The organism is Paenibacillus glucanolyticus NBRC 15330 (assembly GCF_004000885.1).
GTDB classification, from domain to species: Bacteria; Bacillota; Bacilli; order Paenibacillales; family Paenibacillaceae; genus Paenibacillus_AQ; species Paenibacillus_AQ glucanolyticus.
On sequence record NZ_BIMC01000018.1, the window covers coordinates 1 to 57,671 of the forward strand.

Here is a 57,671-nt window from a genome sequence, read left to right on the forward strand (position 1 = left end):
CTTCTTCGTTGTCGGTGTATATCATTCGCACCAGCAACTCTTATAATATATCACGTTTGTTCCGGTAATGCAAGAGGTTTTTTTAGAGAGTTTTTTAAGTTCTTATAACTTCCTCTCAACCTCAGCGTCCCATCGCATTCTTTCATTTCGCGACTGGATTTATAATGTATCACATTATTCAATGTGATAGCAATACATAATTTCTTCCAAATTCTATTTGCCTTAGATTCTGCATTGAGGCTAGCATAACTAAACATTCGGAAGATTCATAGACATCCGAAACAAGCAAAACAAAGATGAATGAAAAGATACAGAAACATGGTCACAGCAAATAAGGAGGACCACCCATTGATCCCCCTTACTTCATTAACAACTTGAATTCTTACCCTTTGATCCAAGGATTTTGGCGCTTGCTTCTTGATGCAGGAGATTGTTTGCGCGATTTTTTTGCTGCTGTTCTTGTTTTATTAGCCTGTTGACGGTTTACTTTCGCTCTGGATTTTGCAGCCTCTTCGACACCCGTATCTCTTATCGGCAAATCATCATCAGCATTCTCAAGCTCATTACTGCCAGAAATGTTGCTCTGCTGTGTCTCAAAAGGGCTAGGAGCAAACTGCTGCTCGTTTTGTCGTTCATTCCAGTTCTGCTCATATGGATTTGCAAATGAAGGATATGTGCCATGAGCTGCCGGGGAACCATATGCTCCTGCATTAAAATCCATTCCACCCTGCCATGGTTGATAAGGAACTCCAACGCCAGGTACGTGGTGACCGTGATGTTCATGTTGCGGGTACCCGTGATGAGGCATATTGTAGTACGGACTTATTTCTCCTCCATGGCACCCGCAAGGTGATGGAACATATCCGTAAGTCATTGCTGTATGATGATGCTCGGGATATGGCTGGTAGTTGGAACCCATACCGCCCGTATATGATTCTGTAATCGAGAATTGTGAATATTCCAAACTCATCGGTTGTTCAGATACTCCCGGGTATCCAGCCGTCGCATTCCCCCAGCCCTCATTATAAGAGACTGGCATCACTTCCTGTGAAATCTGGTGAAACGGATGTACCGCTTTGCCAAAATCCGCGCCTTGCCATTTTACAGGCTCATGATATCCCCATGGCCCTTCAGGAGAGACATATTGTGGCATCGTAAATGCTGGCGCATTTTTATGAGGGAATTCTGGACATGGATGTGGCATCATGTGAACTGGCATCTCCATAAATGGCGGGCACGGTTCCGCGATCGGATGAATCGGATGCGGCAGCGGCATGGTTTTGACAGGGAACGTATACTCAGGTTCAATGGGTTTATATGGCGGTATAAATTCTGGTTTGAATTCTGGTTTGAACTCAGGCATAACGACAGGCTTCTTAAATTCCGGCATCACTTCTGATTTCTTAATCTCCGGCATGATTTCCGGCTTTTTAATTTCAGGCATGATTTCTGGTTTTTTGATCTCCGGCATAATGATCGGCTTTTTGACTTCCGGCATCATTTCGGGTTTCTTAATTTCCGGTTCGATTTTCTTAGGTTCCTCTGGAAAAGGTGAAATCTCCGGCAGTTTTGGCAGAACCGGCGGTTCCGGTTCCTTCACTTCAGGTACCGGCGGCTGCTCGATCGGCGCCGTTATTTCTTCCTTCACGCCCGTGTATTCCTTGCTGCCTGGTTTCTTCTTGCCAGGGGTCGATCCAGAGCTCATCGAAGTCCCCTCTTCTGCTCCTGTCTCCGTGTATACCCCTGATGACGGGATATTGACGACTTCTCCCACCAAAAGGGCATTCGGATTTTTAAGCTGCGGATTGGCATCAATGATTTCCTTCAAGGTAACTCCCCATGCCTTGGACAGCTTCCAGAGAGAATCTCCTTGCTTTACCGTATGCTTATGGATGATTGGCTGGCTGCCGCCAGGTACCGGAACAGGCTCTGTTGGTACTTTGATCTTGGTACCGACCTCGAGCTTATTCGGATCCACGAGCTGTGGATTGGCATCGATGATTTTCGCTAATGGGACGTCATATTTTTTGGACAGCTCATATAGGGTGTCGCCTTCCTTGACGATGTGTATCTTCACGCCGCTAAAACCTCCTACACTCTTCTAGGCGTCATGTAATTCGCCCGCTTTCGTTACTACATCCTATGCACGGAATAGGCGATTGACATCCCTCAAGACAAAAAAAATCCTTCCATCGACATGAAAGGATTGTTGAAGACACATAACGAGCTGTCCTATAAAATTAAGATTCCCATACTTTATAACCGTCTTGATCTACAATTTTGCGGAATTCTTCGAGCAGCTTCAGAGTAACCGGGCCAGCCTGCCCTTTACCGATAATCCGACCGTCAATTTCGCGAGCGGCAATAACCTCGGCAGCGGTTCCTGTAAAGAATACCTCGTCTGCAATGTATACGTCGTGCATGCTAAAAGGCTCTTCCTTCAATTTAATGCCCAGTTGATCGCATAAATCGATAATTGCCTGACGCGTAATGCCTTCAAGTGCTCCCAGATAGCAGGGCGGTGTTGTGACCACTCCATTTTTGACGATGAAAATATTATCCCCGGAACCTTCGGTCACATATCCTTGCGCATTCATCATGATCGCTTCATCCGCACCCGCAAAGTTCGATTGAATCTTCACAAGAATGTTGTTTAGATAGTTCAAGGACTTGATCTTGGGATTAAGCGCATCTGGAATGTTGCGGCGCTGAGCCACAGAAACGGCCTTCAAGCCGTTCAGATAAGCTTCCTCCGAGTAAATGGCGAGCTGCTCTACAATGATTAACACGGTTGGTTTAGGACAGCGCCGCGGATCCAGGCCCAGATTGCCAGCACCACGAGATACCACGAGACGAATATAGCCATTACGCATATCATTGCGTCGAATGGTTTCTGCCATAGCCTCCAGCAGTTCATCAAATGCCAGTGGAATAACTAAATCGATGGACTTGGCGGAATCGTACAGCCGGTCCAAGTGTTCCTTGCACTTAAAGATGTTGCCGTTATATATCCGAATACCTTCGAATATACCGTCTCCGTACAGGAATCCATGATCAAAAACGGATACTTTAGCGTTCTCTTTGGTAACCAATTCTCCATCTAAATAGATCCATTGCTCTGACATTTACTTAACCTCCATCTTCTCACGCTCGTACGCATAGCCCGGATAAGACCCCAGCACGCGAACCAAACATCCAAGCGCTTCAATCTCTCCCATTGCTGCGACCAACAGAACGGAATCGGTAGAAGCCATGACATCAATATAAAAATAGTAATTACCAAGCTTTTTCTTCGTAGGGCGGGACTCGATGCGGGACAAGTTCAAACGCCGCCATGCAAAAGCAGAAAGTACCTGATGCAGCGCACCCGGAACGTCTTCCGGCAGCGTAACCAGGATACTGGTTTTGATATGCTCCGGCGAACGGTTAATTGAAATCGGATCACGACCGATCAATACGAATCGGGTGTAATTGTTATCATGATCGGTAATACGCTCGGCAAGCACGTTTAATCCGTGTGTTGCCGCACCCAGTGATGTTCCGATCGCGGCCCACCCCTGGCCTGGATTATCCTTTACGATTTTAACACCCTCCGAGGTGCTGCCTACTTGCTCCAGCTCCGCTTGAGGTGCAGCTTTTGCAAGAAACTGACGGCACTGCGCAGTCGCAACTTGATGGGACCAGATCTTTTTGATTTGACTGTAATCCATCGTTCCGTCACTCGTAAGGAATTCCGAAGCATTTCCGATTAAATTTTGGATGGAAGGATATACCCACTCCACCTGCATCGGCAGGTCCACCTCATTCACCAGCCAATCCATGTGAAGGCTTACCGATCCTTCAATGGTGTTCTCAATCGGGATAACGCTATAATCGCTCTTGCCTTCTACTGTAGACATAAATACATCAGAGATCAGTTTATAGTGCACAAACTCCACCGGCTCACCATTAAGGAGATAGCGTATCGCTTCATGAGATACCGATCCTGAGGGCAACAAGGCTATTTTTTTCATGAAGTAACTTCCCCTCTAATCATATCCAAAAAGGATTTGTTGTTTATATCATCCATCAGCAGAACACCTTCGGCAACTGGATTCAGCTGGTAACAAGCAGCCGAAATCCCTTCCGACTTCATCGTCTCCATCAGATACGTGCTCAGTTGTCCTTCTACTCGCGGATCTTTGCGGTCCACGAAAGCAATCATAGTCGGACCCGCCCCGCTAAGCGCGATACCGAGTGCTCCCTGGTCAGGTGCTTCCGTCAAAATCCTGGACATCCCCGGTACGAGCGGTGCCCGGTAGGGCTGGTGGATACGGTCTTGCATTGCAGCACGAATCAAATCCAGTCTGCCTGCGCAAAGAGCTGCTGTCATTAAGGAGGACCGACTAATATTATATACAGCGTCGGCTAAACTGACCTGGGCAGGCAATGCTTCCCTTGCCTTGGATGTCGCCAACTCAAAATCGGGAATGACTACGAGCGTTCCGAGGTCCGCCGGAGGTTCAATGCGCATATAATCCGCATGAGCTCCATCCCATACCGCCGTAATAATTCCTCCAAATAAAGAAGCCCCCACATTATCTGGATGCTTCTCAAGATTCGTCGCCATATCAAAAAGCTTGGAATCCGGCAATGGTGAGCCGATCAGAGCGTTGGCAGCTGCTAATGCACCTACAATGGCTGAAGCGCTGCTGCCAAGACCCCGGGTGAGCGGTATTTCAGAGTACATGGAAATTTCGAGTTCCGGGACAGATTGTCCCGCTTCCTCAAAAACCATCTGAGCCACCTTATAAATCAGGTTGCTCTTATCTGTCGGCAGACCGCCCATCTGATCACCATGAAGATGGAATCCGGTCTGCTCCGACGCTTTGATCTCGATCCATGAATAAAGAGACAATGCCATGCCGAGTGTATCGAATCCGGGTCCCAAATTCGCCGTACTGGCCGGAACCTTCACCCGGACTCCTTGGGACAAACTCATACCTGCGCAGCTCCTTCAAGCTGAGCAATAGCATCCATTACGGCAGATTCTGTATCCGACACAACGAGCGGTTCGGATTTCACTGTGGAGATCGCGATGTTGGGATCCTTCAGACCATGTCCTGTCAGAACACAGACAACGGACTCCCCGCCTTTAAAATATCCTTCACGCTTCATTTTATAGACACCTGCAATGGAAGCAGCAGATCCAGGCTCGGCAAAAATCCCTTCCCGCGATGCGATTTTACGATAAGCTTCCAAAATCTCCTCGTCCGTAACATAGTTAATCTGTCCGCCGGACTCCTCTGCAGCAGCAACCGCCGTTTTCCAGCTGGCTGGATTCCCGATGCGGATGGCAGTGGCCACTGTCTCCGGATTCGCGATAGGCTCCCCTTTGACGATAGCCATCGCGCCTTCCGCTTCAAACCCAAGCATTTTTGGAAGTGAGGACGATTTGCCTGCGGTGTGATACTCTTTAAATCCTTTCCAGTATGCGGAGATGTTCCCCGCATTGCCGACTGGAATCGCCAGTACATCCGGCGCTTTGCCCAGTTGGTCTACGACCTCGAATGCCGCAGTCTTCTGGCCTTCGATACGATACGGATTCACCGAGTTCACAAGCGTGATCGGATGCTTCGCAGTAATCTCGCGAACGATTTCCAGCGCACGGTCAAAGTTGCCATCAATGGCAATGACCTTCGCTCCGTAAATCATCGCCTGAGCAAGCTTACCCAAAGCAATATTATTGTTAGGAATAATGACGATGCAATTCAACCCTCCGCGGGCAGCATAAGCAGCCGCTGCTGCGGAAGTATTACCGGTAGAAGCGCACATAATTGTACGGCTTCCCTCTTCCATCGCTTTTGCTACGGCCATCACCATTCCACGGTCTTTAAAAGATCCCGTAGGATTAAGTCCTTCAAATTTGAAATGCAAATCAATCCCGAGCTCTTCCGATAAGTTAACGGCTTTGATCAGTGGCGTATTCCCTTCCTTGAGTGTAAGAAGCGGAGTACGCTCATTCACCGGCAAATATTCTCTGTAGGTTTGAAGCAATCCTTCATACGGCATCTCTCTTGTTCTCCTTTTCTTGTGAAAAAATTATATAGGGTTCATGCTTTGAATCGCTTATCCTTCAACACGATAAACACTTTTAATTCGGCGGATGACATCCAAGCCTTCGAAATGATTCAGTACCTTATCCATGTTGGCTTTGCTTGCGTTATGGGTGACGATGATAATCTCAGCATCCGGGTTATGCTCATTCGGCTGCTGGACAACGGACTCCAAGCTGACATCATGCTGGGCAAACACCTGCGTAATTTGGGCAAGCACGCCCGCTTTATCATCCACATGAAGCAGAATGAAATTTTTGTACACGATCTGCTCATCGGTTTTGAGTTTCTTCAGTTTATAAGGGACGATGGCTTTCAAACCGTTAACGCCCAGCTTCAGATTCTTAATGATGGCTACCAGGTCTGCCACTACGGATGTTGCCGTTGGCATCTCGCCGGCACCGGCTCCATAAAACATCGTTTCGCCAACTGCTTCTCCGTACACGTAAACGGCGTTAAATACGCCGTTCACTGCTGCGATGGGATGTCCTTTGCGAACCATCGTCGGCTGAACGCTGATGCTGAACTCATCGTCCTGCCGCTCTGCAATTCCCAGAAGTTTCATCTCGTAACCCAAGCGCTTGGCATACGCAATATCGTCCTTTGTCACTTGCGAGATTCCCTTGACAGATACATCCTGCAGCTCCACATTCGTACGGAAGCCGAGGGTACCGAGTATCGCCATCTTGCGTGCCGCGTCCAAGCCTTCCACATCGGAAGTCGGATCAGCCTCTGCATATCCAAGCTGCTGGGCCTCCGCCAAAACATCCTCGTAAGAGGCGCCCTCCTGGCTCATTTTGGTCAGAATAAAGTTGGTTGTGCCGTTCACAATCCCCATAATTTTCATGATACGGTCGGATGAGAATCCTTCAATCAGCGTCCGGATAATCGGAATGCCGCCAGCTACACTGGCTTCGTAGAACACATCACACTGCTTCTCTTGAGCTTTTGCCAAAATTTCGGCACCGTGCAAGGCCATCAGATCCTTGTTAGCTGTTACGATATGTTTACCCCGATCAAGCGCTTCGAGGATATAAGACTTCGTCTGCTCGATTCCGCCCATCACTTCCACAATGACATCGATCTCGGGATCGCGGATGACTTCCCATGGATCTTCGGTTAGCTTAGTCTGATCCACGCTGACGCTGCGGTATTTCTCCAGATGTTTTACTGCAATACGCTCTATCGTAATCGGCGAACCGACCTGACTGCTCAAATCCTCCTGATGCCCCTCTACGATGCGGACTACCCCTGTCCCTACGGTTCCTAATCCCAAAAGCCCTACTCTGACCGGTTTCATTAATACACTACCTCCTGTATCCCATCACATAGATATCTATTTATTTGTCATATCTTACCCTTGCCCAATCATCTGGACCCTTCTTACCCCGGCTATTCGCCTCAAACCGTCGAGCAGATCATCCAGCTCCTCATTAAGCCGGGAAACCTCAACGGAAATCACAACATTTGCGATCCCTTGCAGCGGAATGCTCTGATGAATGGTAAGCACATTCCCGCCTTCACCCGCAACCAGCCCAAGCACCTCGGACAGCATCCCGGAGCGATGTTCCATATCGATAGAAATCGTTACGATTTCATCACGTTCCAGTTGATTGATTGGATGAATGCCATCTTTGTACTTATAAAAAGCACTCCGGCTAAGCCCAACCTGCTCAACGGCTTCATGAACCGTCCTAACGTCTCCCGACGCCAGCAATTTTTTCACTTGCATTGTTTTAACTACAGCTTCGGGAAGGATGTCTTCCCGGACCAGATAGTAGCGTTCCTTCACAAACGTCCTCTCCTCAAAGACTACTGTATTCGTATAGTGGACATTATACTGGATATACCAAGTAAGGGCAATACATAAGTGTCCATTTTTTAGAGATTACGATATTATTATGTCAACTCTATAGCCTATACTATATCGCAATTCCTATTGGAACTCATCGTAATTAACGTCAAAATTGTAAATGTAGCGTAAGAAAAAGCAGCCTCCGATACTCGAAGACTGCCGATTTCTCTACCAGCTATGTATAGGTCAGGGGCAAACCACAATATTCACATGGAAGAGATTCCAGTGGATTTAACATAACTTTATTTCCGCAGCCGATGCACTCATGACTTTTTGGACCCGGTGGGACCGTTGTTTCAAGTGGTGTTTCATCTGTATTATGGACCAGATTATGAGTACTTTCCATGCCGGGTTTATCCGAATGCTGGTTATAGGCGTTCAACCGCACCCTCCCCTCTTTTATAATGCCGTTAGGAAAGAGTTTGTGATTGAGTAAATACTGCAAATCTTTCAGTACTGCGGATAGAGGTTGATGAACATGCAATGCAATGTCTTCAATACTGTGGAGGCCGTTTGATACCAAAGATTCATACTCTTTCGCGAGTGTATAAAATCTCTTGTTTGCTCTTAATCTTAGTCCATATAGGACAGCAACGATTAATATACCAATAATACCTACCGCTAAAGCCAATCCCATAGCTTTATTAGCCCGTTGTGAAGGCTCGAACTCACTGTATGGAACAAAAAAGTAATACATTACAATAAAGATGTAACCACCGATAAGACAATTGGTTAATTGATAGTAGCTATAACCCTTCCTATAGTTAAGATGAGTTGAGCTGATAAATTTCCATAGTACCGGCAATAAAATGACCGGAAACAATATAAAACTCCCTAATAAGATTAAAGCATCCCAACCGGTTGGTTGGGGTTCGTACTGTTGAGTTTCACTCACTTTCAATCCTCACTCCTCCAAAGTGTTTGAGGTAGCATCCTTAATGAAGTACGATTCCGCAGTAATCGCATTCCTTGGTATCCATCTTGTTAAGTATGACTTTGGATCCACAGCCAGAACATTCCACGGTTTTAGGCTGCGGAGGATTTGCTTGCATGTCAACAAGTGTGTTTGTGGTGCGAATACTTCGTTGGGGACTCACTGAATCCATAATCGAAGTGAACTGGCCCTGTTTATCCAAGAAATTCTCAACCTCATCATTCCGTTTAAAAATCAACTCTCCATCCACAATAGCACCTCGTGGAAAATGGCCTTTATCCATTAAATATTCTAAATCCTTCTCTACACTGATTGGCTTCTGCCTCATCTGTTCTGCAATCTCTTCTATATGATTAATTTTATGAATAAATATAACCTGTTTGTATTGCTCAACCATATTAGAGTACCGCTCATTTCGGTTTAGCTGAAACCCGGCAACTACAACCAGCAAAACAAAATTAATCAAAAATACTCCTACAATATAAGCAAAAATAGAGTTAAAGAAAAAACCATAAATAAGATACGAAACAAAACTGAACAGTAATTGAAATGAAATTAATTTATAGGTGAATCCTTTTCGATAATTGAGATGTTGATTAGAGACAGCCCTCCAGATGGTTAGCGGAATCAATATATAAGGCAAAAGCAAACTGCCAGTTATCAAAACATGATCCAATGCCTCTGGTCGTGGCTCATACTTGTCATGTTTTTGATCCTTTGTTTGTATAGCCAATACTAAACCTCCTTCCGTGGATTACATGTAATTCAACCAACTGCCACAATACTCACACTCTTTAGACTCCTCTGATTGCAAAATCACTTTTGAACCACACCCCACACATTGTGTTGACTTAGGCAGTTTGCTAGGAATGCTTCGAATTAATGAACTTTCTGCAGCAGCCTCTTGCTCTGCCTTTTGAGAGGAATCTGTCTCAACTTCTAACTTATCTTCATCATTGTTACTTTCATCATCTTCTTGTTCTTGTTCTTCCTCTTCCTCTTCCTCTTCCTCGTCGTTTTCTCCATCCCAGTAGATAATCCCATCCTCAATAGTCCCCGAAGGAAGTGTGTTCTCTTGCATTAAAAACATGATGTCCTCAGTCGCTTGCTCAGGTTTACGATTAACCTGCCTCGCAATCTCCGCAATTTCATCGTGATCCTGATTTAGGAGCAATTCTTTGTAGCTTGTTTCAAGTCCCTTAAAATACGTGTTAGCTCGCATACTCATCACTTGAAAAGTAACAATAAGAGGCAGACAAAACATGGCGACTATTAGCATAAGGGATTGGGTTTCCTTTGTCCTTATGGATGATTCCAATCCAGCGAACGACACAAAATAAGCGTAGATGAATATCCATAAAAAAGTCATGACTAATAGAGTGGATAAAAGACTGTAATTAGAACCCTTCCGATATGAAAATCGATGAGAAGCAACCACTTGAAGTAAACCCACAGCTAAAAACACTGGTGGAAACACAGCGGTCCCAAATATTATAAAAAAATCAACTTTAGTGAATGTAGGTCGGTAAACACTTGTTTGATTATTCATTCCTTGTTCTCCTTGACTATCATGTGGCTATTATTCTTATTAGATTAACTCCTTAAGCAACAATCATCGTACCGCAATACTCGCATTCTTTTTTCTCAAGCTGCGTCACGACCGTCCTTGCCCCGCAGCCAGGACATTCCACCGACTTTGGTACGCTACCCACCTGAGTTACGGTTCGTTCGGAATTTACAGATTCCGCTGCATCATTGCCCAGTGTATACTGCACTCTCTGCCCGCTGCGTGAAACAAACTCCCCCTGGGTAGGGGATTCGGACTTGTTGAGCAATGAAGGAATGCTCACCATCCCATTATCAATCTTCCCATAGGGAAGCATACGCTCTTCAAACATAAACGTTATATCCCGGGCAGCATGTGCTGGCGTCACCTTGGCGTCCTGAGCGATCTGCCCAATATGAACCAGCCTTTTCCGTATGATGGCATTCGAATAAACTTGCAGGAGGCTGCTGAATTTCTTATCTTCTCGGTTAGCGATCACAAACATGATAATGGCTGGAATTAGTATGACAATGCCAAGCACGATCGTGGAAGAGATGAGGCCATCAACATCGTTATCATCCATCGTGCCTATCATTATAAGGAATTCCATGACTCCAAATGTGAGAACCAGCACCCACCCAAAGAGTCTGTTGTTCCTTCCTTTACAGCTGTTATGACGCTGGGTGACGAGCACCCGAATGGCCGCGAGCACAATAGCTAACGGAAAAAATATAGCCGCCAGCACGATAATGAAATAATCTATTTTCGTGAGTCTGGATTTAAAAAGCTTCTGCTTCAATGAACCCCCCATACGCTCTCCCCTCAGTCATCTGCTTTATGTTGATCCCGCTTTTGCTTTCAGAAGTGCCGTGTTCCGGTCCTGTACTGTTCTGAGAATATCCCGGATGATATGAACGGCCTGCTCTGTCAGTTCATGATGTTGTTCCTTCTGGGATCCACCGATCAGCGCAACTTGATCCTCCAGCATCGCAATTTTCTGCTGGATTAGATGCTCCACTTCAACTAAAGAGGAGTGTGTGATGGGATCGCTGTAGCGAAGCGTTTCCTCGAGCTCGGCTACCTGGCGGTCTAATGCTTGAATATTCTCAACTGGCATCTGGCTAAGCTTCCTGCGAATAGAGCCAATCCAATCCACAATCTCTCGCTTCCCCGTGAGATGATCGGTTTCCCTCTGTTCATGAGTACCTGCATATTTCCCAACCAGGGCTACCAGCCCCAGAACAACAAAGAACACCAATAAAGTGATGAGATGAATCATCATGTACGAAGATACAGGCAGCTTAAATAAATATCCCAGCAAAATAACCTCCAACAAAACGGAGACGGCATAAATGCCAATAATAGCTCCTGAAGCAATAAAAAACGGAACTGCTGCGGAAGCCGCCTTACGTCGATGGATAAGGAATCCAATAAATATGAAAATGGCCGCTTCGGCGCATCCAAGGGCTATACCCGATATCCAGGAATTCAACTGAACCATCCCACCGGTAAATCCGAACAGGAGGATGGTTACAATCGGAAGCACAACGGCAGCCAGCCATAACTGGTTTCGACTCGTGGTTCTTGTACTCACTCTCTTCCCTCGCTTTCATTCCACGTCAATTTATGGCCGCACTCCATGCAGAACTTTTGTCCCGGTTTAATCTCATGATTACAGCTTGGGCATGCAAGCACTTGGCTTGACCCACAGCTAGGACAAAATTTTGCTTCCGCATCCACTAATTCACCGCATTCTCTGCAAGGCATAGGGAGGAGTGCACCGCAATCCGGACATTTTACAGCACCTGCCGGGTGGTCATGACCGCACTTAGGGCAAGCATGATACGGATCTCCACAGTGAAGACAGAACTTGGCATTGGGAGGCAGAGGCTGACCGCAGTCACTGCACGGGATGGTTTTTACCGTTTGTTCCTCCGGCTTCGTGAGAATGGAGTGACCGCATCCCGAACAGAATCGAGATTCTTCCCCATTCAATGTTCCACACTTGGCACATGCCTTCTGTATCACTTGTATATCTTTTTTCTCCCGAACTCTTGAACTTTCAAACATTTGGCCCACGGTCTCATACATCGGGCCAACCATGCCAAGCCCCATACCCAGTCCAGTCCCCATAACAGCTGCCGGGCTGCCGGGATTCTTTGCCGCACCCTCCAGCGTATTAAAAGTCCTTTCCTGATGGTAGGTATATCCGATGATGTCCATTTCCGCTTTTTTTGCCAACGCTTCCTTGATTCGAATCGCAGCGGGGTCATTCTCGGGGATATTGATGGAATCCACATAGAAATTAAGCAGGGTGATTCCCATTTCTTCAAATGAAACAGCAATTGCTTCCATGATGTGCTTCGATATTTCCGCTATGTAAGCATTGATTTCTACGACGCTAATTTTTTTATGAACAATATATGAGGATATGATCTCTGTAATATTGGACATCAGTACGCCACGATAGTATTTGACAAGTGTGCTCTGATCAAAGGTTGGAAGGGTGCCGACCATCGTTGCCAGAAACTTTCGCGGATCGCTGATCTGAACACCGAATTGGCCAAAAGCTCGAAGCGATACAATAATGTTATACTTCGGATCCTGCAGCTGGATTGGCGAACTGGTCCCCCATTTCACATCCAGTGAGCGAAGTTTATTAACAAACCAGACTTCCGCCGTAAACGGAGACTTTCCGCCGAATGGAAGGTTGATAATATTAGATAGTATCGGTATATTCGCTGTGCTCAGCGTATGTCGTCCAGCAGAAAAGGAGTCCAATGCCTGACCGCCCTTATACAGAATAGCCTCCTGCGTCTCATGAACGATAAGCTGGGTCCACGTGCCTAACTCCTGGTTCGGATAACGCCAAGCAAACACATCGGGGGGTCCTTCGTATTTTACAACTTCAATGATTGCCATAGTTCTACTCTCCTTTTTGCACGGTTCGTTCCATCTGATGATCTATGGAAATAGGTACTAATGTACTACTATTGTATACGATTTATCCGATAAATGGATGCAAAATTTGGAAAGTCGAAAAAAAGACAGGCTATGAGCCTAACAATACGATGAACAGCGTTTGGCATACTTTGGAGATAACGATGTAGACGGATGTGATTCCATTCATGAAAAAACGGCCAAGTCTGCTGTTAAACAGACTTGGCCGCTTCCTTGAATATATGTTTATGTGGTGCTGATCAATAGTAGCTGCTTCCTTCAACAAATTCGAATTCGAAATCGCCGATTCTTACAATTGTCCCTTCAGTCGCGCCACGCTTACGAAGCTCTTCATCGATACCCATATGACGCATCGTTCTGGCGAGTTTCAGGATCGCATCATGCGAATTCATCTGCATCCGCTTCAGCATCCGTTCAATTCGCTCACTATGGACCACATACATTTCATTATCCCTGGTAACCGTAAAGGAATTGTCGTTTTGCGCTTTGAATTTATAAACCTTACGTTCGGAAACCTCGGTTACCTCTTCGACCGTCGGCTCATCCGGAATGCTCTCAAGCACATCGATCGTGCGATACAGAAGTTCCTGGATGCCCTGACGCGTTAGGGAGGAGATCGGCATAATCTCGATGTCAGGACGGATTTCCTTAATCTTCTCCTTAAAGGCAGCTAGATACTCCTCTGCCTCAGGCATGTCCATTTTATTGGCAGCCACGATTTGCGGGCGCTCAATCAGGAGCGGATTGTACAGTCTGATCTCATCATTGATTTTTTCCCAATCTTCAAACGGATCTCTACCCTCTGTGCCTGCCATATCCACAACATGGATAATGATACGAGTTCTCTCCACATGACGGAGGAATTCATGCCCCAATCCTACGCCTTCATGTGCACCCTCAATCAGACCAGGCAGATCAGCCATGACAAAATTGCGCCCGTCTCCAACGTCAACCATACCCAAATTCGGAGTTATCGTCGTAAAATGGTAAGCGCCAATCTTCGGCTGTGCCGCAGACACAACGGATAACAAGGTTGATTTGCCTACGCTTGGAAATCCAACGAGACCTACATCTGCCATAACCTTAAGTTCCATGGTTACAAAGCGTTCTTCGCCTTCCTCACCGTTCTCTGCAAGTTCAGGGGCCGGATTGTTCGGTGTGGCAAAACGAATGTTCCCGCGGCCACCACGGCCTCCTCTGGCAACAACCACCTGCTGACCATGCCTGGTCAGATCGCCAATCACTTCGCCGGTATCGTCATCTGTCAAGATGGTACCTGGCGGAATACGAACAATCGTGCTGTCCGCGTTGGCACCATGCTGACTTTTATTCCGACCCTTTTCTCCGCGCTTGGCCTTGAAATGCTTCTGGTAACGGAAATCCATCAGCGTGCGAAGTCCTTCATCCACCCGGAAAATCACGTCGCCGCCCTTGCCGCCGTCGCCGCCGGCAGGTCCGCCTTCAGGAACGTATTTCTCACGACGGAATGCGATGAGCCCATCGCCGCCGTCTCCACCTTTTACATATACTTTTGCCTTATCTACAAACATGAAATCACCTTCCTCAAGTCACAAACGGCAGATACAAGCGATACGAGGTTTCCCCCGGCTCCATCTGTTCCACCCGAATGCCTTCTCCTTTTACGGATTGTTCAATCTGAAGCTTCAAGCTGTCCGGTTCTCCGAAGAATCCCTCTCCCTGAGCCCACACAATCAGCTCTTGCTCCTGCTGCATAAATGTTAATGTTAACTGCCGAGATTCTCCCCATGACGCTTTGCCGCTCAATTGGAAGGCTCTCACCGTTTGAATGATCGCGTGGGTAAAAGACTCTGCCGTTTGTGGCGATACTTTGTCTTCCAGTTGCACCTGGTCCACAACTTCAACGTCCAATTGCAGATTGTTGCTGTACGTACGGTATGAATGTAAGTAAAAAACCAGTGAAGGAATGCCCAGCTTAGAGATTCGACTCTCTGTAGCCATCCGTTCCTTTATTCTTTCCACAGAACGCACTGATTTATCATGCTTCCCCAGTTGAATGTAGCCGTACAAAATTTGAAGCTCATTCATCCAATCATGACGATGGTGATTCAGCATCTGAATCGCCGTTTGCTCTACATTCTGAATGATGGCCTGCTGTCTGCGTTCCTCTGATTTACGAACAAGCCATGCCCCGCAGACTGCAGCAGCCACAGCCCAAGCCGTCAATACTGCTCCTGCCGCCCATGTGGGTTTCCATACCATCCATGCTACCGGTATTACTGAGGTTAACCCCGCCCCAGCCGCTATCCATTTCCAGGATTTCATCGCTTCTCCTCGTCTTTCAACAGCAATTGGTTACATTCACCAAATCCCAGTATATCATAGTCTTTCAGGGCGGTTCATCCCCGGATTATCATTCTTATACAATTTACAAAAAAAGAAGCCCCGGCAACGATGCCGAAAGGCTTCTTCTGTATGCATAAGAAACAATTAAGCTTCTACTGCAGCCGCTACTGGAGCGACATCAACCGGGTAGACGCTCACTTTCTTGCGATCACGACCCCAACGTTCAAATTTCACAACGCCATCGACTTTCGCAAACAAAGTGTCATCTTTACCGATACCCACATTCGTGCCTGGATGAATTTTGGTTCCGCGTTGGCGAACCAAGATGCTTCCGCCAGATACTGCCTGACCGTCTGCACGTTTCACGCCAAGACGTTTCGATTGGCTATCACGACCGTTCTTTGTGGAACCTACACCTTTTTTCGATGCGAATAACTGAAGATCCAATTTCAACATGTTGTCTACCTCCTTCTTCAAGTAGTCAGTTCTTGTATTCTTATATATTTGCCGTATGAATCGGCAATTCCCTGTAACATAACAACCATGGATTCGAGAAGCAATTGAACTTGACCAGAGACAGCATCGTCTTCCGCTGACGGAAGATTTGCGCTAAGAAAGCCGCCCTTCATCTTGGTCTCCATAACCGTTCCGGTTAACGCTTCAATCGAATTGACCGTTCCCACTGTAATGCTGGAAACTCCAGCACATACAATATCTTCTCCAGGATCGGAATATCCGGCATGCCCCGTTACCTTGAAGCTATGGATGCGTTCATCTTCCCCGCGTATTACTTGTACAGTAATCAATTACCGCACCTTCTTACGCCTGGATTTTCTCGATGGTTACTTTAGTGTAAGGTTGACGATGACCTTGCTTCTTGTGGTAGTTTTTCTTCGGCTTGTATTTGTATACAACGACCTTGCGGCCTTTACCGTGCTTCTCCACTTTCGCAGTTACAGTCGCACCGGAAACAACCGGCGTACCTGCTACCAAACCGTCCTCTTTGGAAACGGCCAGTACACGGTCGAAAGTCACGCTCTCTCCGTCACCTGCAGTCAGCTTCTCAATGAACAATACGTCGCCCTCTTGAACTTTGTATTGTTTTCCACCTGTTTCGATAATAGCGTACATTTGCTTGCACCTCCCTATATCTCAGACTCGCCTAGTAAAGGTGTCCGTTCCACAATGAAACGTCCTTGCTAACCCAACCGGAGCGGTTACAGCATGTGCAGCAATTCATCACTAAACACATACCTAATGATAATATCATATTCCCCATTCACCGTCAACATCATTACTCGATAACAATGCCTTTGCCTCCGCAATTAACGCAAGGCTTGGCAAATGGGAGCGAAGAGTTTTCCCTGGCTTTTTTACGGGTCATTTCCAGCAGCCCCAGCTTGGTCCACCCTACCACAAAACTCTTCGTGCGGTCTTTGCGCATTACGGCCTCCATGACGGATACCACCTGCTGCCGATGCTCTTCGCGATCCATATCAATGAAATCAACGATAATGATGCCCCCGATATCCCACAAACGCAAAGTTCTTGCAATTTGCTGTGCGGCCATAAGATTTGTCTTAAGCACCGTTTCCTCGAAATTATCGCCACCGATATATTTGGCTGTATTTACATCCATTATGGTCATGGCTTCCGTCTGGTCTACAACGATGGTCACACCTTCCGGAAGCGTGATTTTTCTTGCGAAGCCGGCTTTCATCTGCTCGTCCAACCCATAAGCCTGAAAAATCGGCCCCCCTCCCGTGTGGTATGTAACCTTAGGCTCCATACCGGGAACCGTCTCTTTCAGATAGCTTTTGGTTTCCTCGCCTTTCAGCAAACTATCGATCACAAGTTCGTCATGAAGCGGATCGAAGGAATCCCGAATAAAGCGCTGCAGCAAACCCAAATCCCGATGCAGCAGTGCCGGAGCTGACGATGATTCTGCCTTCTCCAGAATCCGAGTCCATTCTTTTCTCAGGTATTCCAGATCGCCGCTAAGAAATTCCAAGGGCTCGTCCTCGGATACAGTTCGGATAATAATTCCCTCTTCATCTGTGCGAAGCTGCTCACCAATGCTCTTCAGACGGGCACGCTCGGCTTCACGCCCAATTTTTTTGGAGACGGCCACATAATCCGCTGTAGGCATATACACCATACACCTGCCGGGAAGCGAGAAATGGGTCGTTACTCTTGCTCCCTTGCCCCCTCTTGGTTCCTTCATAACCTGTACCGTCAGTTCTTGTCCGACCGTCAGCAGCTGCGAGATCGATGGCTTCTGCTTCGGCTGCTTCTCTAAATGAGGATGGAGCACATCATCAATATATAAAAATGCATTCTTTTTCAGCCCGATATCTACAAAAGCCGCCTGCATCCCCGGCAATACGTTAACAACCCTGCCCTTGTAAAAACTTCCGACTACACTCTCCTCACGACTTCGCTCAACTGCGAACTCGGCTAACCTCCCATCTTCGATGAGGGCCATCTGTATGGTCTCATGTTCACAATGAACTATCATTTGCCTCATGGCATCACCCCTCAAAAAATGGAAGACAATATTCTATTTTTATCCTAACACAATCTCTCGTGATATAAATGGATAAAGAATGATAGTCCACCCTGCGTCTTCCTCATGATGTTTACGATTTACGCATACCAGGGCGGACCATTTGATGCAAAATAGGAAGAAATCACATGCTGTTCCGGCACGACGGCAAGCAAGCTGCCCGGTCCGCTCATGACATAGATCAAATGATACTTCTCTCGTTTAAATAGACGCATAATATCGTCCAAAGGTTTCGAAGAATCTGCAACGATTGGCTGGGCAGGACCAAGTCCCTCCAGATTTCGTTCGTAAATCTCGCTCCGATTCACGAGAAATCTCAAGAAACGGTAATGCACGTTCCGGTAGTCTTCAAAATTGGAATATGCCAGAAACAAGCCGATCATCAGAACGTTTAAACGGATGCCGCCACCCGAGAATAAAGGCTGCAGACCATATCCGATCATCATCAGACTGCACAATATACCGGCTCGGGAAGCCCATAACAAGGTTGCATGATAGGGTGCGAGCAGACTGATGACGGCCTGCAGCACTTTACCACCGTCCAGCGGGAGAATCGGAAGGAGGTTAAACAGGGCGATGACCAGATTCCCCTGAATAATATACGACAACAACTGCTCGTCTCCCCACCCGGCCCATCTGCAGGTCAGGGTAATCCCGATCATGATCACATTTTGCAGCGGTCCAGCCAGAGCGATCACGATTTCCTTCATAGCCGTCATCCTGCCGTCATCTTCAATGACAGCAACGCCGCCGAACGGCAGCATTTGAATGGCTCGTACCTTGAACCCCATCGCTGCCGCTGCGGCGGCATGTCCTAATTCATGAATAAATACAATAATAAAAAGGGTCAGCAATTCCAGAAAACGACCGGTGAACACTGACGCCAGCATGACAATAACAAAGAGAGGATGCAGCGACAATACAGTTCCCTTAAACTTAATCAAACGGAATCACTTCCGCCGGATCGACATCACGATCCCCCTCTTTGAGTTCGAAATAAAGGGAGGGCGCGCTCCCTGTGCCCGAAGTTCCCAGCGTACCGATAATATCTCCGCCCTGAACCCAATCATTCACCTTGAGCCCCGTTTCTGCCAGCCTGCTGTACAGTGCCGTTCTCTCACCCGTATGCTGTATGAGAACGGTAATCCCGTTCTGCGGGTGTTCATTTACCTCAAGCACACGTCCGGTCTCTATACTCTTAACCGCTCGGTCCGCTAAAGAACCCCCTTCAGCTTCCAAAACGATACCTTTCAGATCGACAGCGAAGGATTGGACCAGGCGTCCCGCAAGAGGAGGAACCAAGGAAGTTCGGGCATTAACCTTCGTAGAGTTTTCATCGGTTTGTCCAAAAATAGGGATGAAGGAGGGCGCGCTGCCAAAGTGCTCCTCATACCATACCTGGGCTGCCTGAAAATCCATTTCATGGCTCAAGCCTTCGATAATAACAGCCTGGGTTCGAAGCGCCCATGGCTGCTGAAACGAAAACACACCCCAGACTAACCCAAACACTAATACACTTACGGTAATACGGCGAACCAGTCCGGGGACAAACGAAGCCTTTCTCGGTGGCTCTCCAGGATCTCCAGGGTTCGGGGTATCATACCAGCCCCGATGCCCTTGCTTCCAAAGCCGCTCAGGGTCCGGTTCATTCTCCACATAACGATCGGAAGGTTTCGCAGGATCGTCCTGTACGAAGCCAGTCTTTTTAACATTGGAATTTACAGATGTTCTCTCAGGAATGGCAGGCCACGGCTTATCGGCAAGCATAGGTGACTGCTGACTTTCCAACAGCTCGCGAATGCGGGCTTCCCGTCGGTTCTTGACTGAAGTTTTAATGTCCATAGTTCTTTCCCCCTTGGGGCTTGTTTTTTACTCTATCCTATGAGGATATGAAAGATATTTAGAACAAGCCCCGTTGAAGAGGTGGACAGAACATCTGAACCTTAACAAGGGTCCTTGCGAAAGAAACCAAAAAACCGATGCCCTGCGGCACCGGTCCCTTCTAAACGCTTTAACCCATTCCAAAAAACTTTTTGAATTTTGTGAACATCCCTTTTTTCTGATGAATTTGCATCAGGGGAACCGTATCGCCAAGGATACGCCGGGCGATGTTTCTATAGGCAATGGCAGCTTGGGAATCCGGGTTCATAACGGTCGGCTCCCCCATGTTTGCCGCTTTAATGACCATCTCATCGTCAGGCACAATACCGATCAGATCAATATTCAATACCTGAAGCACATCTTCTATCTCCAGCATATCGCCCGATTTCACCATGTTCGGACGAATCCGGTTGACTACAAGTTTTGGTGACTCGACGTGAGAGCTCTCAAGCAGTCCGATAATCCGATCCGCATCCCGGACTGCCGCGTTCTCAGGCGTTGTCACTACAATCGCTTTATCTGCACCGGCAATGGCATTCTTGAAACCCTGCTCGATTCCAGCCGGACAATCAATAATGACGTATTCGAATTCCTTTTTCAATTCAAGCACAATATCTTTCACTTGATCCGGAGAAACGGCATTCTTGTCTTTCGTCTGGGCTGCAGGAAGCATATACAACTCATCGAAGCGCTTGTCCTTGATCAACGCTTGATTAAGCCGGCATCGCCCTTCTGCAACGTCGCACAAATCGTATATAATCCGGTTTTCCAGGCCCATCACGACATCCAAATTACGAAGACCGATATCTGTATCAACCAGGCACACTTTTTTTCCCAATAGTGCCAAAGCCGTGCCGATGTTCGCTGATGTCGTCGTTTTACCGACTCCGCCTTTACCTGAAGTTACGACGATTGCCTCTCCCATATTCTACACCCCTTTAAACACATTAAAATCCCGACCCAAACGTGAGATGTTGCTGATCTTGTCGATCTCCATGCTTCCATCCTTCAAATACGCAAACTCCATGACCGTCTCCCGCGTCTCCCATTCATCCGGCGGTCTGCTGATCATCTGGGAAATACGGAGCTGGGTAGGGGCAAAATACGATGCTGCTATAATGGCTTCTTCGTTGCCGTCAACACCGGCGTGCGCAGTGCCGCGCAGGGCGCCCAATATGTAAATATCACCGGTACACGAAATCGTTCCGCCGGGATTTACATCACCAAGGAACAAGAGATCGCCTTCATGATGCAATACCTGCCCGGAGCGAACCATCCCCGTCTTAAGCGTAAGCTTCTCCACTAGCGACAGCTCAGACTCAAGCGGCGGCGACTCTACATTACGTATCAGCAGGTTGCCCTTTTGCTTCAATATGTCAAGAATCGTCTGTTTCTCTTCTTCGGAAATTTGCCTGGAACCGAGTTTCACATCCACATGAATAATCGGTCCGGTCAAAATATTCTGATGACTGTGCTCCAGCTTGTAGCGCAGCTCACCAAGCAATTCTTCCAGCTCGCACTGGTCGTCAAGCAGGAATACCAGGCCATCTTTGATGCCCTTAATCGTTACATGATTGGATTTTACAGCCATAAGCCTGTCCCTCCCATCCCTATACATTTCGCGCTCAAACCTTCAAGTTCCTGCTAGTCTAGTAAAATGTCATAATGGAGGGTTCAGGATGCCTTCCTTCTCTGATTCTTTGTAATCAGCTCAATCTGCTTGCGAAGGGGAACGTAAATTGCCAGAGCAAAGGCAAAGTGAACAAGGAGATTGGGAAGCATATGATGGAGCAGCGACCAATTATAAGAGGTCGGATTGAGTCGAAATATCTTATATATGCCAAAGAGCGTGCTGTCAAACAGCAAACTTCCCAGAATGACCACCGTCATCATCATAGGCAAAGGCGCCCGGGGGGATTTAAACACCAGTCCCACCAGATACGCGGATATGCCCATTGCAAACGAATACGTGCCAATCATCTCACCGTAATACACGATATCGTGTAGAATACCAAACACCAGGCCGAGCACGAGCCCGGTATGGCGATGGTAATAGATTGATACAAAAAATAAACAAACCAATACGAAATTCGGATAAATCTGAAGCTGCAGCGAGCTTGGCGTTAACCAGAAAACCACCGTTCCCTGCAGAATGAACAACACGAACAGCAACAGGAGTAAAATCTGCTTGCGCGCCATCTTATTCAGGCTCCTCAGGCGTAAACACAACGGTCAGGTATTTCCAGTCGTCAAACTTGGCCGCCGGTTCGATGGTAGCCGTTCTGCTCTGGCCGTATTGGCTAACCTGAACACTCTTTACCTTACCAATAATCAATCCTTGCGGAATCACGCCTCCGGCACCGGATGAAATGATTTTATCTTCAGGCTTAATCGGATCATCTTCTGTAATACGCGTCATAAGAAGCGTGTTGGTCTTCTCGTCGTAGCTCTCAACCATGCCAAACGTTTTGTCTTCTTTACCCAATGCGGTTACCGAAATTGGCTGCGGATTCGGATCCTGTGCATCCATCGTTGTCAACAGCTTCACCGTGGAGGTGAAGTTGCTTACGCTGCTGATGATGCCAACCATGCCATCCACTGTGGTTACCGACATGTTTACTCTAACTCCGTCGCGTTCACCGAGATCGATGACAAGCGTTCGGTTGTTAGGGTCTGAATTCACGCTAAGTACTTGAGCGGTTCGATATTCGTATTTATCTCTATTTTTCTGGTTTTGGGTAAAACGAAGTTCTTCCTTCAGCGCCTCGTTATTCGCTTTTATGCTGTTATAACTCGCACTCTCACGTGAATACTGAGCAACCGCCCGGCGCAGCTCTTCATTCTCTTCATAAATTTCCTTCATGTTCCGCACGTCTTCAAAGAAACCCGCTATATAGGCAGCGGGCTTATAAAACACACTTTGCACAAAACCTACCGTATCTTTGACGAATTTTTCGGGCCAAGATAAAGAAGCTCTCGGGCCGAGCGTAAATCCCATAATCGCGATAAACGCTACCAGCCCGATGAGCATAATAAACAAACGCTTATTGCCCAGCAGCTTAAACAGTTGCAACACCCTCTAACTTACTGTTTTTCTCTCCCAACATTAGGGGTTTACACTTATCTTCAGATGTCTACCTTCTAGAACGGACGGCAGAGCTGCTCCGGGATTTAAACAGATGAATGTTCTCGAGCGCTTTGCCTGTACCGATTGCTACACAATCCAGCGGATTCTCGGCAACAATCACCGGCATGCCCGTCTCTTCGGCAAGCAGTTTGTCCAGGTTACGAAGCAACGCGCCTCCTCCTGTAAGTACAATTCCACGATCCATAATGTCCGCAGCAAGCTCGGGAGGACATTTCTCCAGGGTTACCTTAACCGCTTCAACGATAGCATTAATGGTATCTGCCAGTGCTTCACTAATCTCATCTGAAGTAATCGTAATGGTCTTCGGCAGGCCCGTAACCAAATCGCGGCCGCGGATTTCCATCGTTTCCACCGTCTCCAGCGGCATAGCAGAACCTACTTCCATCTTGAGCTGTTCGGAAGTACGTTCACCAATCATCAAGTTATATTGACGTTTGATATACGAAATAATAGACTCATCCATCTCATCGCCCGCAACACGTACGGAACGGCTGGTTACAATACCACCCAGCGAGATGACAGCCACTTCGGTTGTGCCTCCGCCGATATCAACAACCATGCTGCCTGTCGGCTCCCATACAGGCAAGTCCGCACCGATTGCAGCCGCGAATGGCTCTTCAATGGTGTAAGCTTCGCGTGCGCCCGCTTGCTTGGTAGCATCTTCAACCGCACGCTGCTCAACCGCTGTAATACCGGAAGGAACACATACCATCACATTCGGATGACGCGGGAATATGGAACGCTGCTTCTGCGCCTGACGAATAAAGTATTTAATCATTGTAGCCGTGGTATCAAAATCGGCGATGACGCCGTCTTTCATCGGGCGGATCGCACGAATGTTGCCCGGTGTGCGTCCAATCATCTTCTTAGCCGATTCTCCTACTGCTTCAATGCTCTTTGTATCTGTACGCAGAGCAACCACGGAAGGCTCTCTAACGACAATTCCTTTCCCACGAACATAAACCAGCGTATTTGCCGTCCCCAAATCGATTCCCAAATCTTTCGTAAAACCACCTAACATGATGTATCTCCCTTTCTTCGTCAATCTGAACTATTATATTACATCAGGCCCCGTTCCTTCAAACTTACAAACGATCCATCCCCTATGATCAGATGATCCAGCACTTCGATCCCGACAATTTGTCCTGCCTCCACTAAGCGTGTAGTCAGCGATATGTCTTCCGGGCTGGGCGTCGGATCTCCGCTAGGATGGTTATGCGCACACACCAGGGATGCACTGCTGCATTTGATGGCTGCTCTGAACACCTCGCGGGGATGAACGATGGAAGCGTTAAGGCTCCCCATCGATAACGTTTCCTGGGCAATGACATGATTTTTCGTATTTAAAAATACACAGACAAAATGCTCTTTCTGTAAATAGCGCATCTGTTCACTGAGCAGTTCTGCCGCGTCATGCGGACTGCGAATAATAACTGGCTCTACATGTCTCGATGCGGCCAAGCGCCGTCCAAGCTCAATGCCAGCCTTCAGCTGAACAGCCTTAGCGGTTCCAATTCCTTTAATTTGCGTAATTTCCTCAATGCTAAGATCCACGAGTTGCCGAATACCGCCTGCTTCCCCCAGCAGCCGCTGGGCTATATGTACGGCAGATTCCTGGCGGGTCCCGGTCCGAAGCAATATCGCCAGCAATTCTGCGTGGCTTAAAGCGCTCGCCCCATACTGCATCATGCGCTCTCTTGGTCGTTCATCATGGGGGATGTCGCGCAGCAATAGCGTTGGCGACTCCATATATTCCCCTCTTTTCTAAGATTTAAATCAGCAGGCCAGCCAAACCTAAGGATATCCCTATAGTCCGGATGCCGTTGTTCTATATCTATGAATCGGTTAGTACATCCATCCCCATATCAGACAGCATGTCCGAGAGCAAAGAAAGCGGCAGACCGACTACGTTAAAATAGTCGCCTTCGATTCCTTCCACGATGGTTGCACCCAGGCCTTGAATCGCATACGAGCCTGCTTTATCAGCAGGTTCCCCGCTCTTTACATAAGCCGCGATCGCGTCATTGCTTAACGATTTCATCTTTACGGTTGTCACACGGTGAGAAACCTGATTACGACCTGATCTCAGATCGACACAAGCCACACCCGTGTATACGAAGTGAGCCCGTCCTTGAAGCATGGACAACATCCTTGCCGCGTCAGCCTGATCCGCCGGTTTCCCAAGAACATGATCATCTACAACTACAATCGTGTCGCTTCCCACAATGATACCATTTTCCGGATCATCCGTCAGCTTGCGCAGTACCGCTTCCGCTTTACGCAGTGCCAGTGATTCCACAATTCGCTCTGGCGACCACCCTTGCGGGGTGTCCTCATCTGCTTCACTGGGCATAATCTCAAAAGGGATACGAAGGGAGGCAATCAATTCCTGACGCCGAGGAGAGGTGGAAGCCAAAATAATACGGCGGTTTCTCTTCTCATTCAAGGGGGATAATCTCCTTTGTCATGTCTTAGAGTCTGCGGTACAGCCAAACGGCAGCAATAATGCCAAGCAGGCTGAGCAGGCAAACTTTAAGTTCAAGGTTAATGTCATAACGAATAATGTCAAAATCAGCTTGAGGCGACCACTTGATTGATGTGGAAGACGTTAGAAAGGACAGGGCTTTAACAGGCAGAAGCGCCTTGGCAAGCCATGATCCGGTCAGCCACCCCAGCAGCAAAAACAAGATGAGCATTCCTTTGTTTTTCTTCATGCATCCTCTTCCCTCGCCATATTTTGACACCCTAATTATTATACGGTGAATCGATAAGCAATACAAACAGAAATCCGGCATGGGGAACTATTTCCAATTCCACGCCGGATTTTACGTTAATTTGAATTTATAGGCCATCCAGGAGTTTCTTTTGACCCATGACATAGTTCATCATGCCTGTTTGAATCTCCCACAAATGCCCCTTGGATTGATTTTTGTTATATTCAGAGAGCGCTGTGATCGAGCTGTTCATCGACTGCTGCATGGCCGGCAGCACAGCCCCGGTCTCAGGACCCAATCCTGCCGAAAGCTGCTGCACCGATTGGATCCACTGCTGATGCAGATTCGTGATGGTGTTCATATGGTCTGCCGCAACGGCTCCCGCCTCCTGCATCCCCAACAGGGATGCCGAAAGTTTGCTAAGCTCCGATACCAGCTTGCCGCTTATCGTAAAATAGTCCGTCAACGTCTGCTCTTCACCGCTAAAAGAGGCAGACTCTAATTGAGGCAGCGATATCTCTCTTACATATAATTCAACGCCTTCAGCCTTCAACTGATTGCTGAGCAGCTTGGCCTGCTCGCGGTCCGGTGAGATGCCTGCATAAACGCGGTTCTCCTCATCCAGGTCCCCTCCCGCTGCAATGCCCGATTGCAGCAATTCCCCCTTCGCTTGCTCCGCCCGCTCCGGCGTGCTGAATACGCCGTATTGGAGCATATAGAAGGCTTGCCCCGGGAATTGAAGCGCCGTTTGGGGCAGATCAGACGACAAGGGCGTCACCGTTCCTTCGGATGGATCAGCCGGTGTTTGATTGACTACGTCATTACCTTCAATCTGCTCGGAAACCGTGTCCTCTCCCGCGCTCCCGCCGTTAAACATGGACAAGACCATGTATCCGAACAACAAACCCGTAATAACAGCTGCGGACACAGAAACAGCCATCTTCCAGAAGGACGTTGGTTTGCGCGAACGATAATAACCGTAATCATCGGCAGGAGAATCATATAGACCGGATTCCGGTCCAAGATCCCAGTTGGAATTATTCGTCCCGCCGTCCCGCCCCCCGGAATAATCGTGCTCGTGGGGATGGTGGAGATCCTCATCCAGTTCCGGATATGTATCTGTATACTCAGGGGTATCACTCTGATACCAGCTGTTTGAATGATCAAGCCGTCGTCTCTCCTCAGCCAGTCGCCCCTTGGTCCGGTTATTACGCGATTGCCGCCAGTCTTGATCGTTTACGTCGAAGGCATGCCCGTCCTCCTCTTCCTGCAGCGGCGGTACAATGCGGAGGTGATCCTGTTTGGAAAGATTGGGGTCATAGACTTGATCCTTGTGTCCTGATGAAACCCTTTGACTCAAATCGCGTTCCTCATGCAAAGGTTCTTTGCTCCGATCCTTAGGCGGATCGTGATCGAAACGAATCGTCATCCGTGCTTTGTTCATATCCACACACCTCACTTGTCCTTCTACACCTAGCTATATGATCAAGCTTGGCAACTTATGAGTGTGCAGATAAAACAAACGGGCTAATCAGGAGATAATCCCGATTAGCCCGCTTCAAAGTACGACATACAGCCGTGCCTTCACTCAGACAACTGAGCAATCCCCTGATGCGGTGAAGCAGCAAGAGATTGTGCGCAAGAAAGATAAATCACTTCTTGCCTTTAATGGAATCTGCCAAGGCAGCTCCAACCTTCCATATATCGCCTGCGCCCATCGTGAGCACAAGATCGCCTTCCTTCACACGGTCTTTGAGATCGTTCAAGACGTCTTCCTTGGTAGGCAAATAACGAGCACCCGCATTGCTGTTCTGGACAATCAGCTCCACCAATTTTCCAGAGCTGATACCCTCGATCTGCTTCTCGCCGGCAGGTGAATAAATGTCGGTAATGATCACTTCATCCGCTTCACTAAACGCGCGGCTAAACGCATCCAGAAGGAAAAAGGTCCGCGAGTACCGCTGCGGCTGGAATACGGCGATAATCCGTTTACCCGTAGCTTTTGCAGCACTGATCGTTGCCTCTATCTCCGTCGGGTGATGCGCGTAATCGTCAATTACCAGAATGCCATCTGCTTCGCCAAGCACCTGGAAGCGGCGTTTGGCTCCATTGAATTTGACGATAGCCTCTACAATCGCTTCAAACGAGATTCCGCCCTTCAAGCAGCAAATCACCGTCGCCATTGCATTGTAGACATTATGTTTACCTGGTACGGACAGCTCCACAGTTCCAAGCTCCATTCCGTTATGAAGCATCATGAAGCTAACTTGCCGGTCTCCCAGCACCAGGTTGGTTGCCGTATACTCCGCATCCGAATGAATGCCGTATGTCGTTACGTTACACTTGAGATCAGGCAAGATGGCCTGAATGTTATGATCATCCGCGCAGACCACGGCCGTGCCGTCTGGCTTGATCTGGCTTAGGAACTGCACATAAGCAGCCTTAAGGCGATTGAAATCCCCCTCATAGTTCTCCAGATGATCAGCCTCTATATTCAGTACAACGCCCAGCCACGGATGATATTGAAGGAATGAACCGTCGCTCTCATCCGCTTCGGCCACCACATGCTCGCCCTCACCGGCTTTGGCATTCGTGCCAACGTTCATAATTTCCCCGCCGATGATAAACGTCGGATCAACACCGCATTCCTCCATCACAAGCGCAATCATGGACGAGGTAGTTGTCTTGCCGTGTGCGCCTGCTACCGCAACCCCTTTTCGTTCGTTCAAAAGACGTGCCAGCATCTGCGCACGGTGCAGAACAGGAATGTTCAGCTTCTCGGCTTCCACCCGCTCCACATTGTCTTTGGACAAAGCCGTTGAGTAAACCACAAGGTCTGCACCCTGGACTTGCTCTGCGGTATGTCCAATGTATATTTTGGCGCCCTTGGCCGCCAGCTTTTCTGTCAATTCTTGCGATGCCACGTCAGAACCCGTGACTTTGTAACCCATCTCCAGCATGACTCGTGCAATGGCGCTCATCCCGTAGCCGCCAATTCCGATAAAATGAACATGTTCTGATGTATTCAACAGATATCACCAACCTTTTTCAGAATCGGAAAGGCCCAGGAGGTTGGAACGCACGTCGGCAATCAGGTACAACGTGCCCGACACCACCCCAAGATCCTCCGCTTCCGTCCGTGACTTCAACTCTTCAAGTGCGTTTTTCCAATTTGGTTCTATGATGATTTGCAGTGTGTGTTTGGCATATTTCTCCCTTACCTGCTCTACGATGTCACCAAGCGCCTTGGCGTCCAGTTTCTTCCGGAAATCCGGTTCAGTCAGGATAAGCGTATCCACTATTGGCAGTATATGCTGCAAATACGATTCATGATGCTTATTTGCCAGTATTCCCATCATTAAGTTCAGTTTCCGGTACTTATAGATCTGCGGCAGGCTTTTAGCCAAGGATTCAGCCCCTTCGGGGTTATGCGCGCCATCGAGAACAATTCTTGGAGAAGACAACACCTGTTCCAGTCTTCCCGCCCAGAAAGTCTCTTTAAACCCGGTACGCAATTCTTCCTCATCCACGATAAAGGCCATATACTGACGAAGCACTTCCAGTGTCATCATGGCAAGCGCGGCATTGGCGCATTGGTGCTCACCCAGCATCGAGATGGCAAGATCCATATCCCGAAACGGTCCGTGGAAATGGAAGACCTGACTTTCCTCATCCCCATGCAATCGTGCATAAGAGAATTGATCATTGACGAGATACAGGCTTGTGCGGTTTTTCTCCGCCGTTTCCTTCAAAATTTCGACGGCTTCCGGCTGAGTTACCGTACTCACCACAGGGACTCCAGGCTTGATAATGCCCGCCTTCTCCCTGGTGATCTCCTGAATGGTATCGCCCAATACGTCGGTATGATCCATTCCGATGTTCGTGATCACCGAGATGATAGGGTGAACAATATTGGTCACATCAAGCCGACCGCCAAGCCCCGTCTCCCATACCACGACGTCCGGATAAACAACCTCGCCATAATACAGTATCGCTAGTGCCGTGGACACCTCAAACATTGTAGGCGACCCCAGCCCCGTCTCTGTTACTTCAGCCACAAGCGGCTGCAGTCGATTAGCGAGCTCAAGCAGCGTCTGTTCCGGTATGTCCTCGCCGTTAAACTGAAACCGATTGGTAAACTTCGTAATATAGGGAGAGGTATAGGTACCTACCGTGAATCCCCCTTGAAGCAGCACTTTTGTTAAAAAAGCGCACGTCGAGCCTTTACCGTTCGTTCCAGCCACGTGAATAAATTTTAAACGACGCTCCGGATGGCCAAGCAGCTCCATCAATCGCAGAATTCTATCCATGCCAGGGCGGATTCCAAACGGAATCAGCCCATTAATCCAAGCCACCGCTTCCTCATAGGTTTGGAACGGAGCCGCCACTGCAGCTGCCGATTGATCACCCATCGCTCTCACCTTCTGGTCCAGATTCATCTTGCTTCAGCCTCTCAATTCTTCGATGCGTGCAATAACTTTACTGCGTTTGTCTGAGTAATCCACAAGCTTCGCGCGTTCTTCTTCAATCACCTTCTCGGGTGCTTTCGACACGAAGCCAGGATTGTTCAGCTTCTTCTCCACACGCTCGACTTCACTGTTCAAGTGCTGAATTTCTTTCTCCAGACGCGTGATTTCTTGAGCGATATCAATCAAACCGGAGAGTGGCAAATACATGTCAACCCCTGTAACCACGGCGGTCATGGCTTTATCTGGCGCCGTCAGCTCAAGTGAGGATTGATACTCCGACGTGTTGCAGAAGCGGCGGATATAATCCGCATTGCGATCGATGATGCTGGCGATCTGCCCGCTCACCGGTTTTAGTTGCAATTCAACTTTTTTGCTCATCGGTACGTTCACTTCCGCCCGGATGTTACGTACAGCGCGGATAACATCCATGAGCAGGTTCATTTCGGTAACGGCTTCCGTGTTCTCGAATGCCGGATCATAGGTCGGCCATGAAGCCAGCATAACCGTCTCTCCCTCATGCGGCAGATGCTGCCAGATCTCCTCGGAGATGAACGGCATGAACGGATGGATTAGACGCATCGTGCGGTCCAGAACATAAGCAAGCACCGATTGCGTCTTTTTCTTGGCCGCTTGATCTTCCCCGTACAGGGACAGCTTCGCAAACTCAATATACCAGTCGCAGAGATCATCCCAGATGAAATTGTAGAGCAGTCGACCGGTTTCGCCAAATTCGTAGGCATCAATTAGACGCGTAATGTCGCGGGAAGTTTCGTTCAGGCGGTGCAAAATCCACCGATCCGCCGTTCCCAGCTCACCGGAAATGTCGATATCTGCGGCGGTGAAGCCTTCTAAATTCATGAGCGCAAAACGCGATGCATTCCATATTTTGTTCGCAAAGTTACGAGCCTGCTCCACGCGTTCCCAGCGGAAACGAAGATCCTGACCCGGCGTGCTGCCCGTTGAGATCATATAACGCATGGCGTCTGCGCCGTACTGCTCGATAACTTCAAGCGGGTCGATGCCGTTGCCAAGCGACTTGGACATCTTGCGGCCTTCGCTATCCCGAACCAGGCCATGAATCAGGGTATCCTTGAACGGCATTTGATCCGTAAATTCGAGCCCCTGGAAGATCATCCGTGATACCCAGAACGGAATAATGTCGTAACCTGTTACGAGAACGTTGGTCGGATAATAACGTTTGAAATCCTCGCTGTCCAGATCCGGCCAGCCCATGGTCGAGAACGGCCAGAGCGCCGAGCTGAACCAGGTATCCAGCACATCCTCATCCTGTCTCAGATCATCCTTGCCAAGCTTCGCACGCGCTTCCTCTTCATTCATGGCAACAACCACTTCACCGGTGGACTCGGAATACCATGCCGGGATCCGGTGGCCCCACCATAATTGACGAGAGATACACCAGTCGCGTACATTCTCCATCCAGTGCAGGTAGGTTCGCTCAAACCGGTCAGGCACAAAGTTAACGCCCTTGCCGGATTTCTGCGCCTCTACGGCTGCCTGTGCCAGCGGCTGCATGTTAACAAACCATTGCGTGGACAGGTAAGGCTCAACCACCGCGCCGGTTCTTTCACTGTGACCAACCTGATGCACGTGATCTTCAACTCGAAGCAATACACCCGATTCCTTCATGTCATTCACGATTTGCTTGCGGCATTCGCTGCGGTCAAGACCTTGGTACTTGCCGGCAAACTCGTTCATCGTACCGGACTCATCCATCACCGTAATTTGCGGCAGGTTATGTCGCTGTCCCATCTCAAAATCGTTCGGATCATGCGAAGGCGTAATTTTAACGGCTCCGCTGCCAAAATCCTTCTCCACATACTCATCGGCAATAACCGGGATTTCCCGGCCGACAATCGGCAGTACCAGCGTTTTGCCAATCATGTCTTTATACCGCTCGTCTTCCGGATGAACAGCTACCGCTGTATCACCGAGCATCGTCTCTGGACGAGTCGTAGCTACGGTAATGAAGCCGCTGCCGTCTTTTAGCGGATATTGCAAATGGTACAAATGTCCATTGACCTCTTTGTACTCCACCTCAATATCGGACAATGCCGTACGCGCGGCCGGATCCCAGTTAATGATACGTTTGCCGCGGTAGATAAGGCCTTTGTCATAGAGCTTAACAAACACCTCGCGAACCGCTTCCGACAAACCTTCGTCCAGCGTGAAACGCTCTCTGGAATAATCCAGCGACAGGCCGATCTTGGACCATTGATCCCGGATCGTATTCGCGTACAGATCCTTCCATTCCCATACCTTCTCCAGGAACTTCTCACGTCCCAGATCGTAACGGGTAACACCTTCCTCGCGAAGCTTCTGCTCCACCTTCGTTTGAGTTGCAATGCCCGCATGGTCAGAACCAGGCAGCCAGAGCGCATCATATCCCTGCATCCGCTTCACGCGAATGAGAATATCCTGCAGCGTGAAGTCAAGAGCATGGCCGATATGAAGCATTCCCGTAACGTTAGGAGGAGGAATCACAATCGTGTAAGGCTCCGCGTCCGGACGTTTGCCAGCTTCAAAGAAGCCGCCTTCCTTCCAGTACGGATACCATTTTTGCTCGGCTGCCTTCGGATCATACGTCGTTGGCATTTCTAACTGGGATTGGTTTTGTTTTTGATCCATATTTTCGTACCTCCGTCACTGTTAATCAGTTTTGCCAACCAGAAATGTTTTAGCCTTGAGAAGCGGCCCATGATAGCATTTTTGGCATGAAACAAAAAAAGCCCCTCGTCCTCAAAGGACGAAAGACTGTTCTCTCGCGGTACCACCTTTGTTTCGTGCTTACGATTGTTTATCAACCGTTGTCCTCCCGTGAAGAACATGAAGGAGCGTCAAGCACGACACTTTACGCAGATAACGGCTGCGGCCGGCGAACCCTAACCAGGGTAGTAAACGATCCCTACTCTAACTCAAGTCCGCAACTCCGGGGCGACTTCGGCAAGCTGGTTCCTGCGGAATCTCACAGCGCTGGGTAGCAATTCCGCTCTCTGAAGGCCATACCTTCCTACTCTTCCCGTTCAACGTTGTTCTAGCTTTTGGAATACCTGTACATATACTATTCAAATATACCGTGGTTGTTGCATATAGTCAATATTTCGAGTGTTTCCGAAGAATTTAAACATCATACCTGTCCAATCCAAATATTATGACTTACTGAAAATACTTCCGTGTTAGCTCCCTCATTTGCTTCCATCCTTGTTTCTGTAAAACAAAAAAGCAGACCAAGGATTTCCCACCTTGACCCGCTTTCTTCTTGCACGATGAACCCCCTCGATTACTGGGGAATGTATAAGACCTGGCCTTCTTCGACATTCTGTTCAGACATGCGGTTGTATAACAAAAGTTCCCGCGGCGTCAGTTGATAGCGCTCCGCAATCAGATCGAGTGTCTCCTCACGCTGAACAATGCACATCCGTACCTTGCGGAATGGAGTTTCCTCATGTCGGTTGCCAAGGAAGAGACTTTTCCACTCCACATCCTCGGACGCAGCGGACTCCACCAGCTCTTCGGCTTCTTCTTCCTCGTCCCGAGCGGCTTGGTCCTGATCCTGCACCGTTCTGCTCGATTGAAGCAATGAAGAGAAACCTACGCCCGAAGTACTTGTGGTGCTGTTCTTTGTACTGAAGGCAACTTTCAGCTCCGGCTTCGTCGTGACCTCCTCGGGTTTAGCGGAGATTTCCTCGGCTATATCCTCTGAAGCCTCTGCCCCCTCGGCAAAAACAGGCTGAGCTTCTTCCGTTTCCGATGATTCCAGCACCGGTACGGCTTCCACCTCTTCGCCTTTGCGTTCAACAATGCCTGGGAAATCTGCTGCCGGTTCTTCCTGAACCGTCTCCGGCTGAGGCGTTACCCGCTCGAATTGCCATACACTTGGAATAGACGGCTCAGGCTCAGCTGCCTGAGGGATCGTTTCCGTCTCATTATGTAAGGCATATTCGACGGTGTCCCGGGCTTCCTGATCACTGGAGAAGCCTTCAGCGCCAGCTGGCTCTTCCGCATCCTGAATTTGATTCTCATACTCCGCCCAGGATGCTAAATACTGCTGTGTGCGCGCATCCGTCCCCGACACGTTGGCCCTAGACTGAGTTTCGTTAAAATAGGGAGGTGAAGCCGAATTTGTATCTTCACCAGCTCCTCCGCCTTGCAGCTGCTCATACGGATTGGCAGCAAACTGCTGCTCGCCGTTCGAATAGAAGTTAGGCGTTTCAGGAGCATGTACCACTGTGAATTCCTCATTGGCCCATACCTGATCCCGGGAACCCGGTGCCGCCGCCTGAATTCCTTTGAGAGAAAGAACCCCTGTAATATTCAAGCTGCGCTTGGATAGCAAATCTACATCAAAATTCTCAATCTCAACTGCGATGTCATCCAAAGAAGATACCCGGTTCAGCGGAACCGTGATCTCGACCGGAATCCAGTGCTCGAGCGGCTCGGTTTCTCCTGCTTCAGTGTCACCTTTATACAGGCCTGCGAGAAGCAGATGCCCCCGAAGTGTGGCCTGATCCTGCTGGCTGATCACCTGAATGTGCGGGATCAACTCCGCCTCTTCCAATTCTTCGATTCCCGGCAAATCTTCCGTTAAATTAATACGCTCGTAAATATCAAACCGCAATCCGTAGGACTGGTCAAACACGGGAATGTCCTCCTTTTTGGCATATACTATCCGTGATCTGTTATCACGGCATGAGCCTAAGTTTCGCCACTCAATTTATCTATATGCCGAAAACAGGAGAGCATGACTTTTTTGCGAATTGTTGCGTGAAAGTTACAGATTTATTCAGGATTTTGCAAAATCCTCTACCGTCAGGATCCCTCTATGATTAACTCTCTTAATTCCATCATGTCCTGAGGCCATGGGGCCTGTACCTCGACCCTCTCACCTGTTAGAGGATGATGAAACAGCAAGCGTTCACCATGCAGCGCCTGGCGCGAAAACAGTGCCGGTCCCCCATACAAGGAATCTCCCAGGAGCGGATGTCCCATATGACTAAGGTGAACCCGGATTTGATGCGTACGACCGGTTTCAAGACTGATATTCAACAAGCTGGCCCTCGGGTATACTTCAGAGAAGAGAATATGCGTTATGGCAGCCTGGCCGGTTAATGACACTCTACGGCGGCTTGAGTGATAACGGTCCTTGCCGATCGGCAGGTCGATCACTTTAAGCTCCTGTCCTACCCTGCCCTGTACGATAGCAGCATAAATCCGCACAATTTTCTTCTCTCGCATCGCTTCATCAAGCTTCAGCTGCGCGTATTCATTCTTGGCATACAGCACAGGACCGGTTGTATCCTTATCCAGACGATGAATATGCCGGACCGCCGTATGAATCCCCTCTGCTTCGTAATAAGCGGCTACAACATGATTCAGCGTTGTTTCCTCGCTCTCCTGATCGGGGTGGACGGCCATACCGGCCGGTTTGTTCACGACGAGACAGAACTCATCCTCATGCAATACGTGCAGTTCCTGCCATCTCGGTTTGATGCCGTAATCGCGATAAGGAAAAAGGACCAGCCGAAGCCGGTCCCCTCTCCATTGTATCCCTTGCTCATGGCGCAGCTTGCGATACAGCTTCTCGGGCATTCCGAACGTCTCGAGAAGCCACTTGGCAGCGGCCTGTTCCCGATCCGGCTGGCTCAACAGCACCTTGCCAGGTGTCAGTTCCAACCATTCGCCCCTTTTACTCCAGTTCCCCTTGTAACTCATAGGCTCTTGAAGGCGCTGCGGTTCGCTTCAATGGTGGCATCGATATCCTCCACCGTATGGGCTGCCGAAATGAACATGCCCTCGAACTGGGAAGGAGGAACGCTGACTCCCTCTTGAACCATGGCCGCAAAATATCGGCGGAACATATCCAAATCACTCGTCTTGGCCGTATCGAAATTCACCACTGGCGTATTCGTAAAGAAAGGACATACCATGGAGCCTATCCGATTAACGGACAACGGGATACCGAACTCCTTTGCATTGGACTCGAGTCCGGCCTGAAGCCGGGCGCCCCGTTCCTCCAGCTGCTCATAGACTGCCGGCGTCAACAGCTTCAAGGTAGTGTAACCGGCAGCCATGGCCAGCGGATTTCCGCTCAGCGTTCCCGCCTGATAGATTGGTCCTGCCGGAGCAATCTGGTCCATCAGTTCACGCTTGCCCCCGTAAGCACCGACGGGCAAGCCGCCGCCGATCACTTTGCCCAGGCATGTCAAATCCGGTGTGACACCATACCGTCCCTGAGCACAATTCAAATCGACCCGGAATCCCGTCATCACCTCATCAAAAATAAGCACACTGCCGTAATCGGAGGTCACCTTGCGCAAGCCTTCCAGAAATCCTGGAAGAGGAGGAACTACGCCCATATTGCCTGCTACCGGCTCAACGATTACAGCTGCGATCTCTTCGCCAAACCGTTCAAAAGCAAGCTGGACCGATTCAAGGTCGTTATACGGAACCGCAATCGTGCTAACAGCCACGCTTTCCGGTACGCCTGGACTATCAGGCAGGCCGAGGGTTGCAATTCCAGATCCGGCTTTGATGAGGAGGCTATCGGCGTGACCGTGATAGGAGCCCTCGAATTTGATGATTTTGCTGCGTCCAGTGTAACCACGCGCCAGACGGATAGCGCTCATCGTTGCTTCCGTACCGGAGTTCACCATCCGTACAACCTCGATCGACGGAACTCGCTCACAGACAAGCTTAGCCATCTCGGTTTCCAACAGTGTCGGGGCACCGAAGCTTGTACCCTTTGCCGCCGTCTCCTGCAGGGCATCAACGACCTCAGGATGGGCATGACCCATAATAAGCGGCCCCCAGGAACCCACGTAATCGATAAAGCTGTTACCGTCAATGTCATATACCCGGCTGCCCTCTCCACGCTCGATATAAATCGGTGTTAAACCCACAGACTTAAACGCACGTACCGGACTGTTCACGCCACCGGGAATGTATTGCTTGGCTTCCTCAAAAGCAGAACGCGACAAATCTTCTTTCCGAAAATCTTGGCTCATATTATGCACTCCTTACTCTTTAATCGTTAATCGTTACAGGCTGCGCATCCAGCGTGCCGCATCCTTCGAAAAATACGTAATGATAATATCCGCACCGGCGCGCTTCATTCCTGTAAGCAGCTCCATCACAATCGCCTGCTCACTGATCCATCCCTGCTGGGCAGCCGCCTTGATCATGGAATACTCGCCGCTAACGTTGTAGGCTACAATCGGCAGGTCGAACTGGTCTCTGAGCAATCTGACCACGTCCAGATAAGCCATCGCAGGCTTCACCATCAGCATATCCGCACCTTCCAGCACGTCCGTTTCTGCCTCGCGAAGGGCTTCCCTCACATTGGCCGGATCCATCTGATAGGTCTTCCGGTCACCGAACTGCGGAGCAGAATCGGCCGCTTCACGGAACGGCCCGTAAAAGGCCGAGGCGTATTTAACCGAATAGGACATGATCGGCACATTATAAAATCCGGCATCATCAAGCCCCGCACGGATCGCCTGCACAAAACCGTCCATCATATTGGATGGCGCAATGATGTCGGCGCCAGCTTTGGCCTGGGATACCGCCGTTCGTACGAGCAGCTCCAGCGATTCATCATTCAACACATCGCCGCAGGTGTGCCCGTCACGCTCGAAGGTATGCACCATGCCGCAGTGGCCGTGGTCGGTAAATTCGCATAAGCAGGTGTCCGCTATGACCAAAAGATCCGGGTACCACGCCTTTATGAGACGAGTAGCCTCTTGAACAATACCGTCTTCCGCAAAACCGGATGTGCCTACGCTATCCTTGGTTTCAGGTATACCGAACAGAAGCACGGCAGGTATGCCTAACCCTGCGATTTCATCCACTTCCTCTTTCAAGGTGTCCAGAGAAAAATGATAGACTCCCGGCATCGACGAAATTTCGTTTTTAATGCCGCTTCCGTAGGTTACGAAGATCGGCTGAACCAGATCCTCTGCATGAAGCACGGTCTCGCGAACCATGCTGCGAATGCCGGCATTTTGACGCAGCCGGCGATGGCGTACGATTGGAAAACTCATGGCGTAATACCTCCAAGTGATGTACTTTTGTTCATGTATATAAAAAGAATATTATTGCGAAGCACGCCGTGGATCGTCCTCGTTCCAGGCACATAGGGCACTTACCAGACTATCCACAGTCGCTTCTTCGGCAAGAAGCGATACGGACAGTCCCGCTTCCTCAGCCGTCTGAGCAGTCAATGGACCAATGCAAGCAATTGCCGATTGTTTCAGCAAGTCGGCAGGATGCGCTACGCCCATTCGCTTCAACAACTGGAACAGATTTGTGACCGTAGAAGAACTGGTGAACGTAACCGCATGGATGCCGCCCTCCTGAAGCAGCTTCAGCAGTTCCTCATCGTCTTCCCCGCACAGCACGTTCTCATAGGTCACGGCTTCGGTCACGTGCAGTCCCATATCCGCCAGCTTCTCCGGCAGCCACCTGCGTCCTAAATCCCCGCGAGGCAGCAGCACATGCTGACCTGGCTGGAGCTCAGAGCCGTAAGCATCAATAAGGCCTTCCGCCTGAAAACGCTCCTTGAGCACCTCGGCTGTAATGCCGTAATTGCCGAGGGCATCAGCTGTAGCCGGACCAACCGCAACGATGCGGGCAGCGGCCAAGGAACGAATATCCCGCCCATTCTCCTTCAAGTGACGGAAGAAAAACTCCACCCCGTTGACGCTGGTGAAGAACACCCAATCATACGTAGGCAGCTTGTCCAGCGCTTGTTGAATTCCGGCAAGTATTTCATCTGAGGAAGGCATTACCGTTTCGATAACAGGGAACTCATAGGGTTCTCCGCCCAAATCCTCAATTTGCGACACCAATGAGCTGGCCTGGCTTCGAGCCCTTGTGACCAGAATCCGCTTGCCGAACAGAGGCAGTCGTTCCGCCCACTTCAGTCGCTCCCGCTGAAGCACAACCTCCCCAACCACAATAACGGCAGGCGGCTGAAAATTCACTGCCTTGACCTTATCCTCAATGTCTGCCAGCGTTCCCGTCAGCGTATCTTGCTCTGCACGGGTTCCCCATCTAATAAGAGCCACTGGCGTTTCCGGCGATCTGCCGTGCTTGATCAGCTGACGGCTGATATAACCGATCTTGGCCACGCCCATCATAAAAATCAAAGTTCCTGTTGCATGGGTAACCTTATCCCACTGAATCATACGATCCAGCTTCTCCGGACTCTCATGTCCTGTAATGATGGATAAGGAGGAGGCATGATCGCGATGTGTCACAGGAATGCCTGCATAAGCCGGCACGCTGATTGCCGAAGTAATTCCCGGCACGATCTCATAGGAAATGCCATGACGGTACAACAGCTCCGCTTCTTCGCCCACTCTTCCGAAGATGGTCGGATCACCGCCCTTTAAGCGGACAACCGTCTTGCCTTCCAGAGCAAAATCAACCAGCAGCTGATTGATTTGCTCCTGTTTCATCGTATGCCGATCCGGAAGCTTGCCCACATAAACCTTCTGCGCCCCGGGCTTCGTCCACCGCAGCAACCGAGGGCTGGCTAATCGGTCATACACCACGACATCCGCCTTTTCAATACATTCCTTGCCTTTAATCGTAATCAGGCGCGCATCGCCCGGACCTGCTCCCACCAGATAAACCTTACCTGCCATCCCCTCAGCCCCTAACTTGTGCCAGAATCTTCTCCGCTCCTTTGGCTTTCAGCTTTGCAGCTACTTCCACTCCGAGCGATTCAGGGTCGGTTCCTTCCGCGCTTTCCTTCAATATGATCTCGCCGTCAGGAGAACCTACCATTCCTGTTAATTGTATAACGTTTTGTTCTCCGCGGGAATCTCCTGTGTCCACATTCTTCAGGATGGCATAAGCCCCAATAGGCACTTGGCATCCACCGTTCAGCTCGCTTAGAAACTTGCGTTCAGCCGCAACGGTTCTTGCGGTGACCTCATCGTTATAAAGTGACAACAGATGCAGGAGCTCCGAGTCATTTTCACGGCATTCAATGCCAAGTGCGCCTTGGCCTACGGCAGGCAGACTGATTTCAACCGGCAAATGCGAAGTGATCCGGTCCTCCCAGCCCATGCGCTGGAGGCCTGCGGTCGCCAGAATGATGGCCTGAAATTCGCCTTCCTCCATTTTGCGAATACGGGAATCGATATTTCCCCTAATCCAATCGATCTGCAGGTCCGGGCGGTATGCCTTAAGCTGACTGGAACGACGCAGACTGCTCGTCCCCACCTTGGCACCTTGAGGCAGGTCATCCAGCGTCGCTCCTTCCTTGGAGATCAAGCAGTCACGAGGGTCCTTTCTTGCCGGCACCGCGCCGGATACCAGACCCTCGGGCAGAACAGAAGGCATATCCTTCATGCTGTGAACAGCCATATCAATTTCCCCGTCCAGCATTGCTTGCTCGATTTCTTTAACAAACAACCCCTTGCCGCCTACTTTGGAGAGGGTGACATCCAGAATGCGGTCGCCTTTGGTGACGATTTTCTTGACGGTAAAGTCATAATCCAAACCGTGCTCCTTCGCTAAACGCTTCAAATCATCGATAACCTGTCCCGTCTGTGTCAGTGCGAGGGCACTTTGTCTACTCCCAACCACAATTGTGCGCATCTTCATTCCTCCTGATTGTTCTCGATCCATAGCTTGATTTTGTCCGAATTCCAGGGTACGTAACCTCCGCGGCGAATCTCGCTCAGGACATCCATGCGATATACCTTGTCGAGCAGCCGCCTGCGTACTTCTGCAGACTCTACCTCTTCCCTAATCATCGAACGCATCCTGTATAACAAATCCAAATAGTCCTCATACTCAGGCCCGAACTGTTCTTCCAGCCGCTCACGAATATCGTGTGAAACCTTCGGCCCCGCTCCCGATGTGGATATAGCCAGCGTAAGCCGTCCCCGACGCATCACGGTCGGATAAATAAACGTTCCGGCCTCGCCGTTACTGGCTACATTGGCTAATATTCCAAGACTGTCGGCATCCTCTGCAATCTTCATGTTGAGCTGGGAATCATCCGTCGCAGCGTGAACCAGAAAAGCCCCGTCCAAATCATTGGGCCTGTACTTTCTGTCCGTCCATTGAAGAACCTTGCTCTTGGCTAAGCGTTGAAGCGCCTCGCTTCTTAATACAGGGCTTACAATATGTACGCTTGCCCCGGCATTAAGCAAGGTGAGTGCTTTGCGCTCCGCCACCTTGCCACCGCCGATAATCAAGCATGAACGTCCTCTGCAATTCAACAGCACGGGTACGTATTCATCATACGCCATTCTGCCATCACACTCCTGACCAACTGTGGAAAGCGGACCACGCATTCAAAAAAAAGTTCAGGATGATAAATCCATACCCGATTAATGCCCATATGGCCGCTTCCCTGCCCGATCTTCTCCATAAACGGCGTTTAACAAAATAAACGATATACATCGCAAGTGCCGTCAGTGTAGACAGTACCTTGATATCCAGAAACAAGGTCCAGCGTCCTGCCATTGCCACCGACATCGCCGCTAAAATGAGCGACGCCACCAAAATAATTGTCCCGGCCATCAGCGCTTTATACGAATAAATATCCAGTTTCTCCAGGCTTGGCAGCCGGCGCATCGTATCGTTCCACTGCTTGTGCTTCAGCTTCCGATGCAAAAACATATAAATCGCTGCAAACACAGCCCCAACGGTTAATGCAGCAAAGCTGACACTTGCCAGGGCGATATGGACCAGCAGCAGACGATGCTCCGTCTCCCAGCTGTACATGGCGTTGTCTCCTGTCGTGAACCATAACCGATTGATCAGCATGACACTGAACCCTACAAGGTTCATCAGCAGGACGGCGAATTCCGAACGCTTCATGTAGGCCAGCGCAATCGAAGTAATGGATATGCAGAATGCCAGTAGGAAGAGAAAATCAAACAGCGTAAATACCGGAAAGTGAAGATGTCCGCCTTCCATGGCTCGGATGCCGATTCCGGCAGATTGAAAGAGTGCTGTAATGACAAGAAGCCCTGTGCCTATCCGCTTCGCCACCGAATTGCGTGAAATGCAATCCGAGATATAAAACAGAAGGCTCAGGGCATAGATACAAATGCCGGTGATATAAATTATATTTAACAGCATGGGATGAACTCACCCTCCTCAAAGGGTGGCTGGGGCCAGAGAGACCTTAAGCGGTTTCTCTTCTGCCTGCTGATCTACAGCATTCGGTATCCGTTCAGCTTTAACGGGTGCAGCTGCTTTCTTGATGTTGCTGCGGGCTTCCTGCTCCTTCTCTTCGATCAGGCTTTCCAGCGCAAAGATTTGTGAAAAATACTCCAGTGCTTCTCCGCCCTGCTTGCCGCCCGTCATTTCTTTGATCCGGTTAATCGGATCATGCATCATCTGGTTGACAATGCTCTTGGTCAACCGACGAATGACTTTCCGCTGGCGTTCGTCCAGTTCCGGAAGCTTGTTGAACAAACTTTCCATCGTTTCTTCATGAATAACATTGGATTTTTCCTGCAAGGCTCGAATCGCCGGTCTGACACCGAGCGTCTTCAGCCATGTGTGGAATGCCTCCATCTCCTCTTGAATCATCACTTCAATCTTCGCTGCTTCCACACGGCGCATTTCCATGTTGGTCTCTACGATGCCTTCCAGATCATCAATGTCATACAAGAATACGTTGGACAGATCCCCAACCGTCGGATCGATATCCCGGGGAACCGCAATATCAATCATAAACAACGGACGGGACTGACGTTTCTTCATGCTCTCTTTAACCCGCTCCGCATTCAGAACATATTCATTAGCTCCCGTTGAGCTAATCACAATGTCGACGTCATTCAGTGAATTTACAGCCTCGACAATTGTGCACGGCGTGCCTTTGAACTTGCGGGCTAACTCCTCCGCACGGCCGAGCGTGCGGTTGGCAACAATCACTTCTGCAGCTCCGTTGGCGTACAGATGTTTGACCGTGAGCTCGCTCATTTTGCCTGCGCCGAGAATCATCACTTTTTTATCGTTAAATGTACCAAAAATCCGTTTGCCCAGCTCAACCGCAGCATAACTGACAGATACCGCACTCTCCCCAATCGATGTTTCGGAATGAGCACGTTTGCCAAGCGTAACGGCCTGCTTGAATAACATATTAAACCACGTACCGGTCGCTTGATTCTTCTGCGACGTCAAAAAAGCATTACGCACCTGTCCTAGGATTTGCGTCTCTCCAATGACCATGGAATCCAGACCGCAAGTGACCTTAAACAGATGGGAAATTGCCTGTTCGTCTTCATATATATAGAGGTGCTGTGTAAATTCTTCACGATTAATGCCGAACCACTGTTCCATGAAGCTGCGGATAAAGTAGCCGCACATATGAAGGCGGTCTACCACAACATAAATCTCAGTACGGTTGCAGGTAGCGACAATGACGCCCTCCAATACGCTCTTGGTCGAATTAAGCTGCTGTAACGCCTCAGGCATGTCTTCATCCGAGAATGTAAAGCGTTCTCTGACCTCCACAGGCGCCGTGCGATAGTTCAACCCAACAACGACGATGTGCATTGCATGTTCACCTGCCTATTTCTCCGAGTAGTTTTGCCGTTCACAACGGACTGTCTTGACCTTGTTCATTATATCACAGTATGCTGAGCACTCTTGTCTATTTTATGAAATGTTTATGAAATCCCCATACTTCATCATTCCATTCATAAACATTCTTGACTGTTCCGTAACACCTTACTATTGTGGATAGAGAACACTTGATATATACGTGTAATTTCTTCGAAAGCGGCTTTCAGAGGAATGCGTTTCGTTTTTTGTCACGCTTACTCGTCTCTTCAAAATAAATAACCATGGAAACATCCATGGTTATCAGTATACACATTTTTTAGTGGCTAATTAAACGAGCTCAGCCTGTTTCATCTCTGGCGTTTCGACAGTCATTTCGCCGAGTCCGCGCACGAGTTTCTTAGCATAGCATTTTTCAGGTTTCAAAGCGGATACCAGATAGTCAATAGCTAACTGCGGATCTACTGTCTCCCCGCAGGTATAACAGTCAATCGCAGCAAAACCTCTCTCAGGGTAAGTGTGAATCGAGAGATGGCTTTCCGACAGCAACACCAGCACAGTAGCACCTTGTGGTTCAAACTGCTTGGATTGGACGGACAATACCGTTGCTCCACATGCTTCAGCGGCTTCCACCATCTGAGCTTGTAAAAATTCTGCACTGTTCAATAGTTCAAAATCGACTCCCCAAGTATCAACAGCAACGTGTCTTCCGAAAGTTGAGTATTCCATCTTCCGGTTTCCCCCTTCCTAGGAATAAAATGTTTGAAAAATTTCATCCGCTAGGACCTACGTCATTCACTTCCCGAGGGAATAATCTCTCGCAACATTACATGTCCTGAGTGAATCCTGGTTCCTATATTCTTTTCAACGAGATTAAAAATAACATCTATGACGTTTAATTGCAACACCTTTTTTAAAATTAACCCATAAATATTTTACAGCTCAATATATGTGTGTCTGCACAACTTGGTGCCAGAGAACGACCAAATGGATCTTATCATCATTTATATTCATAAACATACAAGAAACAAATGTATACATTTAAAAAAACGCATAAAAAAAGCCGCCCCTTACGGGCAGCCTTCCCTAGGCTTCTAGCACGAATAACCGTTGATTAAACCGTCGCAGCCGTTCATCTATAGTCTGAGTAATATGTTTATCATTCCCTGCTGCAATCCGCTGGTCCAAAAGCACGTTGATATGGTACTGGATGGATTCAATCTCTTTCTCTGCTTCATTGCTGTTGAAGAGACGCTGCAACTCGCCTGCCGTATTCTTGTACTCATAAATAACAATGCTGTCGCTTCCGGCAATCTGCGTAATTCTGTGCACCGTTCCAGCGTGGTAGTCGTAGCTCATCGTAAAGCCGCGATAAATCCGATTCACTCTGCCTGAGCCTTTAAAAGCCGCAAACAGTTTGCGTACGGCATTTGTCAGGTGAGGAGTGACCAATCGGCACGACAGCTCACAGACGTACAAGCCATTCTTGCGTTCAAAGGGCAAATGAACTTCTTCCCCGCTTTCATCTTCGAGCACAAACTCCTGCTCTCCGCTATCCATGACTTTTACCCGGTTCGTAACCCGGAAAGCTTGGGTATACTGCAGAAATTGATCCATTTGAACATCCGTCATTTGCATTGTGGCATTAACATATTCTGTGGCTAACCGCTGAGCCATAAAAATCTCCCTCAATTCTTTTAACTTACTACCATTATACAGCAGACCCAGGCGGTCTTTCCTGCCGTCCGAATGAGAATATCCATCATATTTCATAAAAAAACGGAATTAGCCGGAATCAGACTGACATTTCCCACAAGATGCTCACTTTCCTGTAAAGAATGCACCGATTCCCTATATCACCCTTGAAAAAAACATCATCAAACAAACGGGATCAGGCTTGTTCATTACCTTCCGTTTCGGAATCAAGGGATAACTCTTCCTCTTCGTGCTGAGTCCCCATATGAGACTCCATAATAGCCCATAACTCATCTTTACCCAGTCCGAGCTCAGATGAAAACATCACGAATGAATGATAGGGCTTAAAGCCCAGTGTATCCTTAACGATTTTCACATGCTTCTGACGGCGTGTTTTCGGGATTTTATCCGCTTTGGTTGCAACCACACATACCGGACGGTTGTAATGCTGCAGCCATTCATACATGCTGATATCATCTTTTGACGGCGGGTGACGCATGTCCACAATCAACAGGACAAGCTTCAGCTCTTCCCGGTTAAGCAAATACCGCTCAATCATTTCGCCAAAGGCGGCACGCTGCGTTTTGGACACCTTCGCATACCCATAGCCGGGAAAATCGACCAGATACAGGTCATCATTCACCCGATAATAGTTGAGCTGCTGCGTTTTGCCGGGCGTAGAGCTGGTACGCGCCAGATTTTTACGGGCTATCATACGGTTAATCAGTGATGACTTGCCCACGTTGGAACGCCCTGCCAGAGCAATTTCCGGCAAGGCGTCTTCAGGATATTGGGCAGGTACGACAGCACTGATGACAAAATCGGCTTTCGTAACTTTCATAATTTAGACTTTCCTCTCTAGTGCACTCCCGCTTGTTCAACGAGCGCATGCTCCAGAACCTGATCCATATGGGATACCGGAACGAACTCAACGTCGTTCTTCACGCTGTCAGGTATATCACGCAAGTCACGTTCGTTATCCTTAGGGAGTAATATTTTTTTGTAGCCGGCACGGTGGGCTGCCAGAGATTTCTCTTTCAAGCCACCAATCGGAAGAACGCGTCCCCGAAGTGTAATTTCCCCCGTCATGGCCACATCGCGGGCTACATGCCGTTTGGTTAAAGATGAAATAAGAGCCGTGGCAATCGTAATTCCGGCTGATGGACCATCCTTCGGAATGGCTCCTTCCGGGATATGGATATGAACATCGAGTTTCTCGTGGAAATCCGGATCAATACCCAGCTCCACCGCCTTCGAGCGAGTAAAACTGAAGGCAGCCTGAGCCGATTCCTTCATCACATCACCAAGTTTACCCGTCAGGGTCAGCTTGCCGGTTCCAGGCACCACCGTAACTTCAATGGTCAGCGTCTCGCCGCCCACTTCCGTCCACGCAAGCCCCGTGACCGTGCCCACTTGATCCTCAAGCTCGGCCATGCCATAGCGAAACTTCGGAATTCCGAGATATTCCTTGATATCTTCAGCCTTAATCTCAATGGATTCCGATGCATGGGTCACAATCTGTTTGGCTGCCTTACGGCACAGCGCTGCCACTTGCTGCTCCAAATTGCGGACTCCGGATTCACGGGTATATTCCCGAATCACCTTCATCAGAGCTTCCTCGTCCAGTATCAGCTGTTCTGCTTCAAGCCCATGCTCGCTCTTCTGTTTAGGCAGCAAATAACGGTTCGCAATCTGCAGCTTCTCCAGCTCCGTATATCCTGGAATGTACAGCACTTCCATACGGTCAAGGAGCGGTCTGGGAATGTTATGAAGCACGTTCGCCGTCGTAACAAACATGACGTTAGACAGATCAAACGGAATTTCCACGAAATGATCGCTGAATGTGTTGTTCTGCTCCGGATCGAGCACCTCAAGCAGTGCTGAAGATGGATCGCCCCGGAAATCGGAAGCCATCTTATCAATTTCATCAAGCAGGAACACCGGATTCATCGAACCCGCTGTTTTCATTCCTTGAATGATACGTCCTGGCATAGCCCCTACATAGGTGCGCCGGTGTCCGCGGATTTCGGCCTCGTCTCTCACGCCACCTAAGGAGACACGTACAAACTTGCGCTCCAGTGAGCGGGCGATGGACCGGGCGAGCGATGTTTTACCGACGCCTGGAGGGCCAACCAAACATAGAATCGGCCCCTTCATCTTCTTCACCAGCTTCTGAACCGCCAAGTATTCCAGCACGCGTTCCTTCGGCTTCTCGAGACCGTAATGATCCTCATCCAGCACTTGTTCTGCTTTGACGATATCCAGATCGTCTTCGGTCTTGCTGCTCCAAGGCAGCGCCAGCAGCCAATCGACGTAGTTTCGGATAACGCCGCCTTCGGCAGAGCTTGCCGGCATTTTCTCGAGACGGTCGATTTCCTTCTCTACCTTCTCATGCACACGTTCCGGAAGCTCAAGCTCCTGAAGCTGACTTCGGAGCTCCTCTACCTCCCCGGTACGGCCTTCCTTGTCGCCAAGCTCTTTCTGAATGGCCTTCATCTGTTCGCGCAAGTAGTATTCCTTCTGGGTCTTCTCCATTTGCTTCTTGACCCGCTGGTTGATCTTGCGTTCCAATTCCAGCACTTCACGCTCATTGTTCAATATGTCTAGAAGCTTCTCGAGCCTTTTGCGAACATCAATGGTTTCGAGAATTTCTTGCTTATCCTTGATCTTCAGCGACAAATGACTCGTAATCACGTCTGCCAGACGACCTGGCTCGTCAATATCGGAAACGGCCGCCAATGTCTCTGGTGTCACCTTCTTGGACAGATTGATATAATTCTCAAACTGAGACAGTACGGTTCGCATTAATGCGGAAACTTCAGGGTCATGGTTCTCCTCTTCAGGCAGCTCGCGAGCCATGACCTCATAGTATTCCTCTTGATCCGTATATTCAATAACCTCCGCCCGTTCCATACCTTCCACAAGCACACGTATGGTACCGTTAGGAAGCTTAAGCATCTGGCGTACATTCGCAACTGTGCCAATCCGATAAATATCCTCTTGCGTCGGTTCTTCAATGTTCACTTCCGATTGAGAACATAGGAGAATCAAATTGTCTTCAACCATCGCCTTTTCTAAAGCCTTTACCGATTTCTCCCGTCCTACATCCAAGTGAAGCACCATGCTCGGATAGACAAGAAGACCTCTTAAAGGCAGTAAAGGAAAACGACGACCTTTGAATTTACTGGGTCCCATCGCTTTCGCACCTCCAACGGCTCTCAATGTTGACACTATTCCTATTTTATCAAATCTGCGTATAAAAAACCAACAAAGTGAAACTTAACATCCTCCAGCGTCCGTGACTTTCCCGTTGCGCGGAGGCGTTGCCTGCAGCAATGAAGCTGAAGAGGCTGGAAACACTTCGTTTCCGGGGAGCTGTACAACCTCCGGAGCGAACGATCCGCCAAAAATGTGGGCGAATACTTCGTCCACCGATTCTACAGGAATTACCCGTAAACCGCCACTTAAATCTTGGAACAACGTTTGCCAATTGTCTTTGGGAATGATTACACGGGTAGCACCTGCCTGGAATGCCGCCTCCACTTTGGCGATGACCCCGCCAATTGGCTTCACCTTTCCATGAATGCTCATCTCGCCGGTCATTGCGATCTTATTATCAACCTCAATTCCTTTGATAGCCGATACAATCGCCGCAGCCATCGCAATACCCGCGGAAGGTCCGTCAATCGGCGTTCCCCCAGGAAAGTTAATATGCAGATCATAGTTCTTAGGTGTAAAACCCATAGAGCCCAGGACTGTTAACACATTCTCGATCGATCCCTTGGCCATGCTCTTACGACGCAGCTTCCGCGAGCCTCCGCCAAACTCCTCTTCATCCACAACCCCGGTGATATTGTAGGTACCCCGTCCCTCCTCAACAGGAACCGCAGATACTTCAATTTCAAGCAGCGCCCCCATATTAGGGCCGTATACAGCTAATCCGTTAACAACGCCAACCTGCGGCTTCTCCGGTATTTTTCGATCCGGACGAGGCTGAAGCTGACTGCTGCTGGCGACCCATTCCACGTCCGCTGCACGAAGCGAATCTCTTTTTTCGGTCAGCGCCAGGCCAGCAGCCAATTGAATCATATTGACCGCTTCCCGGCCGTTGGAACAGTACTGCTTCACCACTTCTACCGCTTCTGGTGCCGAATTCAGCTCAATCTTCTGAATAGCATCCTCTGCAATCCTTCCAATCTCTTCAGGCAGAAGCGGTCGGAAAAAAATCTCCATGCAGCGCGAGCGAAGTGCAGGAGCAATCTCTTCCGGTGAACGTGTCGTTGCACCCACCAGACGGAAGTCGGCCGGCAGGCCGTTTTGAAAAATGTCGTGAATATAAGCAGGTGTGTTGGCATCCTCAGAATTATAATATGCACTTTCCAGCAGCACCTTGCGGTCCTCCAGCACTTTTAAAAGCTTATTCATCTGGATCGGATGCAATTCCCCAATTTCATCAATAAAGAGGATTCCTCCGTGTGCCTTGGTCACCGCTCCCGGCTTCGGCTGAGGAATGCCTGCAACCCCCATGGCTCCCGCACCTTGGTAAATCGGATCATGAACAGACCCGATGAGCGGGTCAGCTATGCCGCGTTCATCGAACCGGGCCGTTGTTGCATCAATTTCCGTGAACTTGGCGTCATATTTAAACGGAGATTGCGGATTCTTCTTCGCTTCCTCCATCACTACACGAGCAGCGGCTGTTTTGCCTACCCCTGGCGGGCCGTATACAATAACATGCTGCGGATTGGCGCTGCAGAGAGCAGCCTTTAGGGCTCGCAAGCCGTCCTTTTGCCCCACGATGTCATCCATGGTTTGCGGTCTTGTTTTCTCAGCCAGCGGTTTTGTTAACGATATGGACCGCAGTTTGCGGAGTTTATCAAGTTCCTTACGCGATTCCCGATCCACCGCCGTCTTGCTTGTTTTCTGTCCGCGCAATAAATTCCAAAAATAAATGCCGATGATGACTGCAAAAAACAGCTGCACCAGCATTATCACAATACTTAAGTTCACAAGTCATTCCTCCTGTACTCCATTATGTCTTCATCGAATCGTTAATACATGGTAGTATTGCCGATTCCTCGAATGGTAAAACGCGGATAGCGAAAAAGTCATGACATTGTTGGGAAGGCGCCCCGCTGCTGCGGTGTATGACATCCTGCTAAACAGAAAAGCGGCAGTCTCTTGAATTCAAGAGACTGCCGCTTTTAAAAAGTGCAATTATAACGTTATAAAAACCAAGTTATTAAGCTTAAACCGTGGATTTGTGCTTGCGGCCCGGGATTTCGCCGGTTTCCTCGTACACCTTCACGATATTGTCGATTTCCTTCTTAAGCTCCTCCACCATGGTGGCTTCTGGAACTTTACGTATCATCTCCCCATAACGGAAGAGCAGGCCCTCGCCACGCGCGCCGGCAATACCGATGTCGGCTTCTCTAGCCTCACCAGGTCCATTGACTGCGCATCCCAGAACGGAAACTTTAATCGGCACTTTGATCTTCGAGATGTATTCCTCTACCTCATTGGCAATGGAGAACAAGTCGATATCCAGCCGTCCGCAAGTCGGGCAAGATACCAAGGTTGCCGCATCCGAGATGAGGCCGAATGATTTTAGAAGCTCCCGGCCCACTTTGATCTCTTCCACGGGATCAGCACTCAAGGAAATACGCATCGTGCTGCCGATTCCCAGGGACAACAGCGCTCCGAGACCGGCAGCGCTCTTCACCGTACCGGAGAACAGCGTCCCGGCTTCGGTAATTCCCAGATGAAGCGGATATGGAATAACTTCGGCAGCCTTCGTATACGCCGCGATAGCCATCGGTACGTCAGATGCTTTAAGCGAAACGATGATATCGTGGAAATCCAGTTCTTCCAATATCCCGATATGATACAAGGCGCTTTCCACCATAGCTTCCGGCGTAGGATACCCGTATTTTTCGATAAGATGATTCTCCAAGGAACCGGCGTTAACCCCGATCCGAATCGGAATCCCCTTCTCCTTACAAGCCTTCACGACAGCTTCGACTTTCTCACGCTTGCCGATGTTGCCCGGATTGATCCGAACCTTATCAATACCATTCTCGATAGCCATCAAGGCAAGTTTGTAGTTAAAATGAATATCCGCCACAAGCGGAATATGAATGCGTTTCTTGATTTCTTTTATAGCAGCGGCAGCTTCTTCATTGTTTACCGTTACCCGAACGACCTGACAACCTGCTTCTTCCAGACGCAAAATCTCGGCAACGGTTGCCTCCACATCTGCGGTCTTGGTGGTGCACATGCTTTGAATAATGACTTCGTTCTTTCCCCCAATGGTGAGGTTCCCCACCCTGACGGGCCGTGTGTCTTGTCTCAAAAACATGGTACGATCTCTCCCATATAACGCCAAAGCTCCACTCCAGCAAAGCCCGACTGGACATAACTGGAAGTGGAGAATCAGCGTAGATTTATTCCACGCCTAATACGCTATGGCGTATTAAGCACTTTCTTCTTGTTTCTTGTCATCTTCGCTTCCCTTGCTCTGCAGCTCAGGAATCACTTTATCGCGAACAACCTGCTCCGTGATGACGCAATCCTTGATGTCATCTCTGGACGGCACTTCGTACATAACATCCAGCATAATGCCTTCAATGATCGAACGCAATCCGCGTGCACCGGTATTCCGCTTAATTGCCTCGCGGGCAATCGCTTCTAGAGCACCTGGCTCAAACTTGAGGTTGACATTGTCAAATTCAAGCAGCTTTTGGTACTGTTTCGTGAGCGCGTTTTTCGGCTCGGACAGAATGCGTACCAGCGTTGCCTCATCCAGCGGCTCCAAAGTGGAGACTACAGGCAGACGGCCAACAAATTCCGGAATCAAACCGAATTTGAGCAAGTCTTCCGGCAGAACCATGGTCAGGTATTCACCTGGCTTAAGATCCTTTTGGCTCTCTCCGGAGGCATTGAAACCGATGACCTTCTTGCCGATCCGGCGTTTGATATACTGCTCCAGACCGTCAAATGCACCGCCACAGATGAACAAAATGTTCGTTGTATCGATCTGAATGAATTCCTGATGCGGATGCTTGCGTCCTCCTTGCGGTGGAACAGAAGCAACGGTACCTTCAAGAATTTTCAGCAAGGCTTGTTGAACACCTTCACCGGATACGTCACGCGTAATGGACGGGTTCTCCGATTTGCGGGCTACTTTATCGATTTCATCAATATAGATAATGCCGCGTTCTGCTTTTTCCACATCATAGTCTGCTGCCTGGATCAGCTTCAGCAGAATGTTCTCTACATCTTCACCTACATAACCGGCTTCTGTCAGTGAAGTTGCGTCCGCAATAGCAAACGGAACATTGAGAATTTTAGCCATCGTTTGTGCAAGCAATGTTTTACCGGAACCTGTAGGTCCAAGCAGCAAAATGTTACTCTTTTGCAATTCAACATCCTCAATCTTGTTCTGGGTGTTGATGCGCTTATAGTGGTTGTAGACAGCAACCGAAAGGGATTTCTTCGCTTGATCCTGTCCGATTACGTATTGATCCAGAATGTCACGAATATCACGTGGCTTCGGAATATCCTTCAGATCCACTTCTTCCTCATGTCCGAGTTCTTCCTCTACAATCTCGGAGCACAAGTCAATACACTCGTCACATATATAAACACCGGGCCCCGCAACCAGTTTGCGGACCTGCTCCTGGGATTTACCGCAGAAGGAGCATTTTAGCTGCCCTTTGTCATCGTTAAATTTAAACATGCTATTACCACCCCTTAAGATTTGGTCGGTGAAGACAGAACATCGTCAATAATACCGTACGCCTTCGCTTCCTCCGCGCTCATGAAAAAGTCGCGGTCTGTATCGCGTTCGATTTTTTCAAGGGGCTGACCCGTGCGCTCCACATAGATTTGATTCAGCTTATGTCTGGTCTTGATGATCCAATCTGCATGGATTTGGATATCGGATGCCTGACCCTGAATACCCCCGAGCGGTTGATGTATCATGACTTCACTGTTCTCGAGAGCATAGCGTTTGCCTGGTGCTCCGGCAGTAAGCAGCAGCGATCCCATACTGGCGGCCATACCTACGCAAATGGTTGACACATCAGGCTTAATCAACTGCATCGTATCATATATACCCATCCCGGCTGTAACCGAACCGCCAGGAGAATTGATGTACAAAGAGATGTCCTTTTCCGGATCTTCCGCAGCCAAAAACAGCAGCTGGGCAATAACAAGATTGGCAACATCGTCATCTATCGCACTGCTGAGGAATATAATGCGATCCTTCAGTAATCTTGAGTAGATATCGTAAGATCTTTCGCCTCGACTAGTTTGCTCAACAACCATAGGTACAAGACTCATGCGACCAACCTCTTTTCCTTGAAAAATATACGGCAGTGTTACAAAAGTTATTCTAACATGTTCGCAGCACGATGTCATTTTTTAACCCTGTTTACATTCTATGAACTTCCCAAGAATTATATCCTGCCAACTTGTCTCATTATGTATGTCGAAATTAATAACCAATTCATGTCATAATTAGTATTAAATTGGCTATTGTTAGGTAAAAATAAGGCACGCATGAAATGTACGTGCCTTATCGAATGTGAGGGCAGCTTTTCGCAGCTGCCTTTTTATTATTCTTCAGTTGCAGTTTCTTCTTTTTTCTCCACAGGAGCGCCTTCTACACTGTTTTCCAGCAAGAAGTCGATCGTTTTGCGAAGAAGCAATTCTTCACGAAGGCTGTCAAGGGAACCGTTAGCACCAAGGATGCTGCGGATTTCTTCAGCGGAACGTTTGTACGTATCAGCCATATTTTCCAGCTCTTTGTTGATTTCCTCTTCCGTTACTTCGAGCTTCTCTTCTTTTGCGATTTGCTCCAGCACGAGGTTGTTGCGAACGCGTTTTTCAGCGTCTTCTTTCATTTGTCCTTCCAGATCGTCACTGCTTTGGCCGGAGAAGCTAAGGAACATTTCCAGGTTCATGCCTTGTTGACGAAGACGGTTGTCGAAATCGCGCATCATGTTTTGAACTTCGGATTGGATCATAGCGTCTGGAATTTCAATTTCAGCATTAGCCGCTGCTTTTTCAACAGCTTCGTTCTCGCGAACGCCTTGTGCTTCTTGCTCTTTGCGAGTCAGCAATTGTTTCTTCAGATCTTCCTTGTACTCATCAAGGGTATCAAATTCACTAACGTCTTTAGCGAATTCATCATCCAGCTCAGGAAGCTGTTTGCGCTTGATTTCGTGTACTTTCACTTTGAAGACAGCTTGCTTGTTAGCTAACTCAGCTGCATGGTAGTTCTCTGGGAACGTAACTTCCACGTCTTTGAAATCTCCAGTAGCCATACCAATGACTTGATCTTCAAAGCCTGGAATGAAGGAGTTGCTTCCGAGTTCAAGGGAATAACGCTCAGCTTGTCCACCTTCAAAAGGCACACCGTCAACGGAACCGTCGAAATCGATCACTACGATATCACCGGATACAGACGCGCCTTCATCGATTACAGCAAGCTCAGCATGACGTTGTTGCAGACGCTCGAGCTCTTCGTTCAGTTCCTCTTCAGAAACTTCAGCGGCTACAGCAGCTACTTCAACACCTTTGTAATCACCCAGTTTAACTTCAGGTTTCACTGTTACTCTAGCTTTGAACTTGAAAGTTTCACCTTTAGCGAATTGCTCGATGTCCACTTCCGGACGATCTACAGGGAAAATATCCGCTTGATCTACAGCTTCGCTGTATGCTTCTGGAAGCAAGATGTCGATTGCATCCTGGTACAAGCTCTCTACGCCATAACGAGCTTCAAAAATCGGGCGAGGCACTTTACCTTTACGGAATCCAGGTACATTTGCTTTTTTAGCTACTTTATTAAAAGCTTTGTCGAGGGCGGATGCAACGCGATCCGCATCAACCTCAACGTCAAGAACGCCAAGGTTCTTCTCTATTTTTTCCCAAGTTGCTTTCATTTATGCTTTCCCCTCCAAAATAATTCACGTGGTCGGCGCAATAATGTATCACGTACCGAATAACCACTATAGTATAAACAACATTAAATCCTTTTTCAAGGGCGAACCCTTATGCTACGATACCGTAAACGTTTTCCAGGCTATGGCTATTCTTCCACACCCGCTGCCACAAATTGCTTGAGAGATCGGTAGGCTCCCTCATAGCGGAACCGCATGGTGTCCGTTATACCGTAGAGCGGGCGGATTTCCTCCTCATTCCGAAACCCCTTCAAACTCTCCGATACAATGTCATGGAGTGCGGCCGCCCATATGTCAAGCGTAGATTCTTCTTCATCCAGCATGGAATGGTAATCTTCGGTACCGTAAATGGCCATTATGAACTGGGACCATAGTTCTTGTGCAAAATAAAACAAAGTCGGTTCATGAATTTCCGTCTGATCTGCAACTCGCTCCAATATTCTCGTTATGGCAAGCGGAAAACTCCCCGGGTCCAGCGGCACCGTGTCGATCTCAATCTCTACGGCTTCCTGTCCCCGATGAAGGCTTACATTTCCCTCCATGCCCCTTCTTCGGAGTGTTTGCAGCACTCGAAATTGCAGCAGGGGATGAAGCGGCGTATCCTGCAGCCACTCAACCAAAACAGCATCAATCTCCGGACGATCCAGATAGGCGAGCTGTTCCAGTGCCAGAATGGTCTGTTCGGTCAACGGTCCGTTCATAACGGAAGCGAGCAGCTTGTCGGCATATCCGGCATCCTGAGCAACTTTTTCCTTAACCATCTGCCTCGCCATTTCCGCTTCGTCTGGATCATCCTCTTCGATATCTGCATCGGAATCAACCGAACGAGGTACAGCCTGTTCTGGAAACGCAGCTTCAAGCCATTCGAGGAGCGAATGCCACTCTTCATAATGCCGTTCATTCTGTCCGCCGCATCTCAGCAGAAAACGCAAAACTTCCATCGCTTCACCGTAACGTTCGTTCTCGAGCATAACCGTAAGCTGAATCTGGTAATAATCCAGCGTCTTCGGAAACAGGATGATGTTCTTATCCTCTTGTTCTTGGGAGTAAGAGTCCTTGATAAGGACACCTCCTTTCTATTCCTGTTTTTCATATTTGTTGATTATAGCATATGTACTGCCAAGTTAAAAAAAGAGCGCTCTCTATGCACTTTCCTGCCGTTCTGAAACATTCCGCCGACGCCTTTATTGAAATCCATCTTATGTCTTATCAATATAACCCGGAATGACACACTAATAATCTGGCAGATTCAAAAATGTTCGCAACTTAAAATAATTGTTGAATTTCCCCAATGCATGTGATAATATATTTTTTGCTTGAAAAATTTCTGTGTCCCAGTAGCTCAGCTGGATAGAGCAACGGCCTTCTAAGCCGTCGGTCAGGGGTTCGAATCCCTTCTGGGACGTAAAATGAAGAAGCAGCCACTTATCATCGTGGCTGCTTCTTTGCGTATTCCAGAAGGGACGATGAACCCGGAATCGGGTTCGCCTTAGCGTACGCTTCGGGAGGGGTTACTTCGCAGTCGGCCTGCAAGACCGCATCCCTTCTGGGACACAGTCCGCATATGAACTCCATAGGCCACAATCACAACTTGAACGGACACCAGGAGCGTTATTTCAGAAAAAACGTCCCGTTTTAAAATTTAGCGGACACCACAGCCGTTATTTAGCAATTTAACAGGCAAATCACCCTCTTTTGGCGTTATAACGGCCCTCAGGTCCGTTAGCATATCTGTTAGAGCTTTTTCACCATATTAGCGGCTTCTGAGTCCGTTATGGCGACCCAGCTCCATATGAATCAGTGGATACGGCTTGCCTGCACCATCCAGCTCCGAGCGGCCCGTCTGCACAAAACCGTATTTTTTGTAAAAAGCGTGGGCTCCGGCGTTCTGTTCATTTACATCGACAGTAAGTTTATCCCCTTCAACGATTCGGCATGCCGAATCAATTGGCTCCCCGCTCCT

The 57,671-nt window shown here is 48.8% G+C and carries 52 protein-coding genes, 1 tRNA gene, 1 pseudogene and 1 other annotated feature (1 of these 55 running past the window's edge); of the genes and pseudogenes, 1 reads left to right on the forward strand and 53 read right to left on the reverse strand.

Going from position 1 to position 57,671, the window contains the following annotated elements:
- Positions 1 to 382 precede the first annotated feature (382 nt).
- The 52 genes from PGL02S_RS21410 to PGL02S_RS21665 all read right to left on the reverse strand — a co-directional run bounded on the left by PGL02S_RS21410 (position 383) and on the right by PGL02S_RS21665 (position 56,679).
- Complete coding sequence (locus PGL02S_RS21410; protein ID WP_036641416.1) at positions 383 to 2,077, reverse strand: LysM peptidoglycan-binding domain-containing protein; 1,695 nt, start codon at positions 2,075 to 2,077, stop codon at positions 383 to 385.
- A 163-nt stretch (positions 2,078 to 2,240) separates the two neighbouring features.
- Positions 2,241 to 3,125 carry a branched-chain-amino-acid transaminase gene (gene ilvE, locus PGL02S_RS21415; RefSeq protein ID WP_006208828.1) on the reverse strand — a complete coding sequence of 295 codons (885 nt, stop codon included), beginning with the start codon at positions 3,123 to 3,125 and terminating at the stop codon, positions 2,241 to 2,243.
- Positions 3,126 to 4,013: a prephenate dehydratase gene (gene pheA, locus PGL02S_RS21420; protein WP_006208827.1), complete on the reverse strand. Its 888-nt coding sequence runs from the start codon at positions 4,011 to 4,013 to the stop codon at positions 3,126 to 3,128.
- Entirely contained in the window at positions 4,010 to 4,981 is a 972-nt protein-coding gene (thrB, locus tag PGL02S_RS21425) for a homoserine kinase (RefSeq protein WP_036641415.1), read from the reverse strand. The genes pheA and thrB overlap by 4 nt, the downstream gene beginning before the upstream one ends.
- A complete protein-coding gene (gene thrC, locus PGL02S_RS21430; RefSeq protein WP_006208825.1) occupies positions 4,978 to 6,051 on the reverse strand; it encodes a threonine synthase in 1,074 nt (357 codons plus the stop codon). Before thrC ends, thrB begins: the two co-directional genes overlap by 4 nt.
- Before the next feature lie 57 nt (positions 6,052 to 6,108).
- Positions 6,109 to 7,395, reverse strand: a complete 1,287-nt coding sequence (locus PGL02S_RS21435) for a homoserine dehydrogenase (protein ID WP_006208824.1) — start codon at positions 7,393 to 7,395, stop codon at positions 6,109 to 6,111.
- Between the two features lie 54 nt (positions 7,396 to 7,449).
- A complete protein-coding gene (locus PGL02S_RS21440; RefSeq protein ID WP_009594028.1) occupies positions 7,450 to 7,887 on the reverse strand; it encodes an ACT domain-containing protein in 438 nt (145 codons plus the stop codon).
- Positions 7,888 to 8,125: 238 nt separating this feature from the next.
- Positions 8,126 to 8,851: a hypothetical protein gene (locus PGL02S_RS21445; protein ID WP_036641414.1), complete on the reverse strand. Its 726-nt coding sequence runs from the start codon at positions 8,849 to 8,851 to the stop codon at positions 8,126 to 8,128.
- Positions 8,852 to 8,885: 34 nt separating this feature from the next.
- The gene (locus PGL02S_RS21450) at positions 8,886 to 9,617 is read right to left on the reverse strand and encodes a hypothetical protein (RefSeq protein WP_036641412.1); all 732 of its coding nucleotides are present in this window, start codon (positions 9,615 to 9,617) and stop codon (positions 8,886 to 8,888) included.
- Positions 9,618 to 9,638: 21 nt separating this feature from the next.
- Positions 9,639 to 10,433, reverse strand: coding sequence for a hypothetical protein (locus tag PGL02S_RS21455; protein ID WP_036641410.1), 795 nt, complete (start codon positions 10,431 to 10,433; stop codon positions 9,639 to 9,641).
- A gap of 52 nt (positions 10,434 to 10,485) precedes the next feature.
- Positions 10,486 to 11,241: a hypothetical protein gene (locus PGL02S_RS21460; protein ID WP_006208818.1), complete on the reverse strand. Its 756-nt coding sequence runs from the start codon at positions 11,239 to 11,241 to the stop codon at positions 10,486 to 10,488.
- A gap of 24 nt (positions 11,242 to 11,265) precedes the next feature.
- Entirely contained in the window at positions 11,266 to 12,024 is a 759-nt protein-coding gene (locus tag PGL02S_RS21465) for an ABC transporter permease (protein ID WP_006208817.1), read from the reverse strand.
- Positions 12,021 to 13,352 carry an SPFH domain-containing protein gene (locus tag PGL02S_RS21470; RefSeq protein ID WP_036641409.1) on the reverse strand — a complete coding sequence of 444 codons (1,332 nt, stop codon included), beginning with the start codon at positions 13,350 to 13,352 and terminating at the stop codon, positions 12,021 to 12,023. Before PGL02S_RS21470 ends, PGL02S_RS21465 begins: the two co-directional genes overlap by 4 nt.
- Positions 13,353 to 13,630: 278 nt before the next feature.
- Positions 13,631 to 14,941 (reverse strand): GTPase ObgE, encoded by a 1,311-nt coding sequence (gene obgE / locus PGL02S_RS21475; protein WP_036641407.1) that lies wholly within the window; start codon positions 14,939 to 14,941, stop codon positions 13,631 to 13,633.
- Between the two features lie 13 nt (positions 14,942 to 14,954).
- Positions 14,955 to 15,695, reverse strand: coding sequence for a Spo0B domain-containing protein (locus tag PGL02S_RS21480; protein ID WP_063455989.1), 741 nt, complete (start codon positions 15,693 to 15,695; stop codon positions 14,955 to 14,957).
- Positions 15,696 to 15,860: 165 nt separating this feature from the next.
- Entirely contained in the window at positions 15,861 to 16,172 is a 312-nt protein-coding gene (gene rpmA / locus PGL02S_RS21485; RefSeq protein ID WP_006208812.1) for a 50S ribosomal protein L27, read from the reverse strand.
- A 17-nt stretch (positions 16,173 to 16,189) separates the two neighbouring features.
- Complete coding sequence (locus PGL02S_RS21490) at positions 16,190 to 16,522, reverse strand: ribosomal-processing cysteine protease Prp (RefSeq protein WP_006208811.1); 333 nt, start codon at positions 16,520 to 16,522, stop codon at positions 16,190 to 16,192.
- A 13-nt stretch (positions 16,523 to 16,535) separates the two neighbouring features.
- Positions 16,536 to 16,847, reverse strand: coding sequence for a 50S ribosomal protein L21 (rplU, locus tag PGL02S_RS21495; protein ID WP_006208810.1), 312 nt, complete (start codon positions 16,845 to 16,847; stop codon positions 16,536 to 16,538).
- A gap of 163 nt (positions 16,848 to 17,010) precedes the next feature.
- Entirely contained in the window at positions 17,011 to 18,243 is a 1,233-nt protein-coding gene (locus PGL02S_RS21500; protein ID WP_036641406.1) for an Rne/Rng family ribonuclease, read from the reverse strand.
- Between the two features lie 119 nt (positions 18,244 to 18,362).
- Positions 18,363 to 19,226, reverse strand: a complete 864-nt coding sequence (locus PGL02S_RS21505; protein ID WP_036641404.1) for a M50 family metallopeptidase — start codon at positions 19,224 to 19,226, stop codon at positions 18,363 to 18,365.
- The gene (locus PGL02S_RS21510) at positions 19,219 to 20,124 is read right to left on the reverse strand and encodes a M23 family metallopeptidase (protein WP_036641403.1); all 906 of its coding nucleotides are present in this window, start codon (positions 20,122 to 20,124) and stop codon (positions 19,219 to 19,221) included. The genes PGL02S_RS21505 and PGL02S_RS21510 overlap by 8 nt, the downstream gene beginning before the upstream one ends.
- A gap of 169 nt (positions 20,125 to 20,293) precedes the next feature.
- The gene (gene minD / locus PGL02S_RS21515) at positions 20,294 to 21,088 is read right to left on the reverse strand and encodes a septum site-determining protein MinD (RefSeq protein WP_006208806.1); all 795 of its coding nucleotides are present in this window, start codon (positions 21,086 to 21,088) and stop codon (positions 20,294 to 20,296) included.
- Between the two features lie 3 nt (positions 21,089 to 21,091).
- Positions 21,092 to 21,754 (reverse strand): septum site-determining protein MinC, encoded by a 663-nt coding sequence (locus PGL02S_RS21520; RefSeq protein WP_006208805.1) that lies wholly within the window; start codon positions 21,752 to 21,754, stop codon positions 21,092 to 21,094.
- 83 nt (positions 21,755 to 21,837) lie between these two features.
- Positions 21,838 to 22,362, reverse strand: coding sequence for a rod shape-determining protein MreD (mreD, locus tag PGL02S_RS21525; RefSeq protein WP_006208804.1), 525 nt, complete (start codon positions 22,360 to 22,362; stop codon positions 21,838 to 21,840).
- 1 nt (position 22,363) lies between these two features.
- Positions 22,364 to 23,239, reverse strand: coding sequence for a rod shape-determining protein MreC (gene mreC, locus PGL02S_RS21530; protein WP_006208803.1), 876 nt, complete (start codon positions 23,237 to 23,239; stop codon positions 22,364 to 22,366).
- A 58-nt stretch (positions 23,240 to 23,297) separates the two neighbouring features.
- Complete coding sequence (locus PGL02S_RS21535) at positions 23,298 to 24,332, reverse strand: rod shape-determining protein (protein ID WP_036641401.1); 1,035 nt, start codon at positions 24,330 to 24,332, stop codon at positions 23,298 to 23,300.
- 38 nt (positions 24,333 to 24,370) lie between these two features.
- Complete coding sequence (radC, locus tag PGL02S_RS21540; RefSeq protein ID WP_006208802.1) at positions 24,371 to 25,060, reverse strand: RadC family protein; 690 nt, start codon at positions 25,058 to 25,060, stop codon at positions 24,371 to 24,373.
- Between the two features lie 85 nt (positions 25,061 to 25,145).
- Complete coding sequence (locus PGL02S_RS21545; RefSeq protein WP_036641398.1) at positions 25,146 to 25,757, reverse strand: Maf family protein; 612 nt, start codon at positions 25,755 to 25,757, stop codon at positions 25,146 to 25,148.
- A 25-nt stretch (positions 25,758 to 25,782) separates the two neighbouring features.
- On the reverse strand, positions 25,783 to 26,025 hold the full coding sequence (locus tag PGL02S_RS21550) for a DUF4321 domain-containing protein (protein ID WP_006208800.1): 243 nt from the start codon (positions 26,023 to 26,025) through the stop codon (positions 25,783 to 25,785).
- 127 nt (positions 26,026 to 26,152) lie between these two features.
- Positions 26,153 to 27,469, reverse strand: coding sequence for an SPOR domain-containing protein (locus tag PGL02S_RS21555; RefSeq protein WP_036641431.1), 1,317 nt, complete (start codon positions 27,467 to 27,469; stop codon positions 26,153 to 26,155).
- A gap of 208 nt (positions 27,470 to 27,677) precedes the next feature.
- Positions 27,678 to 29,054: a UDP-N-acetylmuramate--L-alanine ligase gene (gene murC, locus PGL02S_RS21560; protein WP_006208798.1), complete on the reverse strand. Its 1,377-nt coding sequence runs from the start codon at positions 29,052 to 29,054 to the stop codon at positions 27,678 to 27,680.
- 6 nt (positions 29,055 to 29,060) lie between these two features.
- Positions 29,061 to 30,437 carry a bifunctional folylpolyglutamate synthase/dihydrofolate synthase gene (locus PGL02S_RS21565; RefSeq protein ID WP_172964070.1) on the reverse strand — a complete coding sequence of 459 codons (1,377 nt, stop codon included), beginning with the start codon at positions 30,435 to 30,437 and terminating at the stop codon, positions 29,061 to 29,063.
- A gap of 33 nt (positions 30,438 to 30,470) precedes the next feature.
- Positions 30,471 to 33,140: a valine--tRNA ligase gene (locus PGL02S_RS21570; RefSeq protein WP_036641396.1), complete on the reverse strand. Its 2,670-nt coding sequence runs from the start codon at positions 33,138 to 33,140 to the stop codon at positions 30,471 to 30,473.
- Positions 33,141 to 33,251: 111 nt separating this feature from the next.
- Positions 33,252 to 33,548, reverse strand: a binding site (T-box leader).
- 244 nt (positions 33,549 to 33,792) lie between these two features.
- Positions 33,793 to 35,151, reverse strand: a complete 1,359-nt coding sequence (locus PGL02S_RS21575; RefSeq protein WP_051449246.1) for a LysM peptidoglycan-binding domain-containing protein — start codon at positions 35,149 to 35,151, stop codon at positions 33,793 to 33,795.
- A gap of 170 nt (positions 35,152 to 35,321) precedes the next feature.
- On the reverse strand, positions 35,322 to 36,224 hold the full coding sequence (locus PGL02S_RS21580; protein WP_036641392.1) for an RluA family pseudouridine synthase: 903 nt from the start codon (positions 36,222 to 36,224) through the stop codon (positions 35,322 to 35,324).
- Positions 36,221 to 37,516, reverse strand: a complete 1,296-nt coding sequence (hemL, locus tag PGL02S_RS21585; RefSeq protein WP_006208793.1) for a glutamate-1-semialdehyde 2,1-aminomutase — start codon at positions 37,514 to 37,516, stop codon at positions 36,221 to 36,223. Before hemL ends, PGL02S_RS21580 begins: the two co-directional genes overlap by 4 nt.
- A gap of 33 nt (positions 37,517 to 37,549) precedes the next feature.
- The gene (gene hemB, locus PGL02S_RS21590) at positions 37,550 to 38,551 is read right to left on the reverse strand and encodes a porphobilinogen synthase (protein WP_006208792.1); all 1,002 of its coding nucleotides are present in this window, start codon (positions 38,549 to 38,551) and stop codon (positions 37,550 to 37,552) included.
- A gap of 51 nt (positions 38,552 to 38,602) precedes the next feature.
- Positions 38,603 to 40,159 (reverse strand): uroporphyrinogen-III C-methyltransferase, encoded by a 1,557-nt coding sequence (gene cobA / locus PGL02S_RS21595; RefSeq protein WP_036641391.1) that lies wholly within the window; start codon positions 40,157 to 40,159, stop codon positions 38,603 to 38,605.
- A gap of 4 nt (positions 40,160 to 40,163) precedes the next feature.
- Positions 40,164 to 41,120, reverse strand: coding sequence for a hydroxymethylbilane synthase (hemC, locus tag PGL02S_RS21600; protein WP_036641390.1), 957 nt, complete (start codon positions 41,118 to 41,120; stop codon positions 40,164 to 40,166).
- A gap of 2 nt (positions 41,121 to 41,122) precedes the next feature.
- Positions 41,123 to 41,779 (reverse strand): precorrin-2 dehydrogenase/sirohydrochlorin ferrochelatase family protein, encoded by a 657-nt coding sequence (locus PGL02S_RS21605; protein ID WP_036641387.1) that lies wholly within the window; start codon positions 41,777 to 41,779, stop codon positions 41,123 to 41,125.
- 7 nt (positions 41,780 to 41,786) lie between these two features.
- Positions 41,787 to 42,617 carry a cytochrome c biogenesis protein CcsA gene (gene ccsA / locus PGL02S_RS21610; RefSeq protein ID WP_036641385.1) on the reverse strand — a complete coding sequence of 277 codons (831 nt, stop codon included), beginning with the start codon at positions 42,615 to 42,617 and terminating at the stop codon, positions 41,787 to 41,789.
- 18 nt (positions 42,618 to 42,635) lie between these two features.
- On the reverse strand, positions 42,636 to 44,042 hold the full coding sequence (hemA, locus tag PGL02S_RS21615) for a glutamyl-tRNA reductase (protein ID WP_036641382.1): 1,407 nt from the start codon (positions 44,040 to 44,042) through the stop codon (positions 42,636 to 42,638).
- A gap of 336 nt (positions 44,043 to 44,378) precedes the next feature.
- Complete coding sequence (speD, locus tag PGL02S_RS21620; protein WP_006208786.1) at positions 44,379 to 44,777, reverse strand: adenosylmethionine decarboxylase; 399 nt, start codon at positions 44,775 to 44,777, stop codon at positions 44,379 to 44,381.
- Between the two features lie 357 nt (positions 44,778 to 45,134).
- Positions 45,135 to 45,725: a hypothetical protein gene (locus PGL02S_RS21625; protein WP_006208785.1), complete on the reverse strand. Its 591-nt coding sequence runs from the start codon at positions 45,723 to 45,725 to the stop codon at positions 45,135 to 45,137.
- Positions 45,726 to 45,939: 214 nt separating this feature from the next.
- Positions 45,940 to 46,584: a ribosome biogenesis GTP-binding protein YihA/YsxC gene (gene yihA / locus PGL02S_RS21630; protein WP_006208784.1), complete on the reverse strand. Its 645-nt coding sequence runs from the start codon at positions 46,582 to 46,584 to the stop codon at positions 45,940 to 45,942.
- Positions 46,585 to 46,601: 17 nt separating this feature from the next.
- Entirely contained in the window at positions 46,602 to 48,938 is a 2,337-nt protein-coding gene (gene lon, locus PGL02S_RS21635) for an endopeptidase La (protein WP_006208783.1), read from the reverse strand.
- 84 nt (positions 48,939 to 49,022) lie between these two features.
- On the reverse strand, positions 49,023 to 50,732 hold the full coding sequence (gene lonB / locus PGL02S_RS21640) for an ATP-dependent protease LonB (protein ID WP_370511128.1): 1,710 nt from the start codon (positions 50,730 to 50,732) through the stop codon (positions 49,023 to 49,025).
- 259 nt (positions 50,733 to 50,991) lie between these two features.
- Positions 50,992 to 52,101, reverse strand: a complete 1,110-nt coding sequence (ispG, locus tag PGL02S_RS21645; RefSeq protein WP_006208781.1) for a flavodoxin-dependent (E)-4-hydroxy-3-methylbut-2-enyl-diphosphate synthase — start codon at positions 52,099 to 52,101, stop codon at positions 50,992 to 50,994.
- Positions 52,102 to 52,215: 114 nt separating this feature from the next.
- A complete protein-coding gene (gene clpX / locus PGL02S_RS21650; protein ID WP_006208780.1) occupies positions 52,216 to 53,481 on the reverse strand; it encodes an ATP-dependent protease ATP-binding subunit ClpX in 1,266 nt (421 codons plus the stop codon).
- A 14-nt stretch (positions 53,482 to 53,495) separates the two neighbouring features.
- On the reverse strand, positions 53,496 to 54,086 hold the full coding sequence (gene clpP, locus PGL02S_RS21655) for an ATP-dependent Clp endopeptidase proteolytic subunit ClpP (protein WP_006208779.1): 591 nt from the start codon (positions 54,084 to 54,086) through the stop codon (positions 53,496 to 53,498).
- 275 nt (positions 54,087 to 54,361) lie between these two features.
- On the reverse strand, positions 54,362 to 55,690 hold the full coding sequence (tig, locus tag PGL02S_RS21660; protein ID WP_006208778.1) for a trigger factor: 1,329 nt from the start codon (positions 55,688 to 55,690) through the stop codon (positions 54,362 to 54,364).
- 146 nt (positions 55,691 to 55,836) lie between these two features.
- Positions 55,837 to 56,679, reverse strand: a complete 843-nt coding sequence (locus tag PGL02S_RS21665) for a hypothetical protein (protein ID WP_006208777.1) — start codon at positions 56,677 to 56,679, stop codon at positions 55,837 to 55,839.
- 360 nt (positions 56,680 to 57,039) lie between these two features.
- Between PGL02S_RS21665 and PGL02S_RS21670 the strand changes: the two genes are divergently transcribed.
- Positions 57,040 to 57,113, forward strand: a tRNA-Arg gene (locus PGL02S_RS21670).
- Positions 57,114 to 57,461: 348 nt separating this feature from the next.
- On the opposite strand, the pseudogene PGL02S_RS21675 reads toward PGL02S_RS21670, so the two are convergent.
- A pseudogene (locus PGL02S_RS21675) lies at positions 57,462 to 57,671 on the reverse strand (acetyltransferase) (it continues 257 nt past the right edge of the window).

What these genes read in the sequence shown, in the direction of transcription:
- PGL02S_RS21500 (WP_036641406.1), bottom strand. Translation starts at nt 18,243, where the DNA reads ATGAGGCAAATGATAGTTCATTGTGAACATGAGACCATACAGATGGCC.
- radC (WP_006208802.1), bottom strand. Translation starts at nt 25,060, where the DNA reads ATGGAGTCGCCAACGCTATTGCTGCGCGACATCCCCCATGATGAACGA.
- obgE (WP_036641407.1), bottom strand. Translation starts at nt 14,941, where the DNA reads ATGTTTGTAGATAAGGCAAAAGTATATGTAAAAGGTGGAGACGGCGGC.
- rpmA (WP_006208812.1), bottom strand. Translation starts at nt 16,172, where the DNA reads ATGTTGAAATTGGATCTTCAGTTATTCGCATCGAAAAAAGGTGTAGGT.
- lon (WP_006208783.1), bottom strand. Translation starts at nt 48,938, where the DNA reads ATGGGACCCAGTAAATTCAAAGGTCGTCGTTTTCCTTTACTGCCTTTA.
- hemC (WP_036641390.1), bottom strand. Translation starts at nt 41,120, where the DNA reads ATGCGCACAATTGTGGTTGGGAGTAGACAAAGTGCCCTCGCACTGACA.
- thrB (WP_036641415.1), bottom strand. Translation starts at nt 4,981, where the DNA reads ATGAGTTTGTCCCAAGGAGTCCGGGTGAAGGTTCCGGCCAGTACGGCG.
- hemB (WP_006208792.1), bottom strand. Translation starts at nt 38,551, where the DNA reads ATGAGTTTTCCAATCGTACGCCATCGCCGGCTGCGTCAAAATGCCGGC.
- clpP (WP_006208779.1), bottom strand. Translation starts at nt 54,086, where the DNA reads ATGAGTCTTGTACCTATGGTTGTTGAGCAAACTAGTCGAGGCGAAAGA.
- PGL02S_RS21570 (WP_036641396.1), bottom strand. Translation starts at nt 33,140, where the DNA reads ATGGATCAAAAACAAAACCAATCCCAGTTAGAAATGCCAACGACGTAT.
- hemL (WP_006208793.1), bottom strand. Translation starts at nt 37,516, where the DNA reads ATGAGCCAAGATTTTCGGAAAGAAGATTTGTCGCGTTCTGCTTTTGAG.
- PGL02S_RS21555 (WP_036641431.1), bottom strand. Translation starts at nt 27,469, where the DNA reads ATGAACAAAGCACGGATGACGATTCGTTTCGATCACGATCCGCCTAAG.
- PGL02S_RS21625 (WP_006208785.1), bottom strand. Translation starts at nt 45,725, where the DNA reads ATGGCTCAGCGGTTAGCCACAGAATATGTTAATGCCACAATGCAAATG.
- cobA (WP_036641391.1), bottom strand. Translation starts at nt 40,159, where the DNA reads ATGGCAGGTAAGGTTTATCTGGTGGGAGCAGGTCCGGGCGATGCGCGC.
- hemA (WP_036641382.1), bottom strand. Translation starts at nt 44,042, where the DNA reads ATGCACATCGTCGTTGTTGGGTTGAACTATCGCACGGCGCCTGTGGAG.
- PGL02S_RS21510 (WP_036641403.1), bottom strand. Translation starts at nt 20,124, where the DNA reads ATGGACATTAAAACTTCAGTCAAGAACCGACGGGAAGCCCGCATTCGC.
- yihA (WP_006208784.1), bottom strand. Translation starts at nt 46,584, where the DNA reads ATGAAAGTTACGAAAGCCGATTTTGTCATCAGTGCTGTCGTACCTGCC.
- mreD (WP_006208804.1), bottom strand. Translation starts at nt 22,362, where the DNA reads ATGGCGCGCAAGCAGATTTTACTCCTGTTGCTGTTCGTGTTGTTCATT.
- lonB (WP_370511128.1), bottom strand. Translation starts at nt 50,732, where the DNA reads ATGCTGGTGCAGCTGTTTTTTGCAGTCATCATCGGCATTTATTTTTGG.
- PGL02S_RS21535 (WP_036641401.1), bottom strand. Translation starts at nt 24,332, where the DNA reads ATGTTAGGTGGTTTTACGAAAGATTTGGGAATCGATTTGGGGACGGCA.
- speD (WP_006208786.1), bottom strand. Translation starts at nt 44,777, where the DNA reads ATGGAATACTCAACTTTCGGAAGACACGTTGCTGTTGATACTTGGGGA.
- thrC (WP_006208825.1), bottom strand. Translation starts at nt 6,051, where the DNA reads ATGCCGTATGAAGGATTGCTTCAAACCTACAGAGAATATTTGCCGGTG.
- PGL02S_RS21470 (WP_036641409.1), bottom strand. Translation starts at nt 13,352, where the DNA reads ATGGCAATCATTGAAGTTGTAAAATACGAAGGACCCCCCGATGTGTTT.
- rplU (WP_006208810.1), bottom strand. Translation starts at nt 16,847, where the DNA reads ATGTACGCTATTATCGAAACAGGTGGAAAACAATACAAAGTTCAAGAG.
- ccsA (WP_036641385.1), bottom strand. Translation starts at nt 42,617, where the DNA reads ATGCTGTTAAATATAATTTATATCACCGGCATTTGTATCTATGCCCTG.
- clpX (WP_006208780.1), bottom strand. Translation starts at nt 53,481, where the DNA reads ATGTTTAAATTTAACGATGACAAAGGGCAGCTAAAATGCTCCTTCTGC.
- PGL02S_RS21550 (WP_006208800.1), bottom strand. Translation starts at nt 26,025, where the DNA reads ATGAAGAAAAACAAAGGAATGCTCATCTTGTTTTTGCTGCTGGGGTGG.
- tig (WP_006208778.1), bottom strand. Translation starts at nt 55,690, where the DNA reads ATGAAAGCAACTTGGGAAAAAATAGAGAAGAACCTTGGCGTTCTTGAC.
- PGL02S_RS21460 (WP_006208818.1), bottom strand. Translation starts at nt 11,241, where the DNA reads ATGGGGGGTTCATTGAAGCAGAAGCTTTTTAAATCCAGACTCACGAAA.
- PGL02S_RS21565 (WP_172964070.1), bottom strand. Translation starts at nt 30,437, where the DNA reads ATGGGTGATCAATCGGCAGCTGCAGTGGCGGCTCCGTTCCAAACCTAT.
- PGL02S_RS21605 (WP_036641387.1), bottom strand. Translation starts at nt 41,779, where the DNA reads ATGGCGTATGATGAATACGTACCCGTGCTGTTGAATTGCAGAGGACGT.
- PGL02S_RS21435 (WP_006208824.1), bottom strand. Translation starts at nt 7,395, where the DNA reads ATGAAACCGGTCAGAGTAGGGCTTTTGGGATTAGGAACCGTAGGGACA.
- PGL02S_RS21665 (WP_006208777.1), bottom strand. Translation starts at nt 56,679, where the DNA reads ATGCTCGAGAACGAACGTTACGGTGAAGCGATGGAAGTTTTGCGTTTT.
- PGL02S_RS21455 (WP_036641410.1), bottom strand. Translation starts at nt 10,433, where the DNA reads ATGAATAATCAAACAAGTGTTTACCGACCTACATTCACTAAAGTTGAT.
- minD (WP_006208806.1), bottom strand. Translation starts at nt 21,088, where the DNA reads ATGGGAGAGGCAATCGTCGTAACTTCAGGTAAAGGCGGAGTCGGTAAA.
- PGL02S_RS21480 (WP_063455989.1), bottom strand. Translation starts at nt 15,695, where the DNA reads ATGAAATCCTGGAAATGGATAGCGGCTGGGGCGGGGTTAACCTCAGTA.
- PGL02S_RS21520 (WP_006208805.1), bottom strand. Translation starts at nt 21,754, where the DNA reads ATGGCTGTAAAATCCAATCATGTAACGATTAAGGGCATCAAAGATGGC.
- ispG (WP_006208781.1), bottom strand. Translation starts at nt 52,101, where the DNA reads ATGTTTTTGAGACAAGACACACGGCCCGTCAGGGTGGGGAACCTCACC.
- pheA (WP_006208827.1), bottom strand. Translation starts at nt 4,013, where the DNA reads ATGAAAAAAATAGCCTTGTTGCCCTCAGGATCGGTATCTCATGAAGCG.
- PGL02S_RS21580 (WP_036641392.1), bottom strand. Translation starts at nt 36,224, where the DNA reads ATGAGTTACAAGGGGAACTGGAGTAAAAGGGGCGAATGGTTGGAACTG.
- ilvE (WP_006208828.1), bottom strand. Translation starts at nt 3,125, where the DNA reads ATGTCAGAGCAATGGATCTATTTAGATGGAGAATTGGTTACCAAAGAG.